The organism is Adlercreutzia sp. CNCM I-6215 (assembly GCF_977072315.1).
In genome coordinates, this window is record NZ_CDRVMA010000006.1 from 57,672 (window position 1) to 115,342 (window position 57,671).

Annotated in this window: 50 protein-coding genes and 2 tRNA genes (2 of these 52 cut by a window edge); 10 read left to right on the forward strand and 42 right to left on the reverse strand. The window is 66.8% G+C overall.

Annotated features, from left to right (window positions below):
- A tRNA-Arg gene (locus ACW4LP_RS06065) sits at positions 1-42 on the forward strand; it begins 34 nt to the left of the window's first position.
- 44 nt (positions 43-86) lie between these two features.
- Here the strand turns inward: ACW4LP_RS06065 and ACW4LP_RS06070 are convergent.
- Together ACW4LP_RS06070 and ACW4LP_RS06075 are read right to left on the reverse strand one after the other, a co-directional pair.
- Positions 87-1,034 (reverse strand): diacylglycerol/lipid kinase family protein, encoded by a 948-nt coding sequence (locus ACW4LP_RS06070; RefSeq protein ID WP_455803578.1) that lies wholly within the window; start codon positions 1,032-1,034, stop codon positions 87-89.
- Positions 1,035-1,170: 136 nt separating this feature from the next.
- The gene (locus tag ACW4LP_RS06075) at positions 1,171-1,575 is read right to left on the reverse strand and encodes a GtrA family protein (protein WP_022739728.1); all 405 of its coding nucleotides are present in this window, start codon (positions 1,573-1,575) and stop codon (positions 1,171-1,173) included.
- Positions 1,576-1,655: 80 nt separating this feature from the next.
- Between ACW4LP_RS06075 and ACW4LP_RS06080 the strand changes: the two genes are divergently transcribed.
- Positions 1,656-1,730 (forward strand) — tRNA-Glu (locus tag ACW4LP_RS06080).
- A 126-nt stretch (positions 1,731-1,856) separates the two neighbouring features.
- Here ACW4LP_RS06080 and ACW4LP_RS06085 read toward each other — a convergent pair.
- Complete coding sequence (locus ACW4LP_RS06085; RefSeq protein WP_455803579.1) at positions 1,857-2,858, reverse strand: glycosyltransferase family 2 protein; 1,002 nt, start codon at positions 2,856-2,858, stop codon at positions 1,857-1,859.
- Between the two features lie 197 nt (positions 2,859-3,055).
- On the opposite strand from ACW4LP_RS06085, the gene ACW4LP_RS06090 reads away from it, so the two are divergent.
- The 3 genes from ACW4LP_RS06090 to ACW4LP_RS06100 all read left to right on the forward strand — a co-directional run bounded on the left by ACW4LP_RS06090 (position 3,056) and on the right by ACW4LP_RS06100 (position 6,585).
- Entirely contained in the window at positions 3,056-4,498 is a 1,443-nt protein-coding gene (locus ACW4LP_RS06090) for a glycosyltransferase (protein ID WP_455803580.1), read from the forward strand.
- A 47-nt stretch (positions 4,499-4,545) separates the two neighbouring features.
- The gene (locus ACW4LP_RS06095; protein WP_455803581.1) at positions 4,546-6,063 is read left to right on the forward strand and encodes a DEAD/DEAH box helicase; all 1,518 of its coding nucleotides are present in this window, start codon (positions 4,546-4,548) and stop codon (positions 6,061-6,063) included.
- A 114-nt stretch (positions 6,064-6,177) separates the two neighbouring features.
- Positions 6,178-6,585 carry a NifB/NifX family molybdenum-iron cluster-binding protein gene (locus ACW4LP_RS06100; protein WP_022739724.1) on the forward strand — a complete coding sequence of 136 codons (408 nt, stop codon included), beginning with the start codon at positions 6,178-6,180 and terminating at the stop codon, positions 6,583-6,585.
- A gap of 75 nt (positions 6,586-6,660) precedes the next feature.
- Here the strand turns inward: ACW4LP_RS06100 and rplT are convergent, their stop codons facing one another.
- From rplT to ACW4LP_RS06130, 6 genes are all read right to left on the reverse strand, one after another.
- Complete coding sequence (gene rplT, locus ACW4LP_RS06105) at positions 6,661-7,017, reverse strand: 50S ribosomal protein L20 (RefSeq protein ID WP_022739723.1); 357 nt, start codon at positions 7,015-7,017, stop codon at positions 6,661-6,663.
- Between the two features lie 30 nt (positions 7,018-7,047).
- Positions 7,048-7,245, reverse strand: coding sequence for a 50S ribosomal protein L35 (gene rpmI, locus ACW4LP_RS06110; RefSeq protein ID WP_022739722.1), 198 nt, complete (start codon positions 7,243-7,245; stop codon positions 7,048-7,050).
- On the reverse strand, positions 7,245-7,817 hold the full coding sequence (infC, locus tag ACW4LP_RS06115) for a translation initiation factor IF-3 (RefSeq protein WP_022739721.1): 573 nt from the start codon (positions 7,815-7,817) through the stop codon (positions 7,245-7,247). Before infC ends, rpmI begins: the two co-directional genes overlap by 1 nt.
- 194 nt (positions 7,818-8,011) lie before the next feature.
- Positions 8,012-9,283 carry a histone-lysine N-methyltransferase gene (locus ACW4LP_RS06120; RefSeq protein WP_455803582.1) on the reverse strand — a complete coding sequence of 424 codons (1,272 nt, stop codon included), beginning with the start codon at positions 9,281-9,283 and terminating at the stop codon, positions 8,012-8,014.
- A 39-nt stretch (positions 9,284-9,322) separates the two neighbouring features.
- On the reverse strand, positions 9,323-9,682 hold the full coding sequence (locus tag ACW4LP_RS06125) for an SURF2 Surfeit locus protein 2 (protein ID WP_227070202.1): 360 nt from the start codon (positions 9,680-9,682) through the stop codon (positions 9,323-9,325).
- Positions 9,683-9,877: 195 nt separating this feature from the next.
- Entirely contained in the window at positions 9,878-12,793 is a 2,916-nt protein-coding gene (locus tag ACW4LP_RS06130; RefSeq protein WP_455803583.1) for an insulinase family protein, read from the reverse strand.
- A gap of 216 nt (positions 12,794-13,009) precedes the next feature.
- On the opposite strand from ACW4LP_RS06130, the gene ACW4LP_RS06135 reads away from it, so the two are divergent.
- Complete coding sequence (locus ACW4LP_RS06135) at positions 13,010-13,786, forward strand: ABC transporter ATP-binding protein (protein WP_114539735.1); 777 nt, start codon at positions 13,010-13,012, stop codon at positions 13,784-13,786.
- Positions 13,787-13,975: 189 nt separating this feature from the next.
- Positions 13,976-14,905: a SufB/SufD family protein gene (locus tag ACW4LP_RS06140; protein WP_114539734.1), complete on the forward strand. Its 930-nt coding sequence runs from the start codon at positions 13,976-13,978 to the stop codon at positions 14,903-14,905.
- Between the two features lie 284 nt (positions 14,906-15,189).
- Here ACW4LP_RS06140 and ACW4LP_RS06145 read toward each other — a convergent pair whose 3' ends face one another.
- Positions 15,190-16,257, reverse strand: a complete 1,068-nt coding sequence (locus ACW4LP_RS06145; RefSeq protein ID WP_181815602.1) for a substrate-binding periplasmic protein — start codon at positions 16,255-16,257, stop codon at positions 15,190-15,192.
- 477 nt (positions 16,258-16,734) lie between these two features.
- On the opposite strand from ACW4LP_RS06145, the gene ACW4LP_RS06150 reads away from it, so the two are divergent.
- Positions 16,735-17,544: a ComF family protein gene (locus ACW4LP_RS06150; RefSeq protein WP_455803584.1), complete on the forward strand. Its 810-nt coding sequence runs from the start codon at positions 16,735-16,737 to the stop codon at positions 17,542-17,544.
- A 316-nt stretch (positions 17,545-17,860) separates the two neighbouring features.
- On the opposite strand, the gene ACW4LP_RS06155 is transcribed toward ACW4LP_RS06150, so the two are convergent.
- Both ACW4LP_RS06155 and ahcY read right to left on the reverse strand, forming a co-directional pair.
- The gene (locus tag ACW4LP_RS06155; RefSeq protein WP_455803585.1) at positions 17,861-19,189 is read right to left on the reverse strand and encodes a glycosyltransferase family 2 protein; all 1,329 of its coding nucleotides are present in this window, start codon (positions 19,187-19,189) and stop codon (positions 17,861-17,863) included.
- A gap of 421 nt (positions 19,190-19,610) precedes the next feature.
- Positions 19,611-20,867: an adenosylhomocysteinase gene (ahcY, locus tag ACW4LP_RS06160; protein ID WP_114549531.1), complete on the reverse strand. Its 1,257-nt coding sequence runs from the start codon at positions 20,865-20,867 to the stop codon at positions 19,611-19,613.
- 247 nt (positions 20,868-21,114) lie between these two features.
- Here ahcY and ACW4LP_RS06165 point away from each other — a divergent pair, with 247 nt between their 5' ends.
- A complete protein-coding gene (locus ACW4LP_RS06165) occupies positions 21,115-21,438 on the forward strand; it encodes a heavy metal-binding domain-containing protein (RefSeq protein ID WP_022739710.1) in 324 nt (107 codons plus the stop codon).
- A gap of 183 nt (positions 21,439-21,621) precedes the next feature.
- On the opposite strand, the gene ACW4LP_RS06170 is transcribed toward ACW4LP_RS06165, so the two are convergent.
- The 19 genes from ACW4LP_RS06170 to rpe form a co-directional block, all read right to left on the reverse strand.
- A complete protein-coding gene (locus ACW4LP_RS06170; RefSeq protein ID WP_455803586.1) occupies positions 21,622-22,356 on the reverse strand; it encodes a class I SAM-dependent methyltransferase in 735 nt (244 codons plus the stop codon).
- Between the two features lie 49 nt (positions 22,357-22,405).
- Positions 22,406-23,296, reverse strand: a complete 891-nt coding sequence (locus tag ACW4LP_RS06175; RefSeq protein ID WP_455803587.1) for a Fic family protein — start codon at positions 23,294-23,296, stop codon at positions 22,406-22,408.
- 8 nt (positions 23,297-23,304) lie between these two features.
- On the reverse strand, positions 23,305-26,883 hold the full coding sequence (gene smc, locus ACW4LP_RS06180) for a chromosome segregation protein SMC (RefSeq protein ID WP_227070199.1): 3,579 nt from the start codon (positions 26,881-26,883) through the stop codon (positions 23,305-23,307).
- Positions 26,884-26,889: 6 nt separating this feature from the next.
- A complete protein-coding gene (rnc, locus tag ACW4LP_RS06185; protein ID WP_114539727.1) occupies positions 26,890-27,762 on the reverse strand; it encodes a ribonuclease III in 873 nt (290 codons plus the stop codon).
- Complete coding sequence (plsX, locus tag ACW4LP_RS06190; RefSeq protein WP_114539726.1) at positions 27,759-28,817, reverse strand: phosphate acyltransferase PlsX; 1,059 nt, start codon at positions 28,815-28,817, stop codon at positions 27,759-27,761. Before plsX ends, rnc begins: the two co-directional genes overlap by 4 nt.
- A gap of 227 nt (positions 28,818-29,044) precedes the next feature.
- Complete coding sequence (gene rpmF / locus ACW4LP_RS06195; RefSeq protein ID WP_022739698.1) at positions 29,045-29,224, reverse strand: 50S ribosomal protein L32; 180 nt, start codon at positions 29,222-29,224, stop codon at positions 29,045-29,047.
- A gap of 129 nt (positions 29,225-29,353) precedes the next feature.
- Positions 29,354-30,715, reverse strand: a complete 1,362-nt coding sequence (locus ACW4LP_RS06200; protein WP_455803588.1) for a chloride channel protein — start codon at positions 30,713-30,715, stop codon at positions 29,354-29,356.
- Positions 30,716-30,851: 136 nt separating this feature from the next.
- On the reverse strand, positions 30,852-31,409 hold the full coding sequence (locus ACW4LP_RS06205; RefSeq protein ID WP_455803589.1) for a YceD family protein: 558 nt from the start codon (positions 31,407-31,409) through the stop codon (positions 30,852-30,854).
- Between the two features lie 215 nt (positions 31,410-31,624).
- Positions 31,625-32,083: an ATP synthase subunit B family protein gene (locus ACW4LP_RS06210; RefSeq protein WP_022739695.1), complete on the reverse strand. Its 459-nt coding sequence runs from the start codon at positions 32,081-32,083 to the stop codon at positions 31,625-31,627.
- A 120-nt stretch (positions 32,084-32,203) separates the two neighbouring features.
- A complete protein-coding gene (rsmD, locus tag ACW4LP_RS06215; RefSeq protein ID WP_455803590.1) occupies positions 32,204-32,788 on the reverse strand; it encodes a 16S rRNA (guanine(966)-N(2))-methyltransferase RsmD in 585 nt (194 codons plus the stop codon).
- A 2-nt stretch (positions 32,789-32,790) separates the two neighbouring features.
- On the reverse strand, positions 32,791-34,974 hold the full coding sequence (locus ACW4LP_RS06220) for an ATP-dependent DNA helicase RecG (protein WP_455803591.1): 2,184 nt from the start codon (positions 34,972-34,974) through the stop codon (positions 32,791-32,793).
- A gap of 191 nt (positions 34,975-35,165) precedes the next feature.
- On the reverse strand, positions 35,166-36,800 hold the full coding sequence (locus tag ACW4LP_RS06225; RefSeq protein WP_455803592.1) for a DAK2 domain-containing protein: 1,635 nt from the start codon (positions 36,798-36,800) through the stop codon (positions 35,166-35,168).
- A gap of 72 nt (positions 36,801-36,872) precedes the next feature.
- Positions 36,873-37,220, reverse strand: coding sequence for an Asp23/Gls24 family envelope stress response protein (locus ACW4LP_RS06230; protein ID WP_022739691.1), 348 nt, complete (start codon positions 37,218-37,220; stop codon positions 36,873-36,875).
- 326 nt (positions 37,221-37,546) lie between these two features.
- The gene (rpmB, locus tag ACW4LP_RS06235) at positions 37,547-37,738 is read right to left on the reverse strand and encodes a 50S ribosomal protein L28 (protein ID WP_016308562.1); all 192 of its coding nucleotides are present in this window, start codon (positions 37,736-37,738) and stop codon (positions 37,547-37,549) included.
- 86 nt (positions 37,739-37,824) lie between these two features.
- Positions 37,825-38,541 (reverse strand): zinc ribbon domain-containing protein, encoded by a 717-nt coding sequence (locus tag ACW4LP_RS06240; RefSeq protein ID WP_114539720.1) that lies wholly within the window; start codon positions 38,539-38,541, stop codon positions 37,825-37,827.
- 89 nt (positions 38,542-38,630) lie between these two features.
- Positions 38,631-39,539: a Nif3-like dinuclear metal center hexameric protein gene (locus tag ACW4LP_RS06245; protein WP_181815608.1), complete on the reverse strand. Its 909-nt coding sequence runs from the start codon at positions 39,537-39,539 to the stop codon at positions 38,631-38,633.
- A 53-nt stretch (positions 39,540-39,592) separates the two neighbouring features.
- Entirely contained in the window at positions 39,593-40,408 is an 816-nt protein-coding gene (locus tag ACW4LP_RS06250; RefSeq protein WP_455803593.1) for a histidinol-phosphatase HisJ family protein, read from the reverse strand.
- Between the two features lie 266 nt (positions 40,409-40,674).
- Entirely contained in the window at positions 40,675-41,973 is a 1,299-nt protein-coding gene (locus ACW4LP_RS06255; RefSeq protein WP_455803594.1) for a cysteine desulfurase family protein, read from the reverse strand.
- A gap of 17 nt (positions 41,974-41,990) precedes the next feature.
- On the reverse strand, positions 41,991-42,701 hold the full coding sequence (gene rpe, locus ACW4LP_RS06260; protein ID WP_114539718.1) for a ribulose-phosphate 3-epimerase: 711 nt from the start codon (positions 42,699-42,701) through the stop codon (positions 41,991-41,993).
- Between the two features lie 185 nt (positions 42,702-42,886).
- On the opposite strand from rpe, the gene ACW4LP_RS06265 reads away from it, so the two are divergent.
- Entirely contained in the window at positions 42,887-43,354 is a 468-nt protein-coding gene (locus tag ACW4LP_RS06265; protein ID WP_161128437.1) for a methylated-DNA--[protein]-cysteine S-methyltransferase, read from the forward strand.
- Positions 43,355-43,596: 242 nt separating this feature from the next.
- Here ACW4LP_RS06265 and ACW4LP_RS06270 read toward each other — a convergent pair whose 3' ends face one another.
- The 11 genes from ACW4LP_RS06270 to ACW4LP_RS06320 all read right to left on the reverse strand — a co-directional run.
- Complete coding sequence (locus tag ACW4LP_RS06270; RefSeq protein ID WP_455803595.1) at positions 43,597-44,913, reverse strand: ABC transporter substrate-binding protein; 1,317 nt, start codon at positions 44,911-44,913, stop codon at positions 43,597-43,599.
- Complete coding sequence (locus ACW4LP_RS06275) at positions 44,910-47,468, reverse strand: ATP-binding protein (RefSeq protein ID WP_455803596.1); 2,559 nt, start codon at positions 47,466-47,468, stop codon at positions 44,910-44,912. Before ACW4LP_RS06275 ends, ACW4LP_RS06270 begins: the two co-directional genes overlap by 4 nt.
- Before the next feature lie 481 nt (positions 47,469-47,949).
- Positions 47,950-48,948, reverse strand: coding sequence for an NAD(P)H-dependent glycerol-3-phosphate dehydrogenase (locus ACW4LP_RS06280; RefSeq protein WP_041714456.1), 999 nt, complete (start codon positions 48,946-48,948; stop codon positions 47,950-47,952).
- Between the two features lie 194 nt (positions 48,949-49,142).
- Entirely contained in the window at positions 49,143-49,847 is a 705-nt protein-coding gene (gene plsY / locus ACW4LP_RS06285) for a glycerol-3-phosphate 1-O-acyltransferase PlsY (RefSeq protein ID WP_455803597.1), read from the reverse strand.
- A gap of 3 nt (positions 49,848-49,850) precedes the next feature.
- Positions 49,851-51,164 carry a ribosome biogenesis GTPase Der gene (gene der / locus ACW4LP_RS06290; RefSeq protein ID WP_455803598.1) on the reverse strand — a complete coding sequence of 438 codons (1,314 nt, stop codon included), beginning with the start codon at positions 51,162-51,164 and terminating at the stop codon, positions 49,851-49,853.
- A gap of 18 nt (positions 51,165-51,182) precedes the next feature.
- On the reverse strand, positions 51,183-52,811 hold the full coding sequence (locus ACW4LP_RS06295; RefSeq protein ID WP_455803599.1) for a DUF512 domain-containing protein: 1,629 nt from the start codon (positions 52,809-52,811) through the stop codon (positions 51,183-51,185).
- A gap of 2 nt (positions 52,812-52,813) precedes the next feature.
- Positions 52,814-53,710 (reverse strand): 4-hydroxy-3-methylbut-2-enyl diphosphate reductase, encoded by an 897-nt coding sequence (gene ispH, locus ACW4LP_RS06300; protein WP_223900784.1) that lies wholly within the window; start codon positions 53,708-53,710, stop codon positions 52,814-52,816.
- A gap of 2 nt (positions 53,711-53,712) precedes the next feature.
- Positions 53,713-54,582 carry a lysophospholipid acyltransferase family protein gene (locus ACW4LP_RS06305; RefSeq protein WP_302222996.1) on the reverse strand — a complete coding sequence of 290 codons (870 nt, stop codon included), beginning with the start codon at positions 54,580-54,582 and terminating at the stop codon, positions 53,713-53,715.
- Entirely contained in the window at positions 54,582-55,253 is a 672-nt protein-coding gene (gene cmk / locus ACW4LP_RS06310) for a (d)CMP kinase (RefSeq protein ID WP_022739674.1), read from the reverse strand. The genes ACW4LP_RS06305 and cmk overlap by 1 nt, the downstream gene beginning before the upstream one ends.
- The gene (gene aroA, locus ACW4LP_RS06315) at positions 55,253-56,590 is read right to left on the reverse strand and encodes a 3-phosphoshikimate 1-carboxyvinyltransferase (protein ID WP_455803600.1); all 1,338 of its coding nucleotides are present in this window, start codon (positions 56,588-56,590) and stop codon (positions 55,253-55,255) included. The genes cmk and aroA overlap by 1 nt, the downstream gene beginning before the upstream one ends.
- Positions 56,580-57,671, reverse strand: the 3' portion of a protein-coding gene (locus tag ACW4LP_RS06320; protein WP_455803601.1) for a prephenate dehydrogenase/arogenate dehydrogenase family protein. 84 nt of this gene lie beyond the right edge of the window; only the last 1,092 of its 1,176 coding nucleotides appear in the window; its start codon lies off the right edge, out of view; it ends in the stop codon at positions 56,580-56,582. The genes aroA and ACW4LP_RS06320 overlap by 11 nt, the downstream gene beginning before the upstream one ends.

The following is a 57,671-nucleotide window of genomic DNA, read 5'->3' on the forward strand; positions in this document are numbered from 1 at the left end:
CGGAGCAAGGTGCCGCAGGTTCGAATCCTGTCGAGGGCACCACCTTCAACGCGCAAGCCCCGCCCCCGCGGGGCTTTTTCATTGCCCTACCGCTGGCCCACAACGACGGTGAGGGCGTCGGGGACGCAGTCGATGAGGAAGTGCGTGCCGTGAACCGGCTCCCCGTCCATCTGGGCCGGCGGCTCCTCCTCGAAGTCGAGCACGAGGGAGGACGCCCGCCGGAAATGGATGTGGTCGCTTCCCGTGTGCTTGCCGCCCCGGGCGCGCAGAAGGAGCGCCAGCGCCCGCATGGGCGAAAGCTCCGGCGTGGCCCAGCAGATGTCGAGCAGCCCGTCGTCGAGGCGCGCCTTGGGTGTGATGCGGAAGTGGCCACCGTAGGTGGGCCCCACCTGCACGGCTACCAGATAGGCATCGTCCCATTCCGGATGAGGAGCGCATCCCGGCTCCGCCCCCAGGACATCCATCTTGAAGGAAAACACCTGCAAGTGGTGGAACAGCTGATCGACGGCACTTTCCAAATAGAGCATGGTGCCGGCGCGGCCGGACTTCTGGCGACGGTCCATGGTGTCAAGCGCGATAGCGGCGTCCAAACCGAAGGAGAGCGTCTCGGCGAAGTAGCGGCCGTTGACGCGCCCCACGTCGGCCCGCACCGTTTGAAAGCGCAGAATTTCGGTGACCGCCGCGGGGACGGAGTAGGCCATGCCCAACGTCTCGGCGTAATCGTTGCCGGAGCCCACGGGAATGACGGCCAGGACCGGGCGATCCTCGGGGGCGCGGGCCATAAGGCCGTTCACCACCTCGTTCACCAGGCCGTCGCCGCCGAGCGCGATGACGCAACCCACGTCGGGGCCCAGCTCGCGGGCCAGCGCCTCGCCGTGGCCGGCCGAGGCCGTGGTGAGCATTTCGAAACGCCCGTCGCCCACGCGCTCGCGCAGAAGCCGCGCCGCCTCGGAGGCGGCCACGGCCCCCCGCCCGCTCTTCGACACGGGGTTCGCGATAAGGACGATCTTCCCCTCTTCTACGGACGGAACCACAACCTGCCTCCTAACCGAGCGACCGGCCCAGCGCCGACCTGCGATTTCCCTCATTCTAGCACCGAGTACCGTGTCCCCCACCTACCAAGTCGCGCTGTTCGCAACTCGTTTTCGAAACGGAGGGGTCGCCCGTTCGCTACTCGAGGACGGCGCCGGTGTCGCCGTCGAGGAAGATCTTGCGCGTCACGAAGTTGTACACCATGACGATGGCCGTGGCGACGATTTTCACGATGAGGTAGCTCACGCCCAGAACCGACGAACCGAGCCACATGAGCAGATCGTTCACCCCCAGGCCGATGACGGAGAGCACCACGAAGATGACGAACTCGCGCCGGCGCGAGAGCCCCTGCTTGTGCGTGAACACGTAGCGCATGGAGGCCAGGTAGTTGAAGACGACCGACACCGTAAAGGAGATAGTGGCGCTGATGAGGTAGTTCACGCCGACCAGCTCTGTGAGCGCCACCATGAGGCCATAGTCGATGACGAAGGCGATAACGCCCACCACGCCGAACTTCATGAACTGTGCAATGAGCTTCTCCATAGTTCCTTCCCAGATTTTGCGGCCGCAACCCTTGCAAAGCGGGGGCGGCTCTGCCATACTATGCAAGCTGTTTTGAACGAGTCCCCATAGTCTAACGGTTAGGACGCGGCCCTTTCAAGGCTGAAATACGGGTTCGATTCCCGTTGGGGGCACCACTTTTGCCACAAACGAAACCCCGCTTAGCGCGGGGTTTCTTGTTTTCGGAACGTGCCGAAAGCCGGCAGCGGCGGCACCAGGCGCCCCGCATCGCGAGATCCGCGCGGTGCGCGACGCTCAGGTCCCTAGCGCTCGGCATCCGCCTCCATCACCCGGTACACGCTCATCTCCCACTGGCGCCGGTGGGACTTCGCCACGGTGTCCAGGATGAGCCCGGCCGTCCAGGAGAGCGCCGCCACGATCATGAGCGCCACGGCGAGCACCGCCGAGGGCAGCTTCGCCACGTAGCCGGTGTCGAGGTACTCGGCCACCACGGGCAGCCCGAAGCAGAGGCCCACCACGGCGAGCGCCAGGCCGAGCCAGCCGAAGAAGGCCATGGGGCGGTAGTCGCGGAACAGGCTCGCGATGGCCGCCAGCACGAGCATGCCGTCGGAGAAGGTGGACAGCTTGCTCTCCGACCCCTCGGGCCGGTCGCGGTAGTCGATGGGCACGTCGGCCACCCGCCAGCGGCGGTCCACCGCCCAGATGGAGATCTCGGTCTCTATCTGGAAGCCCCCGCTCATGACGGGCATCGTCTTCACGAAGGCGCGGGTGAAGGCGCGGTAGCCGGTCATGACGTCCTCGAAGGCGTAGCCGTAGATCACCTTGATGAGCCGGCGCACCAGGTTGTTGCCGAAGTTGTGGAAGGGCCGCTCGTTCTCCTTGCCGTAGGCGCCGTTGGAGATGCGGTCGCCCACGGTCATGTCCGCCTCGTCGGCCGCCAGGGGCGCGATGAGGTCGCCGGCGGCCTCGGCCGGGTAGGTGTCGTCGCCGTCGACCATGAGGTAGTACTCGGCGTCGATGTCGCGGAACATGCTCCGCACCACGTTGCCCTTGCCCTGGCGGGACTCCCGGCGCACCACGGCCCCCGCCGCCGCGGCGATGTCCGCGGTGCCGTCGGTGGAGTTGTTGTCGTAGACGTAGATCGTGGCCTCGGGCAGCGCCGCGCGGAAGTCGGCCACCACGCGGGCGATGGTGGGCGCCTCGTTGTAGCACGGAGCGAGCACGGCCACCCCCTCGCCGCGCCGGGCCGCCTCGACGGCAGACGCCGTGGCCTCGGCGTTGGAAAATGTCGCTATATCGGTCATGGGAAGACAAACCTCCTGTCCATTGTTGACCGCGTCCATTATCTTAAATGAACGCGGGGGCGCGGAAAATCCCCCGAGAAAAACTTTGACCGAATCGGCGAAAAGCTCCTGCGACCCATAAGCGGATTTTCTGGCATCTTGGCGGGCTTGCCGCCGACGCGGGGCCGATGCGGGGAAAATAGGCTATGATAGCTTCCATGAACACACCTGCACTGAAATCGACGGAGCCCTCGGCTCCGATCGCCCCCGACGCCCCCGCCCAGACGCTCGCCGTCCCGGCCGAGCCCTCGCCCTCCCCCCTCGCTGCGGGCGCCCAAGGCGCCACGGCCGCCGAGGCCATCACGTGCGCGCTGGCCGCGCCGGAGCGCACGGCCGAGGAGGCCGCCGCCCATCCGCTCATCTTAGTGGTGCACGCCTCGGTGGGCTCGGGCCATCGCTCGGCGGCCAACGCCATCGCCGAGGCCCTGGAAGAGGCCGGCGAGGCCGCCCGCGCTGCCGGGGACGACAACTCGCTGGAAGCGCGCTCGGAAGTGCGCGTCCTCGACATCCTCGATTTCGGGCGCATCGTGTTCGACGGCGACAAGACCGCCTCCATGTTCACCGGCTGGACGCGTCCCTTCTACGACCTCACCTGGCGCTACACCCTCACTGGGCGTCTTCTGTGGGGCGGCGGCACCATTTGGGCGCGCCTCATGTACCCGAAGTTCACCGAGTACGTGCGCCGCCTGCGGCCGGCGGCCATCGTCGCCACCCACATCACCGCCGCCAACGTGGCCGTGAGCGCTCGCATGATCACGGGACAGAGCTTCCCCATCGTCTGCGTGCCCACCGACTACGAGGCCGAGGGGCTGTGGCCCCATCTGCACACCGACCTGTTCTGCGTCGCCAACGAGTCCATGGCCGAGACGCTGCGCCCGCGGCGCGTGCCCGAGGACCGCATCCTCATCACCGGCATCCCCGCCAGCCCCGCCTTCTCGCGAACCTACGACCGCGCTAAGGCCCGCGAGGCCTTCGGACTGCCGCAGGACAAACAGGTGGTGCTGGCGCTCGCCGGGGCGAAGCTCCCCCAACCCTATGTGCACTTCCGTGCCGCCATCGGGGAGATGCTCCCCTTCATGCACGCGATGCCCTCGATGCAGCTGGTGATCGTCGCCGGGGCCGACGAGGACTACGAGCGCGAGCTGCGGCGCCAGGTGGCCGAATACGGCCTGGCCAACGTCACGGTACTCGGCTACGTGAACGCCATGGCCGAGCTCATGGAGGCCGCCGACGTGGTCATCTGCAAGCCGGGAGGCCTCACGGTGACCGAGTGTTTGTGCGCCCATGCGCCCATGATCCTCTTGGGCCGCGCCTACGGCCAGGAGAAGGCCAACGTGCGCATGCTCACCGCCGCCGGAGCCGCTATGGCCGCCACCACGCCTCGCGAGCTCTTGGACACCCTGCGCCACATCAGCGACCACTCCGCGAGCGCCCACGCCATGCTGATGAACGCCTCCATCCTGCGGCGCCCCAACGCCGCCGAGGGCATCGCCCGGGCCACCTTCGCCCTCATCCGGCGCGAGCCGCCGCGGGACGCGAAGCTGCGGGCCAAGCACTTCCTGCACTTCTACTGGGGCAAGAAGCCGGCCCACGTCCGCTAGGACCCCCAACCGCTACCGTCACGATCCGAACCACGAAAGAGAGTTTCATGACCACCTTTGCCGAACTCGGCCTTTCCGACGCCGTCCTTGCCGCCGTCGATCATCTCGGCTACACCGAGCCGACCCCCGTTCAAGCCCAGGCCATCCCGCTCGCCCTCCAAGGCCGCGACATCATCGCCGCCGCCAAGACCGGCACGGGCAAAACGGCCGCCTTCTCGCTGCCGAGCCTGGACATCCTCGCCCGCGCCGAGCGCAAGAAGGCACCGGCCATGCTCGTCATCACCCCCACGCGAGAGCTGGCCATGCAGATTCAGGAAGTCTGCCAAACCATCGCCCGCACCCGCGGCCTGCGCGTCGCCAATGTGGTGGGCGGCGTGAAAATCGAGCCGCAGATCGACCGCCTCGCGCGCGGCGTGGACGTGCTCATCGCCACGCCGGGGCGCCTCATCGACCTCATGAACCAGAAGGCCGTCGACCTCTCGCAGGTTCAAGTGCTCGTGCTGGACGAGGCCGACCGCATGCTCGACATGGGATTTCTCCCCTCGGTTCGCCGTATCGTGGAGGCGACGCCGAAAAGCCGCCAGACGCTTCTGTTCTCGGCCACCATCGACAAGGGCGTCCTCGACCAGGTGGACGCCATGCTGAATGATCCGGCCATTGTGCAGATCGCCGCGAAGGGCGAGACGGCCGACACCGTGGAGCAGTACATCGCGCACGTGCCCCACACCCTGAAGCCCGACCTTCTGGCGGCGCTCCTGAAAGAGCGGGGGCACAAGCGCGTCATCGTCTTCGCCCGCACGCGCCATCGGGCCGACGCCGCCTGCCGCAAGCTGAAGCGGGCCGGCTACCACGCCGAGGCCATCCATTCCGACCGCTCCCAGAACCAGCGCAAACGCGCCCTGGACAACTTCGCCTCCGGCGAGACCGACATCCTCGTGGCCACCGACGTGCTGGCCCGCGGCATCGACGTCGACGAGGTGTCCTATGTGGTGAACTACGACGTGCCCACCCAGGCCGAGGACTACGTGCACCGCATCGGCCGCACGGGCCGCGCCGGGGCCGAGGGCTTCGCGATCACCTTCGTCAGCCCCGAGAACAAAGACGAGCTGGCGGCCATCGAGAAGCTCATCAAGCGCGACATCCCCGAGATCGAGATCGCGGGCTTCAACTTGGAAGAGGCCGCCGAGGCCGCGGCCGAGCGCGCCACGCGGGCCAACGCCCGCCGCGACCCCGAGCTGGCGGCGGCCGCCCGCGAGCTCGCCAAGAAGGAGAAGCGCCGCGCCAAGGAGAAGGAGCGCGCCGAGCAGGCTGCCGCCGAGTCGCGCCAGCGCGGCACGCGCAAGAAGCAGGGCGGCAAGAGCGCCGGCGCCGCGCACAGCTCGAGGAAGAGCGGGACGGGATCTAAGGCGGCTCCGAAATCCAAAGCGCCCAAGGGCGGCAACCGCGCGAAGACGGGTTCCGCGGCGGCAAGCGGCGCGCCGCGTACGTCGAGCGACTTCCGTCCCGGCCGCGCCCATCGCGCTGCCGTCGCCGCCAAGCGCAGCGGCGGCAAGCGCCGCGGCTAGCAAAGCGATCGAAGCACCTCATCGGGAAGATACCCTCCGTTTGCCGTACTCCACATTCAGCGGAGGATTGTTCGGGTATTGTAACCTCAGTATTTCTGGGGAAGGGAATATTGCATGAAGATCGCTGTCGCTTGCGACGGACTTGATATAGCCGTGACCGCTGCAACCTGCTCGAGCTTTGCTTGCTACACCGCGCAAAGCGGCGTCGTCACAGGCTGCAGCAACGTGCCGAACATGGGGATCACCCCACGAGAGAGGGCCTCCATCCTGCAGCAGATGGGCGTCGACGCCCTCATAGCCCGCCAATTCAGCCCCGAAGGCCTCGCGGCTTTGGACGAAGCGGGCATCGAGGCCGTCCTCTCCAACGCCGCCTCCCCGCGCGAGGCGGCGGATCTGTATCTTTACCGCACGCTCATGGGGGAAGAGGGCCTATCGGAAAAGAGCATCAAAGAGGAGCCCTTAGGCGAGCTGGACGACGCCTTCGCCCGCATCGAGCTCAAGCTCGTCGCCCAAAGCGCCTAGCCCCCGCTCGCACTCCCCCAACGAAAAAGGACCCCGAAGGGTCCTTTTCTTGTGCGCTCTTTCGAACGAAACAAACTAGGCAACGGCCTTCTTGGCGACTTCCACCAGGGCGGCGAAGGCGTTCGGATCGTTCACGGCCATATCGGCGAGCACCTTGCGGTCGAGCACGACGCCGGCCTTCTTCAGGCCGTTCATGAACACCGAGTAGGACAGGCCGTTGATGCGGGCCGCGGCGTTGATGCGGGTGATCCACAGGCGACGGATCTCGCGCTTCTTGTTGCGGCGGTCGCGGTACATGTACTGAAGCGAATGCTGCACCTGCTCCTTCGCAGCACGATAGGAACGGGACTTCGCGCCATAGTAGCCCTTCGCACGATTGAGGACGGTACGACGCTTCTTGCGGGCATGGACGGAACGCTTTACACGAGGCATATCTTAATCACTCCTTGAAGACGAATGGGACTAGCGAAGGCCGAGCTGGCGCTCGACGACCTTGGTATCCGCCTTGGCGACCTCGGTCTCGTGGCGGAAGTTGCGCTTGCGCTTGGGGCTCTTCTTGGTGAGGATATGGCTCTTGAACGCCTTGGCGCGCATGAGTTTGCCGGTACCGGTCTTGCGGACGCGCTTGGCCATACCGCGATGGGTCTTCATCTTGGGCATTAGTTGTCCTTTCCTTCGTCGTTCTTGGAATCCTTTTTCTTTTTCGCGGTCGCGGGCAGAGGCGCGATGAGCATGTGCATGTTGCGCCCCTCCATCTTCGGCTGGTTCTCGATGACGGCAACGTCCTTCAGGTCGTCGGCCAATCGTTCGAGAATGGAGAGGCCCTGCTCGGGGTGGGCCATCTCGCGGCCGCGGAACATGATGGTGATCTTCACCTTGTTGCCGGCCTCCAAAAAGCGCAGCACGTGCTTCTTCTTGGTGGTGTAGTCGCCCACGTCGATCTTCGGCCGGAACTTCATCTCCTTGACCTCGATCTTGTTCTGGTTCTTACGAGCCTGCTTGGCCTTGATGGCCTGATCGTACTTGAACTTCCCGTAGTCCATGATGCGGCACACGGGCGGCGTGGCGTTCGGAGCGATCTCCACCAGATCGAGATTCATGTCGTCGGCGATCTGCTGGGCCTGGTGCGTGGGATACACGCCCATCTGGTTCCCGTCGAAATCGATGAGACGGCACTCGCGCGTGGTGATCTCATCGTTGAGCCGGGGCTCTTGAGCAGCTATCGCGCTCACCTCCCTTTCGTGTTCTCACACATAAAAACCCGCCGGGCCAACAAGGCGCACGGCGGGCTTACACGCAAAGTTTCTATCTGCGGGTACCCATCAGCAACCTTGGAAGGCGCCGAACCAGGTGGAGAGCTTTCGCCCTCGCTTGATTGACAGCTTGCCCAGTATAGCGTTGCCGTCGCTCCCGCGCAAGGGAAATTCTAGGAGTTTACATATATGAAGATGGTGCGGACGGTGTCGGCCAAGTTGTCCGAGGCGTTGGCCATGGAGTAGTCGTAGGAGAGCACCGCAGACCAGGCATGGGGCGCACCGTCGATGTCCACCTCGCCGTTAAAGGAGCAGTACTCCTTGGTGGTCGTAGTTCCGTCAGTGTCATAGGAGGTGTATTCTTCCGCATTTTCCGGCAAAACGACCGCGTCATCAGGAATAGAGAGGCCTGCCTCAGCCAAGGTTTTTTCGATAATGCGTTCCTTGAGAACCGCATCCTTAAAGCTAACGGAGCCGTAGCCGAGCGAGCTGGTGGACGTGGAATAGCCCGCCTGAATGATCTTGCCGTCGGCGTCGAGTCCCAAATACACCGTGGGCGTACCCGTACGGCTGTCGGCCGGCTCAGCGGTGAGCGCGACGCGCACCTCGCTCTTGATGGGGTTGCCCTCCTCGTTCACCGCCCGGGGCTCGGCGGCCGTGGCGCCGTGCTGCAGGATGTCGATGGCCTCCTGCTGGGTGTGGCCCAGCAAGCTCACCAGGTCGGGCACCGTCGTCACCTTGGCGGCATCGGCGGAGTCCGTCGCGTCCTCGGAGGCGATGGCGGCGACCTCCTGCTCCGAGGAGAGCGCCTGCTGCACCGCGCTGGAAGAGGCCTCCTTGTACAGCTGAACGCCGAAGTAGACCATGGCGGCCAGAATGAGCACGAGCAGGATGATGACCACGATAAGAATGCGGCGCATACGGCGCGACTTGCGCATGTACTCGGGCAGCTCCGCCTTCTTTCGGGCCTTCTCGTTCATCTCACTCGCGTGCTTGGCATGGCGCCCGCGCGAGGCGCCGTCGCCCTTCTTCGCGCCATGGGCGGCCTTGCTCGCAGGCTTGGTTGGCGCCACGTCGGCCGTCACCACGCCGAGGGACACAGCGTCGGGCACGGGCGAGGCGTCCGCGGCATCGGCGCCGTCGGCGTCCAGCGGACGACCGGCGTAGAAGTCCTCGAAGACCGCTTCATCGGGAAACGACTCGCCGGCGGGCAAGCCCTCGTCGTCGAGTACTTCCCCATCGCCCAAGTCCACCTCTTCGAAGACGCCCTCCTCGTCGACGACGACATCCTCCCCGATGATGGAGCCGTCGCCCTCGTCCACGGGGGACATGGCCGTGGTGAAGCCATCCGCCGACACGGGGTGGAAGGCCTCGGTGAGGCCCATGGCATTGCCGTCGTCGGCGCTAATGCCGGCGTCGCGGTTGCGCTTGCTTCTTCTCACCATGTGCTCGCTGTTCCTCTCGCTTCTCGAAGGCCCACGGGGCTAGTGGGCCAAAAGGTACCAGGCCGCAAAGGCGACAATGCCCAGCACGGCCACGACGATGATGACCTTCTGGGTCGTGGACATCTTGGTCGCTTCCAAGTCATCGAGGGTCGTCTCATGGTAGGAGGCGGCATCGGCGGTCTCTCCCGCACCCTCCTTTTCCACGGCGGCCTCTTCCACAGCCTCCGCTACCGCGTCGTCGGCCTCTTCGGCGGCCGGCTCGTCGACCGGCTCCTCAAGGGGCGCTTCCTCGACCGGCTCCTCGGCGGCCGGCTCTTCTACGACGCCGGCCTGGATGACCACATCGTCGTCATCGTCGGCCGTGACCGTGATATGCGAGAACTCCTTGGAATTCGCCATGGGAGCTTGCATCCTTTCTGTTTGGGGTTGCCCTATTATAGCCGATGGGCCGCGCGGCGCGCATCCGCTGCACCAGTTCTGCATCCGGGCACCACGCGAAGGCGCCGCGCGAGGGGCGCCGCGCAGGCACCCGGAGAACCGTTGCCAGTCGCCGACGCCCGCAGAGCCGTCGCGGCGGCCGCCCCTCAGCACCCTTTAGGCCAGAAGGTCGACGACGTTGAATCCCTCGCCGCTGGCACGGATGACCTCGCCGTTGCCGAAGCAGCACACCGGTCCGGCCCCGGCGATGGCGTCCACCGAGGAGGCCAGCGCGCGCACGTCATCGATGCCGGCTGCGCGCACCTCCTCGCGCACCCGGGCCCGGTCTTCCAAGGTGGCGCCGGAGAAGTATAGGCCGTCCTGGCGACGCAAAAGCTCGCGGGCCTTGGCCGGCGCGTCCAGGGAGGCCACCGTGGAGACCACGTAGCCGTCCATCTCCGATTCCGTGGGGTTAAAGACGCCGGCGAGCCAGTCGCCGGAGGTGCGGAAGCGCTCGACGGTCTCGTCGATGCGCGGGTCGCGGTAGGAGTAGAAGCGGCTCGAGCCCGAGCGCGTCGTCTGGAAGCCGGCCCCGTAGGCGCCGCCCTTCACGCGCACCTCCGTCCACAGAAAATCGTAGGACAGGATGCGCGAGGCCAAAAGCCACGCGCCGCCGTAGGGCTCGCCGAGCAGGCGGCGGTCCCAGCCGCAGGCGGTGTAGGTGACGTCGCTCGCCACGACGAAGGCCTCGTGCCCATCCTCGGGCGCCGGCACCGTGAGCACCGGGGCGCCCGCCATGCCGCCGAAAGGCGAAGACGCCTCCCGGAAGGCAGCGAGCGCCGCCTCGTCGCCCCCGAAGGAGAGCGTGCAGCCGCCGTCGGTGAACAGGCGGCGGGACAGCTCGGCCAGCTTCGCGGAAAGCTCGCAGGCCCGCTCGTCGAAGCTCGCGAGCAGCTCCTTCAAGAAGCGGTAGAAACCGACGCCGGAGAGCGCCTCGCGCACCACCCCGGCCGGCAGGTAGTAGGAGGCGACCCGCGCCATGGCGGCGCTGTGGCCGGCCGAGGCGAAGGCCTGCTCCATGGCGATGCGCCGCTGGCCCAAGATGTCGCGGATGCGCTCGGTGTCGGAGAAATCGGTCTCGCGCAGCACCTCCTCGGCCAGGCGTGCCGCCCAGGGCACCTCCTCGTCAAGGGCGGAGGAGCCCATGACGAACATCGGGCGCAGCCGCTCGCGGTTCTCGGCGTCCTCGTGCACTTCCACGGCGAACCCGAGGTTGCCCAGATGGGCCTGGACGAGGGTGTCCAGCTCGGCCGCCGTGTGGCGGGACGTATCCAACTTGCCGAGCACGCAGGCCAGCACCGTGGCGTAGGGCAGCTCGTCGAAGGCGAGGCCGTCCATGGCGAAGTAGCGGTAGGCGTAGGCGATGCCGCGGCAGGGCAGATGGTGGCGGATGAGGCGCCAGGGGCCGCACTCCCCCACCTCCCACATCGCTTCGGCGGACGCCTCGCCGATATCGGCCCGCGAAAGCTGCGGAAGTTTCGCGAGGGCCTCCGGCGCGTCCGGCGCCTCCTGGGCCTCGCGCAGCGCGCGCACCGCCTCGCGGATGGCCGCGGCCTCGTCCTGAGTGAGCGCCGCGGCCGCCTCGCGCTCGCCGGCTGCCTCGGCCTCCTCGGCGGCCTCGTCGCTTTCCGTGGGCACCACCTCGGCGCAGGCGCGGTGGTCGTTATCCAGGAACAGCTCGCGCAAAAGCGCCTCGAAGTACCCCTCCTCCACCTTCTCGCGCAGGCTGGCGAAGACGTCCTCGAAGCGCAGGTAGGCCGCCGGGTCGTCGTCGGAGTACAGCCATCCGGCCATGGCGGACATGGCCAGCACCACGCCGTCGGGGTAGCCGAAGTTGCGCTCGCGCATGACGAACTCGGCGTGGGAGAGGGCCGCCCGCACCAGCTCGCGGTCGAGCCCGCCCTCGGCGAGGCGCCGGGCCTCGGCTTCCACGATGGCGCGCAGCGCATCGGCGGCGCCGGGCCGGGCGCCGCGCAGGGACACCACGGCGAAGGGCTGGGCCACGGAGTCGGCCACATACCCGATGGCGTCGTCGGCGATGCCCGCGTCGAGCAGCGCCCGCTTCAGGGGCGACTCGTTGGCCCCCATGATGGCGTCCATCAGGATGTCGGCGGCCACAATGCGCTCGCGCTCGGCGGCACGCCCGATGACGAATCCCACGGCAGCGCAGGCGTTCTCCGGTGCGGTGGCCATGGGCACGACAACTGGCTCGGGAGCCACGGGAGCCTGCAGCCCGAGCGGATTGATGTCCAGCGGCCCGCGCTCTTTCGCGGCCAGCGGCGCCAAATAGCGCTCGTCTAGAAAGCCGAGGAAGCGGTCGGCATCCAGGTTGCCGTATAGGATGATGTAGGCGTTGTCGGGACGGTAGTGGCGCCGATGGTTCTCGAGAAAGCCCTCGTAGGTGAGCGTTGGGATTGCCGCCGGCGTGCCGCCAGACTCGAAACGGTAGGTCGTGTCCGGGAACAGCGCCGCCGACAGCCCGTCGTAGAGCACGGAATCGGGCTCGGAGAGCGCGCCTTTCATCTCGTTGTACACTACGCCGTTCACCACAAGGCGCTCGCCTTCTCCCTCCCCTTCCAGCTCGCGGTGCCAGCCCTCCTGCTGGAAGATGACGGGGCGCCGGTAGATATCGGGGTGGAAGACCGCGTCCAGGTAGACGTCCATGAGGTTGACGAGATCCTGCTCGTTGGTGGACGCCACGGGGTACATGGTCTTGTCCGGGAAGGTCATGGCGTTTAAGAACGTCTGCATGGAGGTCTTCAGCAAATTGACGAAGGGCTCCTTCACCGGGAACTTCTCCGATCCGCACAGCACCGAGTGCTCCAAAATGTGGAACACGCCGGTGTCGTCGTCGGCCGGGGTCTTGAAGGTGATGGAGAAGGCCTTGTTGGCGTCGTCGTTCTCGATGAACATGAGGCGGGCGCCGGAGGCGGCGTGATGCATGAGGTGCACCGTACCCTCCACCTCACTTATCGGCTCGCTTTTCACGGCGGTAAAGCCGTGGGAGGCGGCCACCTGTTCCAAATCGGTCATGGTCTGTCTTCCTTTCGAAGGGTTCCTGCGAAGGGCCCCGCGACCGGCCCTGGCGGCCCGGCGCGGAGCAACGGAGTGTTCGTGAGTATTCTACCCGTCCGCGCGTCGCCGTTTCCAACCAATATGGTGTCGTTATGATTTCTCCGCGACGGGGGAATTTTCGCTATAATCAGCCCCGAACTATCTAGACGAGACGAGACAGATACGGAGTATCCCATGCTCGAACTTAAGAACCTGGTGTTCGAGGTGCCGGCCGACGACGGGGGCACCAAGCGCATCATCGACGATCTCTCCCTGACCATTCCCGACGACCGCTTCACGGTCATCACCGGACCCAACGGCGGCGGCAAGTCCACGCTCGCCAAGCTCATCATGGGCATCGAGGAGCCCACGAGCGGCCAGATCCTCTTCAACGGCGAGGACATCACGGACAAATCCATCACCGAGCGCGCCCGCCTCGGCATCGGCTACGGCTTCCAGCAGCCGGCCCGCTTCCGCGGCATGAAGGTGAAGAAGTTGCTCGACATCGCCGCCGGCAAGAAGCTGCCCATGCTCGCCTGCAACGAGTACCTCTCGAAGGTGGGCCTGTGCTCGGCGAGCTACCTCACCCGCGAGGTGGACAAGTCGCTGTCGGGCGGCGAGGTGAAGCGCATCGAGATCGCCACCATTTTGGCCCGCGACCCGAAGCTGGCCATCTACGACGAGCCCGAGGCCGGCATCGATTTGTGGAGCTTCGACAGGCTCACCGAGACGTTCCGCGACATCCACGAGGCCCGCGACGGGCGCTCCATCGTCATCATCTCGCACCAGGAGCGCATCATTTCCCTGGCCGACGAGATCGTGCTTCTGCGCGACGGCCAGGTGGCCGAGGTGGGGACGCCGGCCGAGCTCATGCCGCGGCTCGGGTTCGCGGCCCGCAGCCTAGATGACCACGGCTGCCCGCTTTCCACCCCCACCGAGCTGCACCTGACCGAGATCCCCACCACTTGCTAAACGTCACCAGTGCGGGCGGACTGCCGGGTATTCCGATTCGCTCAGACAGTCCTCGATGGTATCGAAGGCGACGGGGCTGCTTTCTCCCCACTGTATACCGCCTTCGACACCATCTGCGGAACTCGCTCGGTCGAAACACCCGCCATCCCGCCCGCCGCACGTCTTTTCTAGTTGCAAAAGGAGGCAACTATGACCGTTGATCTTTCCCCCATCGACGAGAACCTGCTCGCCGAGATCGCCAATATGCACGGCATGCCGAAGGGCGCCTTCAACGTGCGCAAGGACGGCGAACTGGTCGAGCGCCATTCCTCGGCCTACATCGACATTTCCACCAAGACCGACAACCCCGGCATCGACATCCGCATCGCGGACGGCACCAAGGGCGAGACGGTGTACATCCCCGTCATCGTGACGAAGTCGGGCCTGAAGGACGTCGTGTACAACACCTTCTACGTGGGCGAGAACTGCGACATCACCATCATCGCCGGATGCGGCATCCACAACGATTCCCACGACGCCTCCGAGCACGACGGCATCCACAGCTTCTATCTGGGGAAGAACAGCCGCGTACGCTACGTGGAGAAGCACTACGGCGAGGGCGATGGCTCAGGCGAGCGCATCCTGAACCCCACCACCAACGTGTACATGGAGGAGGGCTCCTCCTGCGAGATGGAGATGGTACAGCTGCGCGGCGTCACCTCCACCGTGCGCGACACCAACGCCGAGCTGGGCGCGGACGCCAAGCTCGTACTCACCGAGAAGCTGCTCACCCACGGCAACCAGACCGCCATTTCCAACATGAAGGTGGAGCTGAAGGGCGAGGGCTCTTCCGTGCAGGTGATCTCCCGCTCGGTGGCCCAGGACGACTCCGTGCAGGTGTTCAACCCGCTCGTCATCGGCGAGTGCGCCTGCCGCGGGCACGTGCAGTGCGACGCCATCATCATGGGCAACGCCAAGGTGAAGGCCATCCCCGGCATCGAGGCCGCCAGCGAGGACGCCATGCTCGTGCACGAGGCCGCCATCGGCAAGATCGCCGGCGACCAGATCGTGAAGCTCATGACGCTGGGCCTCACCGAGGAAGAGGCCGAAGCCGAGATCCTGGACGACTTCCTGAGCTAGGCGCTGGCGCACCGCCGCACCCGCATCACCATCGAACGAGGGCGGTTCCCGAAGGAGCCGCCCTCTTCTTTTTGCAAACCGCAGCCCGAGGCGGGTTTTTGCCACTGCGAGCATCGTGCTACGACATTTTCGGCCCTCGGGCTGCGGGTGAAACGACAAAAAGAGCCCTCGGGCTGCGGATTCAGCGCTTCAACCCGCAGCCCGAGGGCCACTTTTGTCATTCGTCCGTACAGCTGAGGCTCATCTTCCCGAAAGCGGGACTCAGTGCATTGAAGGAAAGGACACTATTCGGCCGCGTCCTCGTCGCCGGAACTGCCGGAGTCGCCTGCATCGCCGGAGTCCTCGCTACCAGAATCGTCGCCGCTACCGGTATCGCCGGACTCATCGGAGCCGTCCGACGAGTCGCCGGAACCGGTGTCTTCGGAGCCCGTGTCTCCCGAGTCGCCGGTGTCGGCATCACCGCTGTCGGAATCGCCCACGTCCTCGCTATCGGAACCCGTGGCGGCGTCGGCGGCGGAGGCGGTCAGATCGCTGACGACGGTGAGATCGCCCAGGGCCACGGTGGTGCCGAGCCACTTGCGCTCAATGACGTTGATGGTGCCGTCGCTCACCAGGCGCGCGAGCACGTCGCCGGCGGCCGTCTGCAAATCGACGTTCTCGTTCGAGACGCCCATGCAGTAGCCGGTCGGCGACATGAGCATGGCGACGATGGACACGTCGAGCCCCTGGCCATGGGCCGCGTACAGGCCGATGACAGCGTCGGCGGCCACGTACTGCACGCTTCCGGCCTCAAGCGCCTCAAAGGCCTCCTTCAGGCTGTCGGTGGGCGTGAGGCTGGACTCGCCGAACCCGTTGGAGACGGCCCAGGCGCTCTTCGAGGAAACTTGGGCGGCGAAGGTGGCACCGGAATCCTGGGTGGGAGTGCCCGCGTCGGGGCTCAGCGCGAACAGGGCGATGCCCGTGGGCAGGTAGGAGGCCGAGCGCCAGAAATCGCCGTCGCTCGCGGAGTCGTCGATGCCGAGCACCACGTCCACCGTGCCGTTGGCGAGTGCCCCGGCCGGGTCGCTGCCCACATCCACCACCGACAGCTTCAGCCCCAGCTCGTCGGCGAGAGCCGCGGCGATGTCCACGTCGATTCCGATGATCTTGCCGCTGCCCATACCGGCCAGAGGCGGGTTCTCGGTGTTGACGCCCACGCGCAGGGTGCCCTCCTCGCCGATGACCGGGGGCGCCACCTCGGCGGACTTCAGCTCCGGCTGGTAGGTGCCCGATCCAGTGCATCCGGCCAGGCCGAACAGGCCGACCGCGAGCAGCGCCGCAAAGGCAACCGCAACGAACGAACGCTTTCTCACATCATCCTCCGTCTAATTCAATCGGTACGTTGCCTCTTTCGACTGACCTAGTCTTTGACCCCACACTCGCGCACCGGGGCGTTCGCTTGCGCTAGTAGCCCTCTCGCCCGTCGCGGCGTCCGTGCCGCGAAAATGTCAGCGGGCGGTGCGACTTACCTCTAGGATACGCCATGCTCACGGCGGGCAATGCCCGCGCGCTTACGTGGATCCTTTCGACCGCATCTGCCATGGACTTGGAAAGACGTCGCGCCTTTCCGCAACTACAGACCCGAAAGAAGCATCGCTAAGTGTAGCAGAAGTGGGCTTAGACGGGGCAAAGCCCCGCAGAACCTCCGAAGTGCGAAAGCCGTGCGGTTGGCGCGGGGCGCGGGATGGGACGCGAACGCGGTCGGCGCGGGGAGCGAAACGGGACATTCCTGCGTCATTGCCACGGTCGTGCGCGCGTAGACTGCCCCTATGAAGCCGATGAAAGGACAGATGGCGCTCTTCGATGAGCGAAAACCGGCGAAGAGCCGTCGGGAGGGCGCGGCCGCGAAACACGCCGCTCCCTCCCGCCGCCTGCGCGCGGACTGGCGCGCCGTACGCGATTTCGCCGCGGACATGGTGACCGAGACGCTCTACCCCACCCGCTGCGCGGTGTGCGATAAGCCCGGCGCGGTGCTGTGCGGTTCCTGCGCCGCGGCGCTCCCCTACATCGACGCGCTGACGGCCTGCCCGCGCTGCGGCGCGCCCTTCGGCGTCGTGCAGTGCTCGGAGTGCACGTCCGTGCTGATGGAGCCCTTCGGCTACAAGGAGCCGCCCTACGACGAGATGGCGAGCGCCCTCGTGCTTACCGAGGCCGTCCGCCGCATCGTAACGGTGTACAAGGACCAGAACGAGCACGGCCTGGCACGGCCCATGGCCCAGATCATGGCCCGCTACCTGCCGCCCCGCTGGATGGGCGCAGCGCCGGTCGTCACCTTCGTGCCCGCCACGGCCGCCGCCCGGCGCCGGCGCGGCTTCGACCACGCCGAGCATCTGGCCCGCGAGCTGTCGTTCATCGCCGGGCTTGACTTCGCCCCTCTGCTCGTGGCCGCCCGCAGCCGCGACCAGCGGAAGCTGGGACGGACGGGGCGCATCGGGAACATGAGGCATTCGCTCACCGCGCTGGCCGGCGCCAGCATGCCCGGCGCCGTCATCGTCGTGGACGACGTGTGCACCACCGGCGCCACCCTGTTCGCCGCCACCGAGGCCCTGCGCGCCGCCGGCGCCAAGATCGTCTGGTGCCTCACATTCGCGCGAACCTAGGGCACAGCCTTTCGCCCCGAGGATGCGCGAGACGCATCCTCGGGGCGGGGAGCTGGCCGACCCCGCCCGTTTCGCTACCTTAGGCAACGGGAGAAAGGCAGGCAAATGGACCTTTGCGATTGGGTTCGTTTTGCGGCTTGCTTGCTGAACCTGATGGCTCGAATCCGCGAGTACGCGGATTCGAGCCGAAAGGCAAGGCGGGCACGTCATGCAAGACGGCCCAAATAACAAACGGTTCAGGGGAGATTTCACTGGCCAGTGGCTCCCCTCGAGCCTGCCTTATATTCTAGCAAGCATCGCTAGAAAATGAAAGGAGCTATTTCGAGGAGAGACGGACGCCCTCGGCCTCGGAGAACTCGGCGACGTCCACCGAGATGGAATGGCGGATGGGCTTCCACGCCGCTTTTTTCACCAGAGCGATGAGCGCGATAGGAATGTAGGTGAGCATGAAGAAGGGGAAGGTAAACATGTAGCGGATCTTCTTCGCTGTGGTGGTGCGGATGGAGTCCCATTCCACGAAGGTGGTGAGCACGCCGAAGACGAACATGAACACGATGTAGTTGCACAGGCAGAACACGACCGAGGTCACCGAGCTCGCGATGGCCACACCCGTGGACATGACGCCCGTAGCCGCCAGCACGATGATGATGGTGTTGAACAGAATGGAGATGATGGAGAGCAGCATGCCCGGAGCGATGGTCATGAGCATGTCGTAGCAGGCGAAGCGGTAACCGCGCGGGTTGGTCAGCGTGCCTTTCACCAGGCCGCCCGCGTAATGGGCGAACACCTGGTAGAAGCCCTTGGCCCAGCGGAAGCGCTGGTTCCACGAATCGCGGAAGGTGATGGGCTGCTCGTCGTAGAGCACCGCCGTCGGGCAGTAGGAGATGCGCACGCCGTCGATGATGGAGGCGGCGGAAAACTCGATGTCCTCGGTGAGCAGGTGCCACTTCCAGCCGCCGGCGGCCTTCAGGATATCGGCGGCGATGAAGAAGCCCGTGCCCGACACGGCGCAGGAGGTGTTCAGCGTGAGGCGCGCCTGGTTCAAGAACTTCGCCTCGCGCAGGAACCATACGCCGTAGCCGGCCGAGATCCAGTTGCTGCCGAAGTTCTTGGAGTTGCGGTAGGAGGTGGAGGCCTTCGCACCGTTATCGAAGGTGGCGTTCATCTCGCGGAAGTAGTTCACGTCGAGCACGTTGTCGGCGTCGAAGACGAAGAACGCCTCGTAATCGCGGTCGGCGTACTGCTCCCAGATGGCCTTCAGGCCGTAGTCGAGCGCATAGCCCTTCCCCACCAGCTTGTCGTTGCTGCGGGGGAACACGATGGCGCCGGCCTCGCGGGCCACGTCGGCCGTGTTGTCGGTGCAGTTGTCGGCGATGACGAAGATGTCGATGAGCCCGGCGGGATAGTTCTGCACCTTGATGGAGTGGATGAGGTCGGCGATGACCGTCTCCTCGTTGCGCGCCGCCACCATGACCGCGTAGCGGTGGTTGGCGCGCGCCACCTTCTTCGGCGCCCGGCGCGTCAGCACCACGAGCACGTAGAAGAGCTGGTAGGTATAGCAAATAGTGAAGGTAAGAAACACGCAGAAATTGAAGATGTCGACGAAGGACAACGCCGACACTTGCGATGCTACGGTATCGAACACCTTGAGGCTCCTAGGACATGACATGCGCCCGCACGGTCAGTGGCGTGGGCGCGGCTGCACAAACGGCTGAAAGTATAGCCCTTTCGAGCCAAGTTGGCAGCGCCAGTTGGGCCATGACGGCCGAAATGGGGGCAATCGAGGCCAAAGTGTTCCTTTTCGCCGCATTTGCGCCACATCCCCTCCATACCTGTAAGGGAAGCGTAAGGTTTGGTGGAGGGGCGGGAGGCCGGGATCGGCGGAGGGGCACGTGCTCAAGCAATGGCTCGCTCGGCGGAACAGCCCACTGGGCTGTTCCGTTCGCTGCGCAACCTGCGCGCGAGCCCCTCCGCCGCTCCCGGCCTCCCGCGTGCATCCCGTCAGCATTTCATTGCTTGCGCACGTGCCCCTCTGCCGACCCGCGGCCGGACAGTTTAGGAAGCTTCTAGAAATTCCAAGAGTTCATATAGGCGATCTGCTCCTCGGTGAGGGTGTCGATCTCGATGCCGAGCGTCTCCAGCTTCACGCGAGCCACGTCGTCGTCAATGGCGGCGGGCACGTCGTAGACCTTGTCCTCAAGCTCGGAGGCATGCTTGAACAGGTACTCGGCGGCCAGGGCCTGGTTGGCGAAGCTCATGTCCATAACCGAGGCCGGGTGCCCCTCGGCGCAGGCGAGGTTCACAAGGCGCCCCTCGGCGAGCACGGTGATGGTGCGCCCGTCGGGCAGCGTGTACTCCTCCACCAGCGGCTTCAGCTCCTCCACCTTCACGGCGTTCGCGCGCAGCCATTTCATGTTGATCTCGGAGTCGAAATGGCCGGAGTTGCAGATGATGGCGCCGTCCTTCATGTTCTTGAAGGCCGGCTCGTCGATGACGTTGCAGTCGCCGGTGACGGTGACCCACACGTCGGCGAAGCGGGCGGCGTCCTCGGCCTTCATCACGCGGTAGCCCTCCATGTGGGCCTCAAGCGCCTTCAGGGGGTCGACCTCGCAGACGATGACGTCCATGCCCATGCCCTTCGCGCGCTGGGCCAGACCACTCCCGCAGTAGCCATAACCGGACACTACCATGGTGCGGCCGCACAGAAGGCGGTTCGTGGCGCGCACGATGCCGTCCAAGGTGGACTGGCCCGTGCCGTAGTGGTTGTCGAAGCAGTGCTTGGTGTTGGCGTCGTTGATGTTGAAGACCGGGTAGCGCAGCGCGCCGTCCTTCGCCATGGCCATAAGGCGCACCACACCGGTGGTGGTCTCCTCGGTGCCGCCGATCACGCCTTCCAGCTTCTCGGGGAACTTCGTGTGCAGGGCGGTGTCCAGATCGGCGCCGTCGTCCATGATGATCTGCGGGTTGGTGGCCACCACCTCGGCAATGTGGCGCTCATAGGTTTCCGCGTCCTCGCCGGCGATGGCATACACGCGCACGCCGTAGTCGCGCACGAGCGAGGCAGCGGTGTCGTCCTGGGTGGACAGCGGATTGGAGGCACAGAGCGTCACCTCCGCGCCCGAAGCCACGAGCGTGCGCATGAGGTTCGCCGTCTCGGTGGTCACGTGCATGCAGGCGCCGATGCGCACGCCCTCGAGCGGGCGCTCCTCGGCGAAGCGCTCGCGGATGCGGGCGAGCACCGGCATATCGCGGTCGGCCCACAGAATGCGCTTCTGCCCCTCGTCGGCCAGGTTGATGTCCAAAATATCGCAGGCTTGGCTCACGGATTGCTTCCTTTCGTAACGTTCGTCTCTCCGGGTCGGATGACGCCCGGGGAATGTGCACGGGCAACAGAGTAGCACAGCACCCGTGCCCGCACGGCGCTGTTTCGGGAACCTCCCCACAGGTTGGACAATCGGCGGCCCATTCTCGCCGAGACACGGCCGCTTCGGGTATCATGGTCGCGCAGGATTCGCAGCGTCCGCGTGGCTTTTACGCCGGCGTGGCGCCTCTTCGAGAAAGGACTCCCCCATGATCGTCACCACCACCCCCACCGTGGAGGGCTACCGCATCACCGGCTACTATGGCATCGTGTTCGGCGAAGTCATCACGGGCATCAACTTTTTGAAAGACTTCGGCGCCGGCATCCGCAACCTCGTGGGCGGAAGGTCCGCCGGCTACGAGGAGGAGCTGATGGTGGCCCGTACCCAGGCCTTGGAGGAGCTGCAGCAGCGCGCCGCGGCCCTGGGCGCCCACGCCATCGTTGGAGTGGACATGGACTACGAGGTGCTCGGCCAGGGCAACATGCTCATGGTCACCGCCTCCGGCACCGCCGTCACCGTGGAAGCGGCGTAGCGGGCCGATACGCTCGCCCCGGTCGGCGAAGGGGTCGTTTTCTGCACGAGATTTACCGTTATGAGCGTCTAAGAAGGCTTACCTCCCCTTTTGATACACGTCTTACGCTAATTTCGTCTTCTATTTCCGCATTCAGACGCTCATAAACGGCGATCTCGTGCAGAAATGGGCACGTTCGTCGCCTCATCGAGCGACTTCGAGTGACAGAAGGCGATAGATCCCGTCGTCGCCGGGCACGGTGGCGGCGGGGCGATCGGGCGTGCTGCCCTCGTCGGGCGACAGCGGGCGCTCGCCGCGGACGATCGGCTCGGAGAACCCCGCCTCCGCCAGCCAGCCGAGAAGCTCCTCGACGGCCGACGCCGCCTGCACGGCGTTCGGAAGGGCGCGAGCCGCCGCGACAACGGCCGCGCGATTGGCATCCGCTACGAAATCGGCATCGCCCGCGCGCCCCTTTCCGTTCGGCTCCGCCACGGGAACCTCGGCCAGCAGCACGCCGCCGGGCGCCAGCACGCGACCGCACTCCCTAAGCGCCCGGGCCGGAGAGGCGAACAGTGAAAGGGAGCTGTTCAAATAGACGAAGTCCGCCCAGCCCTCCTCAAGGCCCGCCGCGGCCAAATCTTCAGGGAAGCCAACGCGAAACGCCATGTTGCACCGGGAGAGGCCGCTGCGCTCAAGAGCCCTGGGCACGCCCGCCCGAGCCGCCTCCACAAAGGCCTCGTTCCAGTCGACCCCGACGACGAAGCCGCCCTCCCCCACCTGCTCGCTCAGCTTGTAGGTGCCCTTGCCGCGGCGGCATCCCACGTTCACGATGCGCGCGCCAACCAGCGACCGCTCCGGCAGCTCCATATGGCAGCGCGCCTCAAACCCGCCATCGCAGGCAAGTTCGGCGTAGTATTGCTGCAGTTCATCGCTTTCCACGGCCATTCTCCTTTTTAAACCTCTTCGCGTGACCATCAGAGAAACCGTTTTATCCCAGCAGCGCCAGGCGTTTGCCGAGCTCCTGATCCTCCAGCTCAATGACGAGCCGCAGAAGGGCCGTGCCGTCGCGATGCTCCACGTCGCCCGCGAAGGCGGCGATGGCGTCGTAGTAGCGACGGGCGCTCTCGCGGTCGGCCTTGAAGGCGATGGGCGGGAAACCCGCTTCCATGAGCATGAGGTTGAGAAGGGCGCGGCCCGTGCGGCCGTTGCCGTCGCCGAAGGGATGGATGTCCTCGAACACCAGGTGGAACAGCGCCGCCGTCGCCACGCCCGGGTGCGCCAAAGACGATGCGAGCAGCGCGCCCATCAATTCCGGCACGCGGGCGGGAGGGGGCGGATACATAGAAGACGAGGTGACGTAGCGCATGTCCCAGCGGTACTCCCCCGGATCGGCCTCTTCCAAGTGGGCGGCAATGAGGCGGTGCACGTCGAAGACGATCTCTTCGGAAAGGGGCGCGCCATCCGCCGCGAGCTTGCGCACCCGGGTGAAAGCGGCATCGGCGTCCATCACCTCCAAATGGTCGTGCAGCGGCTTGCCGGGAATGGTGAGGTCGCGCTCAAGCACCATGGCCGTCTCGGCGAGGGTGAGGCCGTTGCCCTCCAGCGCCGTCGTCGCGTGGGCGAACTCCACGCGAAACGCCTCGGAGGCGCTCCCCGCCTCGCGGGCCGCATCGAAGCCGTGCCGCGAGAGCTCGTCGCGCTTCCGCGCCAGGCGCTCAAGATCGGCGTCGAGCGCGGCATCGTAGGTCGGCTCGACCTCGAAGCGGCGAAGATTGTCCTGATGCCGGGAGAGAAATGCCAACTGCTCGTCGGTCACGCCGTACATCTTCTCGTAGCCGGAGGCGTACTCCAACTCCCCTATCTCGTAGCGCGCGCCCAACCGTCCCCCTACTCCGCGTGCTTGAGGGCCTGGTCGAGCTTTTGGCTGATGACCTTGGTGACGCCGTCGCCCTGCATGGAGACGCCGAACAGCACGTCAGCCATCTCCATGGTGCGGCGCTGGTGGGTGATCATGATGAGCTGGGTCTCGTCGCGCAGGCTGTCGATATAGGCCGCCAAACGGCGCAGATTCGTGTCGTCGAGTGCCGCCTCCACCTCGTCCAAGATGTAGAACGGCGTGGATCGGATGCGGTAGACCGCGAACAAGAGCGCCAGCGCCGTGAGCGACTTCTCGCCGCCGGATAAGAGCATCATCTTCGCGATGCGCTTGCCCTTGGGCTGGGCGTTCACCTCCACGCCGGTGTTCTCCACGTCGTCCGGATCCACCAGCGACAAATTTGCGCTGCCACCGGGGAACAGGATGGAGAAGATCTCCTGGAAGTTGCGATCCACCGCCTCGTAGGTGCGCACGAAGTCCTCCTTCATGCGCGCGTCGATGACGCGGTTGATCTTCGCAAGCGAGCGCCGGGCGCGATCGAGGTCCTCCAGCTGAGCGGCCAGATAGTCGTAGCGCACCTTCAGCGCATCGTACTCCTCGGCGGCATCCGGGTTGATGGTGCCGAGGTTGGCGATGCGACGGTTGATCTTGAACAGGGCGTCCTCCACCTCGGGACGGTTCTCCAGGGGCGGCACGGAAAGCGCCGTCTCCAGGGGCACGGACAGGTCGGTCGCGATGTGGTTCACCGCCGCCTCCACCTGAAGCTCGAGCCGCCCCTTCTGCACGCGAGCCTCGCTCAACCGCTCGCTTACGCCATCGAAGAGGGCGTGGGCCTCATGGGCCCGGCCGCGGGCCTCGGTGACGGAGGAATGCAGGCCGGTGGAGGAGTCCTCGGCGGCCGTGGCCTGCTCCTCCAGCTGACGCGTCCACTTCTGGGCCGAGGCGGTCAGCTCGTCGATGAGGGCGAGCACCGGCTCGATGCGGGCGGCGGAGACCGTCTTCGCGCGCAGGGCCACGCGGGCCTCCTCGCTCGCAGCGGCAAGGGTCTCCAAGTCGCGGACGCGGGCATCGCGGACGCGCTCGGCGTAGGTGGTGCGCTCGGAGAGCGTGGCCTGCGCCAGCTTCGCCTCGGCGAGGCTGTCGGAGACGCGATGGGCCTCGCGGCGCAGAGGCGCCAGCTCCTCGCTTAAGGCCTCCTGCTTCTTCTTGCCCGCATCCAGCGCCGCGTCAAGCTCCTTCACCCGGGCCTCGAAGGACTCCACGTTGGGACGGGCCGACGCCACGGCGGCCTCGGCCTCGGCGCGCTGGCGCTCGACGGATTCCAGCTCGCGGCGGCAGGAGGCCAGCTTCTCGGCGGCGGCGCTCGCGGTGTTGCGGGCCGCCTCGGCACGGCCGCGCAGGTTGGCCAGGGCCTGGGAAAGCTCAAGGGACGTGGCTTGGGCCTGGCGCAGGGCCTCCTCGGCCAAGCGGTGGGCCTCCTCGGCCTTGGCCTGGGCCGCCGCCGCGCCGGAAAGCTGCGCCCGCAGCTCCTCCAAGTGGCGCACGCGGGCGAGCACGCCGGCGCCCTCGTCAACCACGGCACCTCCCACGCTCACCTTGCCGGAGGGCCATACAATGGCACCATCCGGAGTGGCGAAGCGCAGGGCCGCGTCGTCCCGTCCGTGGGCGGAAAGCGCCGCCTCCAGGGTCGGGCACACCACCACATCGCCCAGGAGCGCCTCTACGGCGCCCCGGGCCTCTTCCGGGAAGAGGAGCTCGTCCACAAGGGGGACTCCCTCGGCCCCGCCGAAGCGCTCGCGCCGAACACGGGCCGCGCCGCGGATGCGGGAGGGACTGGCGTCGTCGCGAATGAGGAAGGACGCCTCGCCCGCGGCACCGGCGGCGGCGAGCTGGCCGGCGATGAGCTCTACCGCGCCCGCGTCTTCCACGAGCAGCGTGGCCACGTCCCCGCCCAGAAGCGATTCCACCAAAGGCTCGAAGCCGGCCGAGGCCTGGATGACGTGGGAGAGCGGCTCGCAGAGCCCCAGCACCTCGTCGACGTGCTCCACGAGCCACGCCCGGGCCTCGCCGGCGGAAAGCGCGCTTGAGCGCTCCATCTCCTCCAAGGTGGCGATCTCCACCGAAAGCGCGCGGTGGGCGTCGCGAGCCTCGTCCATGGCGGCGCGGGCCGCGTCGCGGGACTGCACGGCGGTGCCCACGGCGGCGCGGGCCGCCGCCTCGTCCGCCACCAGCGCGGAAAGCTCGCCATCGGCCTCGGCGGCCCCGGCCGCCGCGCGCTCGGCCTCCTCCTGGGCGCGCGCGAGCTCGAGCGCCAGCTCGGCGGCGCGCCCCTCCACCACCTGCACGTGGGCAAGCCCGTGGGAGAGCGCCTCGGTGTTCTCGGCATGACGGCGGCGCGCCGTCTCGCGCTCGGCGGTCATCTTCTCGGTGTCCTTGGAAAGGGCGGAAAGCTCACGCTCCAGCGAGCCGCGGCGCACTCCCAAATCGCGGTACACCGCATCCAGATCCGACACCTTCTTCTTAGCCGCGTCCAGCTCGGCGGCCGCCTCCTCGTACTGGGCCGTCGCGCGCGCGAGTTCGGATGCCGCCTCGTCGGCCTTCACGGCATTGGCTTCGATGGAAAGCTCCAGCTCGCCGGCCCGGGCCGTGGCGGCCCGACGCCGCTCGCGCAGCATCATGGCCGCGGAGTCGAAGCGCTCGACGACCGTCGCCGCCGCGCGATGGCGCCGCGACAGGTCGCCGGCGTCCAGCGTCTGCTGGCGGATGCGCTCCTGCAGCGCCTCTACAGCGGCCTCGGCCTCCTGGATGGCGCCCCTTCGCTCCTCCAGCTCGGCGGCAAGCGCCGCCTCCCGCGCCTTGGCCGCATCCCACTCCTTCTGCAGCCCGCGCAAATCGTCCACGGCGATGGTGAGGCTCATCTCGGCCTGCTGGGCCGCGAGCTCCTGGTAGGTGCGCGCCTTCTTGGCCTTGCGCTCGAGCGGCCCCAGCTGCCGGGCCACCTCCCCCACCACGTCGCGGGCGCGCAAAAGGTGCTGGTCCATGTTCGCCAGCTTCCGCTCGCTTTTCGCCTTGCGCTGCTTGTGTTTGAGAACGCCGGCGGCCTCCTCGATGAGCGCGCGGCGATCCTCCGGCTTGCTCTGCAGGATGGAGTCGAGCGAGCCCTGGGAGATGATGGAATGGGTGCCGGTGCCCAGGCCCGAATCGTGCAGGATGTCCAGCACGTCCATGCGCCGGGCCACGGTGCCGTTGATGAGGTACTCGCTCTCGCCGTTGCGGTACATGCGCCGGGTGATGGCCACCTCGTCGAAATCCACCGGCAGCGTGCCGTCGGAATTGTCGAGCACGAGATCGACCTCGGCGAGACCGGAGGCCTTGCGCGCCGAGGAGCCGGCGAAGATGACGTCCTCCATGGCCTGGCCGCGCAGGTTCTTGGCGTTGCGCTCGCCGAGCACCCACAGAACAGCGTCCGAGATGTTCGACTTGCCCGACCCATTGGGACCCACCACGGCGGTGATGCCCGGCTCCAGCGTGAGCGCGCTGCGGTCGGCGAAGGATTTGAAGCCCTTGAGAACGAGAGATTTCAGATACATGGGCGCCTAATCCTGCTTCTTCTTGGCGGCGGCGCGCTCGGCCCTCGCGGCGGCCTTCGCGGCGGCCGCAGCCTCGCGCTCGGCGACCCGCGCCGCCTTCGTGGCGGCCTTCTCCTCGGCGCGCGCCGCCTTCTCGGCCGCTTTCTCGGCGGCCTGCTCCTCGGTCATGCCGATGCCGAAGAACTCGGAGAGGCGCGCGAGCGTGGATTTCGCCGCCTGGCTCTCGGCCTCTTTCTTCGTGCGGCCGACGCCCTGCGCGAGCCCCTTGTCGCCGGCGTACACCTGGGCGACGAAGGTGCGGTCGTGGGGCGGCCCTTGGGTCTCCACCAACCGATAGGTGGGCGTGATGCCGCCCTCCTGCAGCTTCTCCTGCAGGGCGCTCTTGGGATTCTCCGGCTCGCGGGCGAGATCCAGCGACATCTTGGGCATGAGCGTGCGATCGACGAAGACCCACGCCGCATCGATGCCGCCGTCGAGGAACAGCGCCGCCACCACGGCCTCGTAGACGTTCTCGAGCGCCGAGTGCAGCCCGCGCCGGCCCGTGCCGGTCTCCGATGAGCCGAACACGATGACGTCGGCGAACCCGAGTTTCTCGGCCACCTCCGACAGGCTCGCGCCGGAGACGAGGGCCACCTTGATGCGCGTGAGGCCGCCCTCGTCCAGTTCGGGGAACTGATGGAAGGCGGCGTTGGCCACCAAGGCCCCCAGAATGGAATCGCCGAGGAACTCCAGGCGCTCGTAGGAGAACTTCACGGCCCGACCCTCGGTGGCGGAAGGATGAGTGATGGCCGAGAGCAGGTACTGGGTGTTCTCGAAGGTGCGGCCCACAATCTTCTGGGCGTGCTCGAGCTTGGTCTGCTGTTCTGCGGTGAGGCTCATCGGGCATCCGAGACGGCGGCCTCCCCCTTCTCCTCGGCACCAACGGTCGCGGAAGCCGACGCAGGCGCGGCGGCCACGCGCTCGGCGATGACCTCGGGCACATGGGCGCGCACCGTGGCGGCGGCCACGGCGATGCCGTTCTTCACGGCCGTCTCGTTGGAGGAGCCGTGCCCCACGATGACGGCGCCCTTGACGCCGAGCAGCGGCGTGCCGCCGTAGGTGTCCGGCGACATCTTCTCTTTAAGCGCGCCGAGCGGGCCCTTCACGAGCAGCGCCCCCACTTTGGAAAGCGCCGTGGACATGAGCGCGGCCTTCAGGTTCCGCATGAGCGTCTTGGCCGTGCCCTCGATGGTCTTCAGGCAGACATTGCCGGTGAACCCGTCGGTGACCACCACGTCGAAGTCGCCCGCCATGAGGTCGCCCCCCTCGCAGTTTCCGGCGAAGGCGGGGACAGTCTCGGACAGCAGACGGTGAGCCTCCTGGGCGAACAGGTCTCCCTTGGTGTCCTCCTCGCCGATGTTCAGAAGACCGACCTTCGGGCGCTCCACCCCCATGATGGCGTTCATGTACACCTCGCCCATCTGGGCGAACTGCACGAGGTACTCCGGCTTGCAGTCGGCGTTGGCTCCCACGTCGATGAGCAGGGTCGGACGGGCCCAAGCCGGAATGACCTGGCCCAAGGCCGGGCGCTTCACGCCTTTGATGCGCCCGACGACGAGCGTGGCCGCGGCCAGGCAGGCGCCGGTGGAACCGGCGGAGAAGAAGCCATCGGCGGCGCCCTCCTTCACGAGCCGGCAGCCCACGACGATGGAGGAGTCCTTCTTGGCGCGCACGGCGCCAGCCGGATGCTCCCCCATCTCGATGACCTCGGTGGCCACCTGCGCCGTCGCCCGATCGTGAACGGCGGCGAAGGGCTCCACCTCCTCGGCCGGCCCGACGAGCGTGAGCCTCAAGTCGGGATCGGCCTCAAGGGCCTGCAGGGCGCCGCGCAGCACCACGGCCGGGCCGCGGTCACCGCCCATGACGTCCACGGCGATTGTTACTGGTTCTGCCACGTTGCGTATCTCCTCAAAACGATGTGCCGCCCGGGGCGGCAGGGTCTTTCGCTGCACGGGCGCTGCGCATCCGACCGTGTCCGCACAGCCTGCGGACACGGTCGGAGGCACGGGCCTATAGCCAAAAAGCCCCCTGGCAGACCAGGCTTATCCAGCTTGGCATGCGAGGAGGCTTTGCCGACATCGCGGAGGCTACCTGGCGCCTCCGCGACCGTCACGCACAAAAGCTACTCGGTCTCGATGACCTCGCGGTCGCGGTAGTAGCCGCAGTTGCCGCACACGCGGTGAGGAAGCTTCACCTCGCCGCACTGGGGGCAAATGGAGCGGGCGGGAGCCGCGATCTTGTCGTTGGTGCTGCGACGGGCGTGGGTACGGGCACGGCCCATTTTGCGCTTAGGTACTGCCATCTCGATTACTCCTTCTATAGCTGGGAACAGCGGGTGCCGTTCACAACTTCTTCTGTAAACGCACGATCTGATATGATACCCAACCGCACGCGGCCCCGCAAGGGCAATTTCCCACGAATTCGCCAGCGGTCACGGCTTCTTCACGACAAGGCGCGCCCGCGCCGCCGAAGTCGCGCGCTTCAGAATGCCGGTGGCCCCGCGCCCGTACAATCCCACATCGCGGCCGAGGGAGAAGGAGACGGCCACGGCCAAAGCGAACGCGGGCGCAGCGGCCCAGCCGAAAATCTCGCAGCCCATGAGGAAGGCGGTCACCGGGCAGCGGCTCATGGCGGCGAAGAAGGCGACGAGCCCCACAGCCGCCGAGAAGGCCGGATCGCCCTGGGTCATGACCGTGCAGCTCGCGCCGAGCAGCGCGCCCACGGTGAAGGTGGGCATGATCTCGCCGCCGCGCAGCCAAAGCCCGAGGCACACGATGGTGAGCAGCGCCTTCACGGCGAAGGTCCACCCGCCGGCGCGGCCGGCCAGAGCGTCGGAGAGCAGGTTGGCGCCCGTGCCCTCGAACCCGCGCCAATCGAACAGCGTGACCAGCACCGCCATGAGCACGCCGCCCAGGGCCGCCCACAGATAGTAGTTCTGCGAGATGCGCTTGGTGAGGCGCTGGGCGCCGTCGATGATTTGAATGTAGACGGTTCCCACCAGGGCGCAGGCGACGGCGATCACGACGCATTGGCCGACAACGGGCCATGACAGCGCAGGCAGCGGCACCTTGGGGATGACATCGCCGATGCCGATGATGCTCGCCAGGCCGAAGGCCACGAAGCACGCCAGCAGCATGAAGGGCGCATGCCGCCAAACCGAGCGGTCGTAGCGGGAGAGCTCGATGACGAAGGCCGTCGACCCCAAGGGCGCGAAGAACAGCGCCGCGAAGCACGCTGCCATGCCGCAGGAGGCGGCATAGGCGTGCACGCCGCCGCTGGCGCCTCCGCCGATGCCTGCGCCTCCGCTGGCGCCCGCGCTCCCAACTGCGCCGTCACCGCCGCTCGTGCCACCTGCGCCGTCGGCACGGCTTCCGCCCTTCCAAACCCCCGTCAAGGGCCGCAGCTTCAAAGGGCGCGCGACAAGATCGCCCAGCGACGCCCCCATGTGCAGAGCGGCCGCCTCCTTGCCCACCGAGGCGCCTCCGAGAATGGAAAGCGCCGTGCCGAGCAGAATGCCCGGGGCGAGCGCGGGCGAGATGGGGCGATCGGCGCAGATATCGTTTATCACCGTGTGCGTCGTGGTGTCCAGCGGAAGCTTCAGGGCGCGGTACAGCAGAAGGCTCGCCACCGCGAAAATGGGCAGAAGGTACAGTAGCCAGCCATGGGCGCAGACGAGATCGTAGGCCCAGCCGACAACGAGGCACAGCACCACCGAGGCCGCCGCCCCCACGACGCCGACGGCCACGGCGAACACCCCGTGGCGCAGCACCTGCGCGCTCGATGCCCCTTTCACCGCATGCCTCCTCGCTTTCACGCATCCGAACCGTACGGGACAACTTTAGACAACCTTTCGCACTCATAGCCCGAAGGGCGGCGAAGCGTTTCCGCCGCGCCGCCCTTCGTTGAAAAGCCGTTATGGACCGGATCTTCTACTTGTCGCCGAAGTCGAAGTTCTTGAGGGCCGCGAACGGGCTCGCCTCCACGTCTGCCTCGTCGCGGGAGCAGCCGCAGGGCCCCTCGTTCAGGTTGGCGCCGCACTGGGGGCACAGCCCCTTGCAGTCGTCGTCGCACAGGGGCACGAGCGGCACCTCGAGCAGCAGGGCCGCCACGACGAGCGGCACCAGATCGATCTTGCGGTTGTCGGGCAGGAAGTCGAACTCGTCGCCTTCCATATCCTCCGGCGTCTCCGCTTCCTCCTCGCCGCCGATGAGGAAGTATCCCTCGATGTCGCCCTCCAAGCCGTAGGTCACGTCCTCCAGGCAGCGGGCGCACTGGGTCGTGGCGTCGCCTGCGGCCGTTCCCTGGATGAGGATGGCGTCGCCGGTGTTGGTGGCCTCCACCGACCAGGTGACGGGCGCGGCGAAGGTGTAGGTGTCGGGGCCGGCGGCCAGCTCGGCCAGATCGAGCGTTCCTTCGAAATGCCGGGTCGCCGCCGTCTCCAGCAGCGCCTCGGGAATGGCGATAATCGCCGTGGCATCCGTAGCCATTTTCTAATTCCTTTCCGTAAATGCCACTTCGACCCCGAAATGGCATGCGAGCCGTCACGAAAACGGCCCTTTTTGACTCAAATCGTGCCATTTCGACCATGAAGTGGCATCGTCGCATGCCATTTCTAGGTCGAAGTGGCATTTACTTCCAAAAAAGAAGACGCGCCACAGACGGCGCGCCTTCGTCACTTGCTTGCTTACTGGCGCCACGCAGCCTAGCGGGCGGCGTTCAGGCGATCGCGGCAGCGGCGCGTGTTGTTCAGCAGCGTGTCGAGGCTCTGCTCGATGTGCCCGAACACCTCGTCGGCGTAGTCCTCGGCGCCGGCGCGGGTCTGGCGCTCCAGCTCGCGGGCGTCGGCCAAGATGGTATCGGCCTGCTGCTGGGAGATGCGCACGATCTCCTGCTCGGAGGCGATGGTGATCGCCTGGCTGCGGGCGTCCTCGATCATGCGATTGGCCTCGACCTCGGCATCGTCCAGAAGGCTCTGACGCTCGCGCACAATCTGGCGGGCCTGGGAGAACTCCGCCGGGAACAGGTCGCGAATTTCGTCCATGATGTCGAAGGCGGCGGCGATATCGACCTGGCGAAGGTTGTTCTTGCCGAAGACCGGCTTCGAGTCCTCCAAGAGGATCGAGAGCTCTTCGAGCAGCCCAAGTACTCCGGTTTCGTCCATGTTGTTCCTTCCTGACTATATCGCATCGCCCCACGGCCCCATTTGGACACGCGCGGACAGACGTCGTTCACGCTAAGTTTTTCCATTCTACCATGATGGAAAAACTATGGAATACCCCCCTCATTCCGTGCACAAACGCTCCAAAAGATCGAGGGTGGTGTCGCCGAAGTGGCGGCGGGAGGCTATTTCGTAGCCGGACGTTTCGGCCAGAGCCTCCACGACATCGTCGTCGGAGGCGTCGTGCTCGTAGCTGACAATAAGATCGCGGGCCAGGGCACCGGCGGCGTCGAGGCGGTCGAGGAGGCCGAAAACCTCCGCCGGGTCGGTGGCGTAGGGCGGGTCGAGGAAGACGAGGTCGAAGGGGCGCCCGGGCGCGGCCGCGCCGCGCTTGAGGACGTCGCCGCGCACGAGGCGCGCGCGATCGCGGCCGAGGCGCAGGGCGGCGATGTTGCGCTCGATGACGGCGGCAGCGTCGCGGTCGCGCTCGCAGAGCACGGCCGTCTCGGCACCGCGGGAAAGGGCTTCCAGAGACAGGGCCCCCGAGCCGGCAAAGGCGTCCAGCACCACCGCGTCGTCAAGCCCGTCGCGCAGGGAGACGAGCGCGCTCATGAGCGACTCGCGGACGCGGTCGGTGGTGGGACGGGTGCCGTCGCCTTTGGGGGCGTCCAACTTGCGGCCCCGGAACTCTCCGGCGATGATGCGCATGATCAACCTCCTACGATGGCGGACTCGTGGGCGAAGGCGAGGCGGACCTCGCGAGCCAGGGCGACGTGGTCGGGCTCCTCCAAGTTCGGATCCACCTCCAGAAGGGCCTGGGCGTCGGCGCGGGCGGCCTCGATGACGGCGCCGTCGCGCATGATGTTCACGAGCTTCAGCCCGCTGGCACCGTGCTGGCGGTTCCCGAGGATATCGCCCTCGCGGCGCAGCGACAGGTCGAAGGCGGCCAACTCGAAGCCGTCGTCGGTGCTCTCCATGGCCGCCAGACGTGCGAGCGACTCCTCGCGCTGGGAAGCGGAGACGAGGAACACCTCGGCCGCCTTCTCGCCGCGGCCCACGCGCCCGCGCAGCTGGTGCAGCTGGGCGAGTCCGAAGCGGTCGGCGTCCTGGACGATCATGACCGTGGCGTTGGGAACATCCACGCCCACCTCGATGACCGTCGTGGCCACAAGCACCTGGACCTCGCCGGCACGGAACTGCTCCATGACTTCGCGCTTGGCCTCGGCGCCCATGCCGCCGTGAAGCAGCCCCACCGTCCAGTCGGCGAAGGTGGTGCGCTGCAGCATCTCGGCCTCGCAGGTAGCCGCCGTCACATCGTCGCCGGCCAAATCGGCATCGTCCTCGATGGCCACGGCCGGGTGGTACTCCTCCCCCGCCGCATCGGCCTCGCGCGCGCGCCCCGCCGCTTTTGCGTCGCGGGCCTCGGCGTCCTTGCCCACGAGCGGGCAGACGACGAAGACCTGCTCGCCACGGTCGAGCGCCTCGCGGGCCGCCTCGAAGGCGTCTCCCTGCTGCTCGCGGGAGAGCACCCGCGTCGTGCGCCGCGCGCTGTCGTGGGGGCGGTGCTTGATGTAGGACAAGGTGAGATTGCCGTAGAGCGCGAGCGCCAAGGTGCGAGGAATGGGCGTGGCCGTCAGGTACAGCGCGTCGGGTGCCTCGCCCTTCTCCAGCAGCTTCGCCCGCTGGTCTACGCCGAAGCGCTGCTGCTCGTCGATGACCGCCAGGGTGAGGTTGCGCGGCACGACGTCGTCGGAGAGCAGCGCATGGGTACCGATGAGTACATCCACCTGCCCGGAGGCGAAGCCTTCCACGATGGCGGCCCGCTCGACAGCGGCCGTGGAGCCCGTGAGCAGGGCGACGCGCACCCCGGCGCCTTCCAAACGCTCGCCCAGGCCCTCCATGTGCTGGCGGGCGAGCACCTCGGTGGGCGCGAGGAGCATGGCCTGCCCCTCGGAATCGGCGGCGGCGGCCAGAGCGTGGCCGGCAACGACGGTCTTGCCGGTGCCCACGTCTCCCAAAAGCATGTGGTTGGCCACCGTCGGCGCCGCCAGGGCGGCAAGAATCTCGTCGCGCGCCCGCTGCTGCTCGCCGGTGAGCTCGAAGGGAAGCGAGGCGGCGAAGGCGCCAAGCCGCGGGCCGTCCACCACATGGGCGTGGGGCACGCATCCAGCGCTGCGGGCCGCGCCCTCCTGCATGAGGAACAGCTCCAGGTACAAAAGCTCCTCATAGACGAGCCGCCGCCGCGCCTCGTCGGCTTCTGCCATGGTGCGCGGGAAATGGATGGCGCGCAGCGCGGCGTTCCGGCTCATGAGCCGGTAGCGCAGACGCAGCCCCAAAGGCAGCGGGTCGAAGAGCCCTTCGGCTGCCTCCAATCCGTTGGCCACGATGCGGCGCACCCAGGCCGCCGTGAGCTTCTCGGTGGCCGGATGCACCGGCACCACCGAGCCGGTGACCTCCTCCCCCTCCCCGATCACCTCGATGAAGGGGTTGGTCATGCGCTTGTAGCCGTAGTCGAAGGTCACCTTGCCCGAAACGGCCACCGCATCTCCCGCCTTCACCTGATCCATCAGCCACGGCTGGCGAAAGCAGGTGACTATAAGGATGCCCGTGCCATCCACGAGCGCGATCTCCACGAGCTTGAGATTGTAGCGGGGCTTCTTCAGCTTGATCTCGTGCACCGTGCCGCGAATGGTGCAGACCTCCCCGATGCGAGCGGTGCCGCAGGTCTCCACCTGGGAGAGATCGATGTAGGACCGGGGGAAGTGCGTCAGCAAATCGCGCAGCGTGCGCACGCCCAGCTTCTCAAGCGCCACGGCCCGCGCAGGGCTGACCAGACGAACCCGGGACACGGGCTCGTCCAGCGAGAGCGTAGCTTTTTCCCGATCAATGGGCAAACTATCTTCCTTCTATTATGGCAGAGCCAAACGCGAGATGGACGGCGTGTTCACCAAGCGAGTTCCGCAGATGGTATCGAAGGCGGCTTATGTTGGGGAGAGGATGCCCCTGGCGCCTTCGATACCGACGAGGACTGTCTGAGCGGCTGAACATGCCATCCAGCTCGCGTCCCGGGAGAGCTTCAAGCAGATTATTCAACCGAGAACACAATGGGGTAAAGGGGTTGCTCGCCGCGCTGGGCGTCAACTTCCAGCTCGTCGTAGGCTTCCTCGATCTTCGCCACGAGCGCCTCCAGATCCTCGTCGGAATAGCCCTCGCCGGCCAAAATGGTGCAGGTATCGGCGTCCTCGGCGTCCATCTTGCCGAGCAGCGTCAGCACCGCGCCGTCGATGGAATCGTCCACCGCCTCGATGGAGCCGTCGGCGATGCCGATGACGTCGCCCTCGGCGATGGGGTTGCCCTCGGCGTCCTTGGAGTCGCGGGTGGCCCAGGTGACCTCGCCGGTCTTCACGGCCTGGGCGGCCTCGGTCATCTCCTCGACGTTCGTTTCCAAGGAGGCATCCACATCCACGGCGAACAGGGCCGAGAAGGCCTGGGGCACCGATTTGGTGGGCACGACGGCACAGGGCGTCTCAGAAAGCTCGGCGGCGGAGTTGGCCGCCATGATGATGTTCGAGTTGTTCGGCAGGATGATGACCGCATCGGCGTTCACCGATCCTGCGGCGTCCAGCAGATCCTTCGTGGAGGGGTTCATGGTCTGGCCTCCGGAGACGATGACATCGACTCCGAGGCTCTTCAGGATCTCCGCCTGGCCGGAACCGGCGGCCACGGCCACAAAGCCCAGGGGCTTGCGCTCGGCCTGCTCCTCGGCGGCCAGCTTCTCGGTGCGCTCGGCCGACTGAATCTGCATGTTGTGGATGAACACCTCGGAGATCTGACCGTGATCGAGGAAATACTTCAGCACCTGATCGGGGTGGTCGGAGTGCACGTGCACCTTGAACTTCGGCACCTCGCCCACGCACAGCTCGCAGTCGCCCATGGTGGAGAGGAACTCAAGCGCGGCATCCTTGTCCAGGGTATCGGAATCCACGAGGAACTCGTTGCAGTAGCGGTACCGGGAGCCCTCCCAGTCGTTCACCTGCTCGATCTCCACCTTGGGGTGCGACCCCCGGGCGAAGGACATCTCGTCGACCATGGTGCCGGAGCGCCCGAGCAGCGCCGCGGTGAAGGCGTCGAAGAGGATGGCGAGCCCGAAACCGCCGGCGTCCACCACACCATGCTCCTTGAGCACAGGCAGAAGGTCGGGCGTGCGCTGCACCGAGGCGTAGGCCTCGGCCACGATGGCGTCCAGGGCCTCGGGGATGGAAAGCTCCTGCTCGACGGCCACCTTGGCGGCGGCGGCGGAATCGCGCAGCACCGTGAGGATCGTGCCTTCCACCGGCTTGCGCACGGCCTGGAAGGCCACCTCGCGGGCGCGATCGAAGGCGCCGGCGATGGACTCGACGTCGAACTCGTCGAAGCCCTGGCTGCCCTCGCATAGGCCGCGCAGGATCTGGGAAGTGATGACGCCGGAGTTGCCGCGGGCACCCATGAGGGCGCCGGTGGTGACGGCCTTGCGGATGCCGGCGCCCGAGGCACCGATGGGAAGGTTCGCCACGTTGCTGACCACCGACTGGATGGTGAGCGACATGTTCGTACCGGTGTCGCCGTCGGGCACCGGGAACACGTTCAGGCGGTTCACTTCCTCCTTGCGCTCGTCGAGAACCTTGGCGGCGGCGGCCACGGCGTTCAGCACGTTGTTGGAAGAGTAAGTCGTAGTAGACATGAGGGGTTAATTCTCCTTCAAGGGCGAGCTGCCCGCATCAGGCGGGCACTTGAGCCCATCTCGCGATGAGCCTTAGCGGCGCACCTTGACATCCATGACGTGAACATCCACACCGGCCAGCGGCACGCGCGCGTACTCCTTCAGCGCGAAGCTGACCTGGTCGATGAGGTTGCGAGAAACCGTGGCGATGTTGGTGCCGTATTCCACGACGATGTACAAATCGACGTGCACGCCCTCTTCCAGAGAGCTGACCACCACGCCGCGGCGCAGGCGCGAGGCGGGCAGGATCTTGGCGATGCTGTCGGCGGCGTTGGGAGCGCACACCCCCACCACGCCGTAGCATTCCATGGCGGCGTTGCCGACCAGGTCGGCAAGCACGTCGTTGGCAACGTGGAGGTTGCCGGGTATCGTAGAACTCATGGGACAAATCCTTTCCGCTGAGCTTTGCATACATAGTCGAGAAGAGTATAGCGCAACGAACACTCCGCCGCCGTTGCCCCCTGATGACAGTCGGTCATATTCCACAAACGAACTCGCATCACCGGGGGCGCCGCGAAGGAGGCGGGACGACCCGTGCTTAAGCAATGGCTCGCTTGGTGGAACAGCCCACTGGGCTGTTCCAGTCGCTGCGCAACCTGCGCGCGGGCCGTCCCGCCTCCTTCGCGTCGTCAACTTTGTGCCAAAACAGAGAAAGCCCGCGGGGCGGGCTTTTGGATTCTCTGGAAAAGAAAGCGGGAGCGCTCTTGCTAGGCGCGCTCCACCTTTCCGGCCTTCATGCAGGAGGTGCACACGTTGGCGCGACGAACATGGCCCTTCGCGTCACGAATGGTGATCTTCTGGATGTTGGGACGGAACATGCGGTTGCTCACACGGTGAGAGTGGCTGATGCTACGACCGGCAACCGGGTGCTTACCGCAAACTTCGCAAACCTTCGACATTGATATCAACTCCGTAGTGCTTGTTGTTTCGTTTTGGACACAGCTCGCCAACTATAGCACAGCGCGCGGCGAGAGGGCAACAGAAATTATGCGATCACCAGCAAACGCTTGCACGAGGGGCACATACCCAGCGGTGCCTGGTTGCGCAGATCGATGAGACGGCCTCCGTCGATGACCGTACGGCAGGCGCCGCAGCGGTTGCCGTCGAGCACGCCGATGGCCACACCGGAGCGAGCCGCCGTGCGGTTGTAGACGTCCAAAAGCTGCGGGGAGACCTTCGTCTCCACCTGGCCGCGGGCCGCCTCCAGCTTGGCGATGGCGAGCTTGAGGTCGCCCCCCTGCTTCTGGAACGAGTCGATGGCCTCCTGCTCCTTGGCGCCGATCTCCTCCAGGGCAAGCGAGATCTGGGCCTCCATGGTGCTGATCTTGTCCAGCTCGGCGGCCACTGCGGCGCGGTCCTCGGCAATGGTGGCGCGGCGGCGAACGATGCCGGCCAGCTCCTTGGTGCGGGCCTCCACGTTGCGGAAGTCGCCGTGGGCCGCGTCGATGGCGGCCTGGACGCCGGCCTCTTTCTTGGCGAGCGACGCGTCCTCGTCGTCGATGCGGGTGATCTTCTTCGTAGTGGCGCGCTTGAGCTCGGCCACCTGCTCGGATTTGGCCTCGATGGCGGTCTTCTTATCGCGGGCGGCCACGATGATGCCGCGCTGGGGCAGCTCGTCAAGTTCTTTGCTCAGGCGCTTGATCTCGAGATCGATGCGCTGCAGTTCGAACAGACCTTCGATATCGTCGCGCGTAGCCTCCATGGAACCTCACTTTCGATCTCTGTTTTCTCCCTGACAATAATAGGCGAAAACCCAGATCTTGGGCAGGGGCAATGGAGAAAATTACGCAACTAGACGCGGACGGCCTCCGGCGTCCACCAGTTCTCGGACTGATCGACGAGCGTCACCGCCTCGGCGGGGACGCCGACGCGGGCCAGCGCCTCGGCCAGCACGGCCGCCAAGGGCAGCTCGCTCACATCGTGGCCGAGCTCGATGACGGCCACGTGCGCCGCCGCCAGCTCCAGCGCGGTATGGTACTTCATCTCGCCGCAGACGACGGCGTCCACCCCGGCCGCGACGAGCGCCGGCGCAAGGCTTCCCGCCGAGCCCGTGGCCGTGACGACCCGGCGCACCGCAGCGTCGGGCGCGCCCCATACCCGCGGCGCGCGCCCGAAGACCGCCATGCAGCGGGCCGCCAGGCGCGCCAAGGTCTCGGGCTCGCCGTCGTTGTCGGGCACCTCGCAGATCTGCCCATAGCCCTTGCGCCGCGAACCCTCCAAGGGGTCGGCGAAACGCAGGGTGAACTTGAGCCCCAGCATACCGGGCAGCACCCGGGCCGCAGCCGGGCTCACATCGAGCGCCGTGTGGAAATCCATGAGCGCCACCTGGTTGCGGATGGCGGCCCATACCACGGCCCCGGGGCTTTTCAGGGCGCTCGCCTCGGGCGCGAAGGCATCGGGGGCCTCGAGAAACGCCGGATGATGGGTGAGGAGCACGTTGGCCCCGGCCTCAGCGGCAGCGGCCACAGCACCCGGCGTGGCGTCCAGGGCCACGGCCACCCGGGTCACGGGCAGCGAGCGCTCCCCCACCAGAAGCCCGGTGCGGTCCCACTTCTCGGCATCCTCGGCCGGGAACTCCTTCAGCAGCGCCTTCTCCAGGCCGCCGATGGTCATGTTGAACGTGCGCGGCGCGAGATGGGACTCGCCCCGCTTGGAAAGAGCCTCAGTGCTGGCCTTGTCGGCCTTGTTGAACAATCCCATATGATCAGCTTCTTTCTTGGAACGGAATCGGCGCGCCTTATCGCGGACGCACCCTATTCGATGGTAATGCTTCGACGGTCGCCTGTGGCTGTCGGAACGGTAACGCTTCTGTAGCCCGCCTCGTACATGAGCCCGTAGGCCCGCTCGATGTCCCGGGCCACGTTGGCCGGGTCGTGGGAGTCGCAGCCCACGGTGCAGGGCACGCCGGCGCGGCAGAAGGCGGCGAGCAGCCCCGGGGCCGGGAACATCTCGGCGCAGGCGTAGTAGCCGCCCGACGTGTTCACCTCCACCATGCGGCCGCCGGCGCGCGCCGCCTCGGCCATCTCGTCGTAGAGGGACTCCAGGCTGAAACTCGGGTAATAGCCGAACTTCTTCGCGAGATCCGGATGGCTCATGGCGTCGTAGGGCAGGCTCGCATTCGATGCCGCCTCGCACCACAGCTCGCCGTAGCGCCGCCAGATGGCGTCCGGCGCCCCGGGCTCCTTCCAACGGGCCTTCTGATCGGGATCGTCGAAGGCCCAGCCGTCGATGAAGTGCACCGACAGAAGGCGGAAGCGGAAGGGGGCCAGGGCCTCCTCGGTGAGCTGGCGGTCCTCCAAGGCGCCGAGGTAGTCCATCTCGGTGCCGGTGACGAATTCGATCTGCGGGTGCCGGGCGCGGGCCTCGTCGATTTCGGCCAGGTAGGCATTCACCATCTGCGGCCTCATGGAGAGGTACTCGTCGGGGTCGAAGGCCGCAGAGAGCGGGAAGTGCTCAGTGAAGGCGAGGGTGGTCAGGCCGGCGGCCGCGGCGGCGTCGGCGTACTCGGCGATACTTCCGATGCCGTGGCCGGAATAGACGCAATGGCAATGGGTGTTTACGAGTTCCACTTAATTGTTCTCCTTGTCCACGTGTGGACTGGGGGCGGAAGTGCCGTATCTGAATGGCTTATGCTACCTGTCCGCGGTCGAGGAGGCGGAGGAAGTGCCGTGCTCAAACAGCATTGAAGTGCAGGGCTCACTGAGGGTTCTAGCATTGCCAAATGCACTTCAATGAACTGCGCGCGGCACCACCTCCGCCTCCTCGACCGCTGCACTCACTCAGATGCGGCACCACCGCCTCCACCCCACACGCTGCTCTTACGAATACGAATGTCTTACCAGTTTAGTACCTTCTTTAATGCCTTCTCGAAGGCCGCTATGTCGGCCTCGGTGGTGTATCTTCCCATGGAGATGCGCAGGGCGTTGTAGGATGTATCGCCGGTGATGCCCATGGCGCGCAAGACGTGGCTCGGCTCCAGGGAGTGGCTGGAGCAGGCGCTGCCGCCGGCGACGCAGATGCCGAGCTGGTCGAAGCGCAGTACCATGGTCTCGCTCTCCCACTCATCGGCCAGGCCGTGGACGATGTTGGGGAGGAAGTCCTCGCTGCCGGCGTCCACCTCCACCGTGGGCTGGATGCCGCCGATGGAGCCCATGGCCGCATAGAGGCGGTCGCGCAGGGCGCGCAGGCGGGCGGACTCCTCCGGCTCGGCTTCCTGGGCCGCCTCCAGGGCGGCGACGAAGCCGGTGACGCCGGCGACGTTCTGGGTGCCGCTGCGGCGACCGGATTCCTGACCGCCGCCCAGAAGGTAGGGGGCGAAGGGAGTGCGGGCCTTCAGGTACAGGGCGCCCACGCCCTTGGGGCCGCCGATCTTGTGAGCCGAGAAGGAAGCCGCATCCACGCCGAGCTTCTGCACATCGAGCGGCATCTTGCCCAGGGCCTGCACGGCATCGGTGTGGAAGAGGGCGCCGCGCTCGTGGGCCAGCGCCGCCAGCTCGCGGATGGGCTGGATGGCGCCCACCTCGGAATTCGCCGCTTGCACCGAGACGAGCACCGTGTCGTCGGTGAGCGCCTCGGCCAGCGACGAGGCCTCGATGAAGCCCTGGCGGTTGGGGCGCAGGTAGGTGACGAGCACGCCCTCGCCCTCGAGGCGCCGGCAGGGCGCGAGCACGGCATCGTGCTCGATGGCGGAGGTGATGACGTGCAGAGGGCGGTCCTTCTGGCCGGCAAGGCGGCGCTGCTCGGCGGCCGCCTGCACAAGGCCGAGGACGGCCGCGTCGTCGGCCTCGGTGGCACCGGAGGTGAAGACGATCTCATCGGGGCGCCGGGCGCCCAGGGCCTGGGCCGCGCGGCGCCGAGCGCTTTCCAGAAGGTCGAAGGCGGCGCGCCCCACCCCGTACAGGGCGTTGGCGTTGGCGTTCACGGCCAAATTCGCAGGCCCGGGCACCTGGAAGGGCGCCATGGCGCCGGCCGCCTCGGCGCACAGGGGGGCGGTGGCGGCGTAGTCCAGGTAGATGAAGCCCGCCGCCGGCTCGGGCAGGGTGGCGTCCTCGGCATCGGCGCGCCCCTCGGCCATGGCCACATCGGCCGCCAATTCGCGCTCGACGGCCGCAAGGTTTTCCTCGGTGTTGCTCATCGCGCTTCTTCTTTCTCTTAATTCCATTGGCCACGGGCCAAGGCAGCCTCACGGGCCTCGTCGGCCGCGTCTTTCACGGCGCCAATGGCCGCCCGCGGGTCGTCGGCCTTGAACACGGCGTTGCCGCAGACGAGCACGTCGGCCCCGGCGGCGGCCACAAGCGGCGCCGTGGAAAGCCCGATGCCGCCGTCCACCTGGATGAGCAGCTCCTCGTTGCCGGCCGCCCGCGCCATCTGCACCACCTCGGCCACCTTCAAATCGGATCCCGCGATGTAACTTTGGCCGGAGAAGCCCGGTTCCACCGACATGACGAGCGCCATGTCCAGCTCGGCGATGACCGGCGAAAGCGCGTTCGCGGGCGTCTTGGGCTTCAGAGCCGCCGCGGCCAGAAGGCCCGCCTCGTGGATCTGGGCGACGGCCCGCGCCAGGTCGGCTTCATCCAGCGCCTCCACGTGCACGTTCAAAAGATCGGCGCCGGCATCGATGAACCAGGGCAGCTCGTCCAGCGGGTTGTCGATCATGAGATGCACGTCGCACAGAAGGTTCGTGGCGGGCTTGAGCTGCTTCAAGAGCGGCACGCCCATGGTGAGGTTCGGCACGAAGTGGCCGTCCATGACGTCGATGTGGACGAAGGCGGCGCCGCCCTCCTCGATCATGCGAATGTCCCGTCCGAGGTTCATGAAATCGGCGGACAGGATTGAAGGGGCGATTTTCACAGGTTGGTACATAGGACGCATCCTCATCTCGCGGCTTTCCGATGGCGACATTCTACCGCGACGACGGTGCTCCGACGGCCTATAATGACCGTCAGCGGCAAACCTGCACGGAGCGGCCCGGCGCCCACGGCCGGCGCCGCAGATGCGCCCGCGCCCCGATGGGGCGCCGACGCCTTCCGACGAGAGCGAGGACACCCATGCCCAGCACGACTCGCAGCACCTTCTTCACCTATCCGACGAAGTTCGGGCCCGTCACCATCGCCGCCGACGGCACCGCCGTGACCGCCGTCAGCTTCGGCGAGCAGAACCTCCCCGGCGACCGGCAGCCCACAGCGCTCACCACCGAGGCCGCCAACCAGATCATGGCCTACCTCGCCGGCCAGCGATCGGCGTTCACCGTTCCCATGCGCCCCGAGGGCAGCGCCTTCCAGCAGGAGGTATGGAAGGCCGCGGCGAACATCCCCTACGGGCACACGACCACGGCCCGCGCCCTCGCCGAAACGCTGGGCCGCCCCGGCTCCTTCCGCTCCGTCGGAGCCGCCCTGCGCGCCTGCCCCACTCCCCTGCTCGTACCAACGCACCGCATCGTCACCGCCACCGGCAAGCCCACCGACGACATCAACGCCGCCCTCCTGAAACTAGAGCAGCAGCCTCTCACCAGGTAGCGCTCCCGGGCACCGGAGCAACCGAGACCCTGCAGCGTCCGAGAGCGCCGGGGGCGTCGCCGAAACTCTCTGAACACCAATTTGAAAAAGCGCCCCGAAGGGGCGCCCATAAAAGCATGAAGCAGCGCAGCGCCTGAGGCCGAAGGCCGAACAGCGGAGCGGGTGTTGCGGCGATGCCCCCGGCGCTCTCGGACGCGGACAGGCGACGACCGCCCCGGCACCCGGGAGCGCGGACAGGTCGATCAGGCCGCCGCGTCCTGCAGGGCGTCCAGCTTCGCCATGCACTCGTCAACGGTCGCCCCACCGAGCAAATCGCGCACGATGAGGCACACATTGCCCCACTGTTCCACGTCCATACCCGCGTTCGAGGCGAGCACGTAGGTATCGGCCTGCACCAAATCGTTCAAGGGGCGAAGCGGCTCGACGCATTCCACTTCCACGTTCTTCGAAGGCGAGATAACGCGGTTGGTCTCGGCGTACAGCCGCAGGGCCTCGTCCGAGCAGATGACGTCCACCACCTTGAGAGCCTCGTCGCGGTGCTCGGCCCGCTCGCCCACGGCGCATCCGGTCATGGAGAGCACGGGCATCTGCCCCCGCGCGCTCGGAAAGCCGATGACCTCCATGTTGAACGAGGGGCTGCCGTAGGCGGTATCGGTGTTGGCCGCGTCCCAGTAGGCCATGACGATGGGGCATGTTCCCGCCATGAAGTCATCGCCCTCGCCGGCCCCTTCGAAGGCCTCGCTCACCAGCGCGTTCTCGGCGTCGACGTAGCCGAGATCGATCAGCTTCTTCAAGAACTCGAATCCGGGACGCATGTAGTCGCTGTAACGGGCGCGGCCCTCGTTCAAAGCCTGCACCTCGGCGGCCACGTCTCCTCCGTTGTACAGATCGGCGTAGGCCTGGGCGAAAACGAAGGTCTCCAGCCACCAACGGTTGGCGCCGATGGGCGTTTCATAGCCCTTCTCTTTGAGAACCCGGCAGCATTCCAGAAACTCCTCGGGCGTGTTCGGCAGCGAAAGCTCGCATTCGTCGAAGATATCCTTGTTCACGAACAGGCCGTAGGCCACTACCTCTTGGGGAATGGCCACGAGCTTGCCGTCGACCGTGTTGGCCGTGCGCACCACCTCGCGCAGGTTCTGGGCGCAGGAAAGCCCCGACAGGTCGGCCAAGTGCCCCTCCGACCCGAGGGTCACGATGGTGTCGGTGTTCAACAGGTACAGATCGTCCGAATTGTTGCGGGCCCGCTCCAGGCACACCTCGTCGTAGGTCTTGTCCTGGTAGTTCTCGGCCGTGTAGGTGTGATAGGCCAGCGTGAGCACGAGCCGCTCCTCCGCCATGGCGATCGTCAGGTCGCTGGCCGTGCGGGCCGTGTTCTCGGTGTCGGGGCTGATCTTCTCCATGGGGCTGAAGAAGTTCACCGTGCGCCCCTCATCGGCATCCTGCACGGCCAGATTCTCCGCCGGCGCCGGAGCGCTGCAGGCCCCGAGCACTAAAGCGCCGACGAGGGCGACGACGGCCACGGCCCCCTTGCGGGCGCGCTTGCTCGCGATACGTCTCATGATCGTCCTTTCTCGACGAAGCGGTCGACGGCGCGCCGCAGCTCGTCTATCTCTAAGGGCTTCGCCACATGGGCGTTCATGCCGGCGGCCAGCGCCGCCTTCTCATCTTCCACGAAGGCATCGGCGGTCATGGCGAAGATGGGAATGGTTGCCGCATCAGGCCGCGCGAGCGCTCGGATGGCCCGGGCGGCCGCATGCCCGTTCATGACCGGCATCTGCACGTCCATGAGGATGGCGTCGAACTCGCCGGGCTCGCAGCGCTCGAAGCGCTCGACAACCAGCTTGCCGTTCTCGACGATCTCCACCGTGGCGCCCTCCATCTCCAGCAGATCCGTGAGGATGCCGGCGTTGAGGAAGTTGTCCTCGGCGGCGAGGAAGTGCTTGCCGGAAAGCACCTGGACCAGATCGTCGTCCTCGTCGGCGCCCACGCCGCGCACGGCCTCGATCTTCTGCTTCAGCATGGAGGGGAAGAAGGGCTTGGTCAGCACCGCCGCGCCGTGCGGCAGCACCACGTCGTCGTCTTGGTCGAAGGTGTGCTCGAGCATGAACAGAAGCGGCGTCTCCGCGCTCGCCCGCAGGCCGTCGGCCGCACGCACGGCGGCATCGTCGAGCCACGGGACGCCGACGAGCACCACGTCGTAGCCGCCGCGCGCCTCCACCAGCTTGCGGGCCTCATCGGCACTGGCCGCCACGTCCACTTCCACGCCCGTGCCCTCCATGAAATCGGCAATGGCCGCGTGCGCCGCAGGCAAGGCGTCCGCCACGAGCATGCTCTTGATGTTTGCGCGCTCCCAGAAGTACCCGGCGGCCTGCTCCTCGGGGATGCGCAGCTCCAAATCGACCCGGAACAGCGACCCTTTCCCCACCTCGCTTTCCACCTCGATGGTGCCGCCCATGAGATCGACGAGGCTCTTGGTGATGGACATGCCGAGGCCCGTCCCTTGCACTTTGTTGGTGGTGGAGTTCTCGGCGCGCGTGAACGAGTCGAAGATGGTCTTAAGGAACTCCGGCGTCATGCCGTAGCCATCGTCCTCGACCTCGATGCGCAGATGCTCCAGCGCATTGGAATGCGCCGGAAGCCCGATGAAGCGCAGCCAGATGCGACCGCCCTCCGGGGTGTACTTCACGGCGTTCGACAGCAGGTTCAGCAGAATCTGGTTGAGATGCGTCTCGTCGCCGATGAGACGCTCGTGGCGGACGGAGCGGATTTCCGCGCAGAACGTCTGCCCCTTGTCCCGGGCCATGGGCGCGATGATGGACTCCGCCGCCGCCAGAGAGTCACCCAGGTCGAACTCCGCCAGGGTGAGCGACGCCTTGCCGCTCTCGATCTTCGAGATGTCCAGCACGTCGTTGATGAGGTCGAGCAGATGGCGCCCCGAGGCCATGATCTTGCCGGCGCAGTCGCGCACCTTGGCCGGGTTGTCGGCCTCCTTCTCGATGATGGTGGTGAAGCCGAGCACGGCGTTCATGGGGGTGCGGATGTCGTGGGACATGTTGGCGAGGAAGGCCGATTTCGACTCGTTGGCCACCTCGGCCGCCCGAAGCGCCTGGGCGAGCTGCTCGGCGTGCAGCGCGCGCTCCTCCTCCCGCGCCCGCTGGGCCCGGGCCTGCTTGCGCCGGTTGAAGCCGTACAGGATGACGCACAGGCAGAAGGCCGCAATCGTGATGGAGGCCACCATGATCAGGGCGACGTTCACCGCCTGGGCCTCGCGCTGGATGGCCTCCATGGGCACATAACCCACCAGATAGGTGGTGCCGTCGCCGATGGACCACAAATAGCACAGGGCCTCGGCGCCCTTCACCTTATGGGCGAACATGACGTTCTCGCGGTTTTCGACGCCGTCCGCCACCATGGAGAGAATGGCCGGATCGGTGATGTTGTTGGCCCGGTAGAAGTCCTCCAGGTTCACGTGCCCCGCATCGCGCTCGCCCATGCCCTCGGGCTTCAGCACGAAGCGCTCCGTGGCGGCGTCCATGAGATAGAGCACGGCCCGCTGGCCGTAGAAGCCCTGGGGCAGCGACTGGTCGATGGCGTCGAAGGTGTACTCGGTGTACAGCTCGGCGATGGGGACGCCGTCCCGTTCGATGGGACACTTCACCGTGTAGGCCCAGCTGCCCTCGGCGTTCACGTAGGCCTGGGAGACGGGCAGCCCCCCGATGGCTCCCCCGCCGCTGAAATCGAGCGACGCCGGGTCGAAGGGGGCACCGTCGTTGGAGACGCCGACGTCGGCCCCCTCGGGCACGACGGAGATGAGTGCGGCGGCATCGCTTTTGCCCAAGCGCTCCACAGCCGCGGCCGGATCGCCCGCGGCGGCCAGCTCGGTGGCCAAAAGCCGTTGGAACTGCGCCTCGCTGTCCTGAATGGCCTCCACCGTGCTTTCCATGAGGTTCAAGTTCTCGTTGAGGTTCAGAATGGCGGCATCGGCCATGTCGTCGGAGGTCTTCTTCGAGACGGCCCAGATAGAGGCCCCCATGACCGCGAAGATGAGCACGATGACCAAGGTCAGGCGCGCGAAGCCCTTCCGATCCCGGACGGCGTTCTCAGTCGTCTTCATAACGGCGGCGCACCCTTCCCCTTCGAAATTTGCTTGCTTAACAGTACGTCATCAGAGGGGAAACTGCAAGGCGAAAACGGCATACGACAAGGGGAAAACGAGGCGCGGCCGCAAAGAGATGCCCATAAAAAAGCTCCTCCGGCAGGGGAACCGGAGGAGCTTTGCTCAGTACGCACGGAGGAGAAGGGGATAACGTGCGCATGGAAATCGTTTCCGCCGCGAGGGTTTTGAGAGAGAGGAGAGAGGAGGGTTCACGCAGGAGACGGTGCGACGGAAAGCTCGAATTGGTTGTCAAGGACCTCGCGGTACGGGCGCCCGGTTGCCCGGATTTCCGCCCTTCCGCTCGGCTGATGACAACAATAAGGCCTTCCCGTCCTCACAGAAGCGGGAAGGCCCGACGGTTGCGACCATGTATGCGCCCCGTTTACCTGGCGAAATCTTAAGGCAATCGCTCGTATTTTACGAAGCAAGCCCGAGCTTACTAGTAGAACTCGCTCTTAAGCGGCCGATCGATAAGGGCGGCCGCGGCCTCGCGCGGGTTCACCCCTTCCCACACGACGCTGCGCACCGTGTCGGTGAGGGGCAAATCGACCCCGTAGCGGGCCTCGAGCGTGGCCAGGGTCTTGCAGGCGATGGCCCCTTCCACCACCATGTGGGTCTGGGCCGTGAAATCGTCCAGGGTAAGCCCGCGGGCCACGTACTGCTCGCCGAAACGGCGGTTGCGCGAGTGCTGCGACATGCAGGTGACCACCATGTCGCCGGCACCTCCCAGCCCCATGCAGGTGAGCGCCTCTCCCCCGGCCGCCACCACCATGCGGCTCATCTCGGCGAGCCCGCGGGTGATGAGCATGGCCGCGGTGTTGTCGCCGAAGCCCATGCCGTAGGAGATGCCCACGGCAATGGCAATGACGTTTTTGAAAGCGGCGCACAGCTCCACGCCCACCGGGTCGTCGGAGGTGTAAGTGCGGAAAAATCGCGTGGCGAACAGATCGCGGAAGAAGAGCGCCGTCCCTTCGTCGGCCGAGGCCACCACGGCGGCCGACGGCTTGCGGCAGATGACCTCCTCGGCATGGGTGGGGCCCGACAGCACCGCCATGCGGCCCGCGCCCCCCAGCTCAGCGGCGAAGGTATCGATAGGCAGAAGGCCCGTCTTCTCCTCCACGCCCTTCGAGCAGATGACAATGGGGGTCGCAGGCGCGACGAGCTCTCGCAGGTCGGCGGCCACCGAGCGCAGGGCGGCCGAGGGCGTCACGATGACCACGGCCTCGGCGCCGTCGCAGGCAGCCGCGTACTCGGCGGTGGCGCGGATGGCGGAAGGAAGGCGGTAGTCCGAGAGGTAGCGCGGGTTGCGGTGCTCCTCGTTGATGGCGCGGGCCACCTCGGGCGTGCGGGCCCAGAGCACCACCTCGTGCCCCGCCTCCGCCAGCACGAGCGCCAGCGCCGTCCCCCAGCTGCCGGCTCCTATCACTGCTACGCGCATATCGATCCTCTCTCTTGGTTGAAGCTCCCCCGGAGCGGAACCGCCGGGTACCTTGATTCGCTCAAACAGTCCTCGCTGGTATCGAAGGCGATAAGATCGTTTTCTCCCCTTATCGCTGCGCCTTCGATACCATCTGCGGAACTCGCTCGGTCAAGGCACCCGACGTTTCCGCTCCACTCAACCATGGTTGATGCTTAGGCTGTCTTCTTGCTCCCGATCTTGTTCTCCGTGCCCGCACGCAGGCGGGCGATGTTGGCGCGGTGGGCCCAGATGACGACGCAGGCCGTGGCGGCGATGATGAGCCAGGGCACCCACTGGCCCCAGTAGAAGTACAGGGCGAGCAGCGGGCAGATGGCCGCCGCGGCGATGGAGCCCACAGACACGCAGCGGGTGACGGCGATGCCGAGGGCGAACGCGGCGATCTCGATGAAAAAACCCACCGGGCCGAACACGAACCACAGGCAGGCAGCGGCCACTGCGATGCCCTTACCGCCTTTGAACTTGAGCCAGGGGCTGAAGATGTGGCCGAGCGTGCAGCCCGCGAAAGCAAGGGCCAAAGCGAGACCCACCGGATTCAAAGCCGGATTGCCGAAGATGCCGAGAAGCAGCTGGCCGTCGGGAGTGGCGGCGTCCACCGGCACCGCGGCTATGGCCGGGGCGAACACAAAGGCCGCGAGCCAGCCGGACAAAAGCCCCTTCCCGAAGTCGAGCACGAACACGAGCGCGCCCCCCACCTTCCCCATGGCGCGGAAGGCGTTGGTGGTGCCGATGTTGCCCGACCCCTCGTCGCGGATGTCCTTGTGGAAGGCCAGCTTCGATACGATGACGCCCCAGGGAATGGAGCCCAGCAGAAACGAGACGACGAACGACAGGGTCAAGTAGGTGATGACGGTGTCCACGGGCTAGTCCTTCTTCTTGAACTTGAGGCAGATGGGAGTGCCCTCAAGCGGGAAGGCCTCGCGCATGCGGTTCTCAAGATAGCGCTCGTAGTTGTCGTCCACGACATCGGGGCGATTCACGAAGAAGGTGAAGTGGGGCGGGCAGGTACCGGTCTGGGTGAGGTACTTCATGCGCAGCACCGCCTTGCCCTTCGACACGGTGTGCCCCGTCTCGCGGATGCCGGCGAGCCACGTGTTCAAACGGGCCGTGGGGATGGTGCGGCTGTAGTTGGCGTACACATCGTCGATAGCGTTCCAAATACGGTCGACGCGCTTGCCGGTGAGCGCGGAGATGGCCACCACCGGCGCATAGCCCACGAACGTCATGCGATCCTCGATGCGCTCGCGGATCTTCGCCTTCTCCTCGGGGCCCTCCACGATGTCCCACTTGTTCAGCACGATCACCATGGCGCACCCGCGCTCGGCGGCATACCCCGCCACGCGCTGGTCCTCGTTGGTGAGGCCCAACGTGCCGTCGATGACGAGCAGGGCCACGTCGGCGCGGTCGATGGCACGCATGGCCCGCACGAAGCCGTAGTATTCCACGTCCTCGTCGATCTGGCTCTTGCGGCGCAGGCCCGCGGTGTCCACGATACGGTACATCTGCCCCTCGTGCTCGACCAGCGTGTCGATGGCGTCGCGCGTGGTGCCGGCCACGTCGGACACGATGGAGCGGTTGTTGTTGGTGAGCTTGTTGGTGAGCGAGCTTTTCCCCGCATTCGGGCGGCCGATGATGGCCACGTTGATGGCCTCGACCTCCTCCTCGGGGATCACTTCTACCTTCCGCAGCTCGTTCACGACCTCGTCCAGCAAGTCGCCCGTGCCGTTGCCGTGCTGGGCGCTCACCGGCCACGGGTCGCCCAGACCCAGCGCGTAGAACTCCCAGACCTCATCCATGCGGGCCGGGTTGTCCATCTTGTTCACGGCGACGAACACCGGCTTGCCCGCCTTCTGCAGGATGCGGGCCACCTCCTCGTCGTCGGTGTTGATGCCGGCCTTGCCGTCCACGAGGAAGATGATGACGTCGGCCTCGCGCGCCCCCTCGAAGGCCTGGGCGCGGATGGATCCCTGGAAGGCGTCGTCGCCGCTCATCTCGATGCCGCCGGTGTCGATGAGCATGAACTCGACGCCGTTCCAGTCGGCCTTGTGGTAGCTGCGGTCGCGGGTGACGCCGCGCATCTCGTGCACGATGGCATCGCCGGTTTGGGCGATGCGGTTGACCAAGGTGGACTTGCCCACGTTGGGGCGGCCCACGATGGCTACGATGGGAAGGGCCATGGTTATCCTCGCTATTCTTTAGGGCTCGTCTTGGACGAGCTTTATGATCTCAGGCAGATAATCGCAAGGGTTACAGGATACCACGGACACCGGGGCGCCGGCCGCGTTTTCGATATCCTGCACGGTCATGTCATCGAGTGTCACGCCGTTATCGTTGAAGATGACGCTCGGGAGAAGGAAGAGCTGGCGCGTCCCGCCGGGGACAGACGCGCGGTACTCTGATTCGCTCAGACAGTCCTCGCTGGTATCGAAGGCGTCAGGGCTATTCACTCCCCTCCTCGTTGCGCCTTCGATACCATCTGCGGAACTCGCTCGGTCAGAGCACCGCGCGTCTGCCCCCTGCTCAACTATGGTTGAGTTTCCTTCTTCCTCGCTAGCAGCCTGGATGGCGGGGGCGATGTCTTGGGCGGTGAGGAGGCCGGTGACGTTGACGTTGCCGCCGAAGTAGTCGTTTCTCACTGTGAGAGGAACGAGGCGGCCGGCCAGGGGGCTTGCCGCGATCATGGCGTCGAGGAAGGGCTGCATGGCCTCGCCGATGATGTAGCGGGCCGTGAGATTTCGGGCGGCGAGCACCTCGGCGGCGCGGGCAGCCAGGCCGTTTTCGCAGACCTCTTCGAACTCGTCCACGTAGGAGCGGACGATGCCGATGCCGTCCTCGAACATGTCGTAGTCGCCGTAGTCGGAGGCCGGCGGGATATGGGCCGGTGTGGCGGCACCGAAGGCGTTCACGTAGAACTCGTCGGCGGCGAAGACCCAGGGTGCGCCGCGCTCGGCCCGGGCGCGCTGTTGGAAGGGGGCAATCACATCGATGACGCCGCGGGCGGCCTCGGGGGTGGTGAAGCTCTCGTGGAGGGCCGTCTGGTGCTTGGTGAAGCCCAGAGGCACGATGCCCACGCCGTTTATGCCGGGGCGCTCCCAGGCCCATTCCAAGGTCTCGCGCAGGGCCTCTCCATCGTTCACGCCGGGCATGAGCACAATCTGCGCATGGGCCTCGATGCCGGCCGCCAGCAGGCGGTCGAGGGCCGCCAGGCCGTGGGCGGCGTGCTTGCCGATCATGCGGCGGCGAAGCTCCGGCTCGCTCGCGTGCAGGCTCACCCGCAAGGGGCTGATATGCTGCTCGATGATGCGGGCCTCGTCTTCCGGCTTCAAGTTCGTGAGCGTGACGAAGGTTCCCGAGAGGAAACTCAGGCGGAAGTCGTCGTCGCGCAGCACGAGCGAGGGGCGCACGCCATCGGGCAGCTGGCGCATGAAGCAGAACACGCAGGCGTTGCGGCACAGCTTCACGGAATCGAACAGCACGCCGTCGAACTCGAAGCCCCACCGCTCCCCCGGCTCCCGCTCCAGTTCCACCTCCCCGGCCTCGCCGTCGAGATCGATATAGCCCACGCAGATGACGTCGTCGGCCGCAAGCCAACGCCAGTCGATGATGTCGCGCAGAGGCTCGCCGTCCACCGTCGTGAGGTAGCAGCCGGGCGTAAAGCCGGCGTCATCGGCGGGGCTCTCCGGCTCCACGGCGACGATACGCGCCGCCGGCCCCTCCCACGCCGCGGCCGCCGCCTCGGCCGGCGCGAGGGTCGTCTGGCCACAGGCGGCGCAAGAGGCACAGGAGGCCTCGCGCTCGATGTCTTTTCCGGGATAGGTTGCCATGGCTACAGCGTGCGCAGAAACGCTTCCACGGCGGCGATCTGGTTCTCGGGGGTGCTCGCGCCAGCCGTGACACCCACGCGGCGGCAACCGGCAAAGGCGGCCGGATCCAGCTCGTCGGCCGATTCAATGTGGAAGGTGCGCGGGCAGGTGAGCGCGCACACCTCGGCCAGCCGCGTCGTGTTCGACGAGTTTCGGCCGCCGATGACCACCATGGCGTCCACGGCCGAGGCCAGATCGGCCGCGGCCTCCTGGCGCTGGCGCGTGGCCGAGCAGATGGTGTTCTTCACGATGGGCTCAAGCCCCGCCTCGCGCAGGGCGGCCACCACCGCCTCCAAGTTCTCTCGGCGCTGGGTTGTCTGGGCCACCACGCCCACCGGATCGTACAGGCCCTCGGGGATCTCCTCGGGCGCGGCCACCACGTCCACCTTGCCGCCGGCTTCCTCGGCCCAGGCGGTGAGCCCCTCCACTTCCGGGTGCCCCGCCTCACCCACCACGATGACGCGGCAACCCTCGGCCGCGAGCTCCGCGGCGGCGTGCTGGGCCCGGGACACATGGGGGCAGGTGGCATCGACCACGGAAAACCCGCGGTCTTCCACGGCGGCCAGCACCTGGGGCGTCACCCCGTGGGAGCGGATGACCACCGACGGCGCGTTTGCATTCGTCGGGACGACTCCGTCTGCAGGCGCACCCGCAGCTGCGGCACCTTCCCAGCGGATCTCCTCCACGGAATCGACGGCCTCGGCGCCGCGAGCGGCCAGATCGGCCACCACCTGCGGGTTGTGAATGAGCGGCCCGAGCGTGTAGGCACGGCCCCCGTCGGCGATGACCTCGTCGGCCATATCCAGCGCCCGCTGCACCCCGTAGCAGGCTCCGGCCCGTTTCGCGCGAATCACTTCCACGGCTAGCTCTCCTTCGCTTTCGCGGCGGCCTTGGCGGCTTTCTCGGCGCGAGCGGTGCGGGCGGCGCGGGCCAGCTCCTCGCTCGTGTGGCGCGGGATGGGATGCTCAGCGAACACCGGGGCGTAGTCGCGTGTCTCGGGGAACAACGCCGCCATGTCCACGTCCTCGGGAGCGCAGCGGTAGTACAGCGCGAAGCACTCGCGCATGGCGTACCAGGTGCAGGCTTCCACGCGCTCGTCCTTCGGCAGGAAGTCGAAATCGCCGACGAGAATGGGATCGCCGTAGTCGACGGTCACCTTCGGGAAATGGACACGCTGGCCCTTCTGCTTGATGCGCTCCACGCCGCGCACGGTCATGGGCAGGATGGGCACCTTCGCCATGCGGGCGATCACCGACACGCCGGCGTGGATGGAGGGCACCCGGTCGGTCTTGCCGCGGCGCGTGCCCTCGGGCAGGATACCCACGAGCTCCTGGCGCTTCAGCATGCGCACGGCGCGCTTGATGGAGGTCATGTCGGCGGTATCGCGCTTCACGGGGAAGGCGCCCACCCGCGAGAGCGCCTGGCCGAGCAGGCCGTGGGCGTTGTCGAAGAGGCTGTCGCGGCCCATGAGGCGCACCCATTGCTTCGGGCGCGCGGCCAGGTACATGAAGACGACGTCGAAGAACGACGTGTGGTTGCAGATGACGAGCGCCCCTTCCGCGCCTTGGAAGGCGCGCAGCTTGTCGCGGTTGTCCACCCGGTAGCGGAACAGCAGCTTGCACAGGCCGCCCACCACCACGTAGGCCGCGTTGCCGAACCAGTGCGGGATCTCGTTTTCGCTGGGCTCGCCGCCCAAATCCATGTCCCACATCTCGGAGTATTTTAGAAACATCAGCGCGCCTCTCGGGCTAGCGAACAGATCTGGTCGATTACCTCTTCGATGTAGTGACTAGTGGAGTCGATGTGCACGGCGTCGTCGGCGGGGCGCAAGGGCGCCGTGGCGCGGGAGGAGTCGGCCTCATCGCGGCGGCGCAGGTCGGCCAGTACCTCGTCGTAGTCGATCGATCCGATGCCGCGGTCAACGTTCTGGCGCACGCGGCGATGGGCGCGCTCCTCGTCGGACGCGGTGAGGAACACCTTCACGGCCGCATCGGGGAACACCACCGTGCCGATGTCGCGGCCCTCCACCACGTAGTCGCCGGCGTTGCCGATGCGGCGCTGCTGGTCGAGCAGCGCCTCGCGCACAGCGGGCGCGGCGGACACCGGGCTCACCGCGCGGTCGATCTCGGCGGTGCGGATGGCGTCGGTCACCTCATCGTCGCCGATGAACACGCGGCGCGGCACCGGGTCGCCTTCCACATGCCCGAAGGCGATGTCGTAGGTGCGGGCGATAGCTCCCAAAGCCGGTTCGTCGTCGAGCGCGACGCCGTCTTGCAGGGCGCGCCAGGCGATGGCGCGGTACATGGCCCCCGTGTCCAGGCAGGAGAAGCCGAGCTCTTTGGCCACGGCCTTGGCCACGGTGGACTTTCCGGCCCCGGAGGGCCCGTCGATGGCGACGATCACTATTTCACCAGTCCCTTCAAGTCGGCGAGGAAGTCGGGGTAGCTCACGGCCACGCAGGTGAAGCGGGTCACCGACACGGGGATGCGCCCGCAAGCGCCCACGAGCGCCCAGGTCATGGCCAAGCGGTGGTCGCCGTGGGATTCGAAGACGAGGCCCTCGGGCACCTGCAGCTGCGGGTTGCCCTCGACGAACAGGTCGTCGCCCTCTTCCCAGGCGTCGACGCCGAGCAGGGCCAAACCGTCGATGATGGCCTGCAGGCGGTCGGATTCCTTCACGCGCAGCTCCCCCACCTCGTGGAACACCGTGATGCCCCGGGCGTGGGCCGCCACCAGGGCGAGCACGGGGATCTCGTCGATGACCGAGGCGATATGCTGGGAGGGGATCTCGCAGCCGCGCAGCACGGGCGTGTAGTTCACCGTGATGGTGCCGCGGGGCTCCTTGCCCTCATGCCCGCCGTAGGACTCGCGGATGTCGGCGCCCATGCGCTCCAAGGTGCGGACGAACCCGATGCGCGCCGGGTTCAGCGACACGTTCTGGATGGTAATGGAGCTGCCCGGCTTCAGCAGGGCCGCCGCGGCCACGAAGGCGGCCGAGGAGGGGTCGCCCGGCACGACGACGTCGGAGGCGAGCATCTCGGCGGGGCCGGTCACCGTGGCCACGCGGGTGCCGGCCGTGGTGGGCACGTTGAACTCCGGCAGCATGAGCTCGGTGTGGTTGCGCGAGGGCGCCGGCTCGTTCACGGTGGTGGTGCCGTCGGCGAAGACGCCGGCCAGGAGCACGGCGGTCTTCAGCTGGGCCGAGGCCATGGGGCTCGCGTAGTCGATGGCGCGCAGGGCGCGGTTGCCGCACACGGTGATGGGCAGCGTCTCCGGCGTCTCGGGCTTGAAATCGACGCCCATCTTCGCCAGGGGCGCCACGATGCGGCGCATGGGGCGCTTCTGCAGCGACTCGTCGCCGGTGATGGTCACCTCGACGTCCCAGGGGGCCACAATGCCCATGAGCAGGCGCGCCGTGGTGCCCGAGTTGCCGCAGTCGATGGGGGCGGCAGGCTGGCTGGGGCCCTCGGCGCCCCAGCCGGTGACGGTGCCGGAAAGCGATCCGTCGGGCTGGGCCTTCAAATCGACCTCGGCGCCCAAGGCCTCCACGGCGCGGATGGAGGCGCGCACGTCCTCGGAATCGAGTACGCCGGAAAGATGCGAGGTGCCCTCGGCCATGGCCGCGAACAGCACGGCGCGATGCGAGATGGACTTGTCGCCCGGCACCGTGACGTCGCCTTTGAAGGGCCCCCCGAAAGGCTCGATGATCGTGTAGGGTTCTGCGAATTCGCTATTCGACATGAGCGTACTCCTTCGGCATGAGCGGACTGAACGATACGGAGAAACCGGCGTTGATCAGCTGCATCGAAAGCTGGCCGATATCGCCTTCATCGGTGAGGATGAGGGAGAGCACGGCGTTGCCCTCGCTGATGTGGTCGATGTCAATAGATTGTATATTGCAACCCACCGAGCTGGCAATGGTGCAGACCTCCGCGACCACGCCTGTGCGGTTCACCATGGGGATGCGCACCTCGAGCAGCTTCTCGGTGGAGGGCACCCAGGCGGCCGGCAGCGCGCGGCGGGCGTCGGCGGCCTCGGCGAGCAGGCGCGTGAACGTCTCGCGGTCGCCGGTTTCCAGCGCGGCGGCGAACGAGCCCAGGATGGAGGCCATCTCGTCCAGGCCGCTTTTCAGGGCGCAGGCGTTGTCGAAGGCGATGCCGCACCACAGCTTCGGGCTGCCCGCGGCGATGCGCGTGGTGTCCTTGAAGCCGCCGGCGGCCAGCCGCATGATGGAGCCGGTGTCGTCGGCGTGCGCGCTCGCCAGCTGCATGAGGGAGGAGGCCACCATGTGCGGCACGTGGCTCACCACGGCCACGGCGGCGTCGTGCTCCTCGCGGCGCAGCGACACCACGCGGGCGTCGAGGCCGGTCACCAGCTCGTGCAGGTGCTGGAAGTCCTCGGGAACGGTGGACTCGTCAGGGCAGAGGATCCAGTTCGCGCCCTCGAAGAGATCGGCGCGGGCGCCGGCGATGCCGCTCTGCTCGGAGCCGGCCATGGGGTGGCCCGGCACATAGCGTGCAGGCGCCGGCAGAAGCTCGGCGGCCGCGGCGAGGATGTGCCCTTTGGTGGAGATGGTGTCGGTGACGACGCCGGTATAGCCCCAGTCGTGCAGGCGGGCGAGGTAGTCGTCCACAGCGGCCACCGGCGTGGCGATGACCACGAGCTCGCAATCGTTTTCGATGAAAGCGCGGAAGGCGGGGTCGTCGGGGCCTGAGGCCGCGTCGCACCAGCCGCGGTCGGTGGCGGCGGCGCAGGTGGCGGCATCGGTATCCACCCCGAAGACGCGCGCGCCGGGCATCTTGGCCGCAAGCGCCCCGGCCAG

Coding starts and splice junctions, on each gene's coding strand:
- smc (WP_227070199.1), bottom strand. CDS start 26,883: ATGTATCTGAAATCTCTCGTTCTCAAGGGCTTCAAATCCTTCGCCGAC.
- ACW4LP_RS06100 (WP_022739724.1), top strand. CDS start 6,178: ATGAAGATCGCTGTCGCTTGCGACGGACTTGATATAGCCGTGACCGCT.
- ACW4LP_RS06230 (WP_022739691.1), bottom strand. CDS start 37,220: ATGAGTTCTACGATACCCGGCAACCTCCACGTTGCCAACGACGTGCTT.
- ACW4LP_RS06075 (WP_022739728.1), bottom strand. CDS start 1,575: ATGGAGAAGCTCATTGCACAGTTCATGAAGTTCGGCGTGGTGGGCGTT.
- ACW4LP_RS06280 (WP_041714456.1), bottom strand. CDS start 48,948: ATGCGCGTAGCAGTGATAGGAGCCGGCAGCTGGGGGACGGCGCTGGCG.
- aroA (WP_455803600.1), bottom strand. CDS start 56,590: ATGTCGAATAGCGAATTCGCAGAACCCTACACGATCATCGAGCCTTTC.
- rpe (WP_114539718.1), bottom strand. CDS start 42,701: ATGTACCAACCTGTGAAAATCGCCCCTTCAATCCTGTCCGCCGATTTC.
- rpmI (WP_022739722.1), bottom strand. CDS start 7,245: ATGCCCAAGATGAAGACCCATCGCGGTATGGCCAAGCGCGTCCGCAAG.
- rpmB (WP_016308562.1), bottom strand. CDS start 37,738: ATGTCGAAGGTTTGCGAAGTTTGCGGTAAGCACCCGGTTGCCGGTCGT.
- rnc (WP_114539727.1), bottom strand. CDS start 27,762: ATGAGCCTCACCGCAGAACAGCAGACCAAGCTCGAGCACGCCCAGAAG.
- ACW4LP_RS06140 (WP_114539734.1), top strand. CDS start 13,976: ATGACCGTTGATCTTTCCCCCATCGACGAGAACCTGCTCGCCGAGATC.
- ACW4LP_RS06130 (WP_455803583.1), bottom strand. CDS start 12,793: ATGACCGATTTGGAACAGGTGGCCGCCTCCCACGGCTTTACCGCCGTG.
- ACW4LP_RS06165 (WP_022739710.1), top strand. CDS start 21,115: ATGATCGTCACCACCACCCCCACCGTGGAGGGCTACCGCATCACCGGC.
- ACW4LP_RS06135 (WP_114539735.1), top strand. CDS start 13,010: ATGCTCGAACTTAAGAACCTGGTGTTCGAGGTGCCGGCCGACGACGGG.
- ACW4LP_RS06205 (WP_455803589.1), bottom strand. CDS start 31,409: ATGGCTACGGATGCCACGGCGATTATCGCCATTCCCGAGGCGCTGCTG.
- ACW4LP_RS06125 (WP_227070202.1), bottom strand. CDS start 9,682: ATGGCGAATTCCAAGGAGTTCTCGCATATCACGGTCACGGCCGACGAT.
- ACW4LP_RS06295 (WP_455803599.1), bottom strand. CDS start 52,811: ATGGCAACCTATCCCGGAAAAGACATCGAGCGCGAGGCCTCCTGTGCC.
- ACW4LP_RS06210 (WP_022739695.1), bottom strand. CDS start 32,083: ATGGACGAAACCGGAGTACTTGGGCTGCTCGAAGAGCTCTCGATCCTC.
- ACW4LP_RS06225 (WP_455803592.1), bottom strand. CDS start 36,800: ATGTCTACTACGACTTACTCTTCCAACAACGTGCTGAACGCCGTGGCC.
- ACW4LP_RS06270 (WP_455803595.1), bottom strand. CDS start 44,913: ATGAGACGTATCGCGAGCAAGCGCGCCCGCAAGGGGGCCGTGGCCGTC.
- ACW4LP_RS06245 (WP_181815608.1), bottom strand. CDS start 39,539: ATGGGATTGTTCAACAAGGCCGACAAGGCCAGCACTGAGGCTCTTTCC.
- rsmD (WP_455803590.1), bottom strand. CDS start 32,788: ATGCGCATCATCGCCGGAGAGTTCCGGGGCCGCAAGTTGGACGCCCCC.
- ACW4LP_RS06090 (WP_455803580.1), top strand. CDS start 3,056: ATGAACACACCTGCACTGAAATCGACGGAGCCCTCGGCTCCGATCGCC.
- ACW4LP_RS06240 (WP_114539720.1), bottom strand. CDS start 38,541: ATGGAGGCTACGCGCGACGATATCGAAGGTCTGTTCGAACTGCAGCGC.
- ACW4LP_RS06255 (WP_455803594.1), bottom strand. CDS start 41,973: ATGAGCAACACCGAGGAAAACCTTGCGGCCGTCGAGCGCGAATTGGCG.
- rpmF (WP_022739698.1), bottom strand. CDS start 29,224: ATGGCAGTACCTAAGCGCAAAATGGGCCGTGCCCGTACCCACGCCCGT.
- ACW4LP_RS06095 (WP_455803581.1), top strand. CDS start 4,546: ATGACCACCTTTGCCGAACTCGGCCTTTCCGACGCCGTCCTTGCCGCC.
- ACW4LP_RS06265 (WP_161128437.1), top strand. CDS start 42,887: ATGCCCAGCACGACTCGCAGCACCTTCTTCACCTATCCGACGAAGTTC.
- ACW4LP_RS06120 (WP_455803582.1), bottom strand. CDS start 9,283: ATGGTGAGAAGAAGCAAGCGCAACCGCGACGCCGGCATTAGCGCCGAC.
- rplT (WP_022739723.1), bottom strand. CDS start 7,017: ATGCCTCGTGTAAAGCGTTCCGTCCATGCCCGCAAGAAGCGTCGTACC.
- ACW4LP_RS06275 (WP_455803596.1), bottom strand. CDS start 47,468: ATGAAGACGACTGAGAACGCCGTCCGGGATCGGAAGGGCTTCGCGCGC.
- ACW4LP_RS06305 (WP_302222996.1), bottom strand. CDS start 54,582: ATGTTTCTAAAATACTCCGAGATGTGGGACATGGATTTGGGCGGCGAG.
- der (WP_455803598.1), bottom strand. CDS start 51,164: ATGGCCCTTCCCATCGTAGCCATCGTGGGCCGCCCCAACGTGGGCAAG.
- ACW4LP_RS06085 (WP_455803579.1), bottom strand. CDS start 2,858: ATGACCGATATAGCGACATTTTCCAACGCCGAGGCCACGGCGTCTGCC.
- ACW4LP_RS06150 (WP_455803584.1), top strand. CDS start 16,735: ATGGCGCTCTTCGATGAGCGAAAACCGGCGAAGAGCCGTCGGGAGGGC.